Source organism: Methylophilus sp. 'Pure River', from assembly GCF_046765995.1.
In the GTDB taxonomy this organism is placed as follows: domain Bacteria; phylum Pseudomonadota; class Gammaproteobacteria; order Burkholderiales; family Methylophilaceae; genus Methylophilus.
The window spans coordinates 337,209-392,891 of the sequence record NZ_JBKOUE010000001.1; the positions used below are offsets into that span (position 1 = coordinate 337,209).

Below are 55,683 nucleotides of genomic sequence, written 5' to 3' on the forward strand. Positions count from 1 at the left end.
GCCAGCATCTGGTCTGGTGTCGGTGAGGTGAATACCTGGCCAGGACAGGCCGCATCCAGCATGCCTTTGCCTACATAGCCCGCATGTAGTGGTTCATGGCCGGAGCCACCGCCAGAAATGATAGCGACCTTCTGTTGTGATTTTTGTTTGCGGCTGACAAAGGTGGGGTCGAATTGCACTTCGACCAGGTCGCCGTGCGCCGTGGCAAAGCCAGTCAGGCTTTCAACCAGCATGTGATCAACATTGTTGACGAATTTTTTCATATCAATGCCCCTGTTCTTTTGTCAGCGTATGGCGTAATGCCCGGCTGGGAGTGGTTTGCTTGTGGCGGCCTTGTTTTATTGTTTCGATAGTACAAGGTCACAGATGGTATCTATCATCACCTGGCAGCTTTTCGCGCCAGCATCCAGGTGGCCGATGGCGCGCTCGCCCAAGCCTGAAGCACGGCCTTTGGTCGCCAGCATATTGCGGGTAGATTCCAGGCCGTCGCTGGCAATGGTTTTCAGTGCCGCAGCGATGTCTTTGCTGGATTGACCTTGCTCTGCCAGTTGCTTGAATGCCGTGGCCACCGGGATCAGCACATCTAACATGGTTTTTTCACCGGCTTGTGCCTTGCCGCGTTGCATAATCGCCTGCACGCCTGCCTCAAACGCAAGTGAGATTTGCAGTGTGGTCATGGTGTCGCTGGTTTTAAGCGTTTTACTCATGCTCATAAAGAAACTGGCAAATAAAGGTCCGGAGGCGCCGCCAATGGTGCTGAGTAACTTCATGCCGATCTTGTTCAGTGCATCGGCGCTAGATAGGGTGCTGAGTTCATCTGCCAGGCCAGTAATCGCCTCGCAGCCACGCTTCATATTGATGTAATGATCGCCATCGCCGATCTCGCGGTCCAGACATTCAATATCAGCTTCATGGGCCAGGATGGCATCGCGGATGGCGGCGGCATAGTGATTGATGGCAGAACTGTTCATGGTATGGCAGCTTAACGAGACTGAAAACCGCATGTTACTCACAAGCCTGCTGCGTCGGCAAGTCTGATTTTGTTGTTTTCAGGGTAGGCGTTTTGGTCGCTTGCGTTTAAAATAGCGCCGCGGTCCTCGTGGTGAAACAGGATATCACCAGCCCCTCCTAAGGGCTAGTTTCAGGTTCGAGTCCTGACGGGGACGCCAGCACTGCTGTGAATGCAGTTAAGTGCTTGAAAGTAATTGATTTAAGCGCTATAATTTTGGATTGACTTTCGTGTCAATTAACTTGCATGTAATCACATTGGGTGCCCTTTATGGGGTGTTTTTGATTGCATGTTAATGAATAACCCTTTGAATGGAAAGATAAAATCATGTCCGTGACTATGCGTCAAATGCTGGAGGCCGGTGTTCACTTTGGCCACCAAACTCGTTACTGGAACCCAAAAATGGCCGAGTTCATTTTTGGTGATCGTAACAAAATTCATATCGTAAACCTGGAAAAAACACTGCCGCTGTTTGAAGAAGCACAAAAATACGTGCGCACTTTGGCAGCAAACAAGGGCCGTATTCTGTTCGTGGGCACCAAGCGTCAAGCCCGTGACATCGTTAAAGAAGAAGCGCAGCGCGCTGGTTGTGCATACGTTAATCACCGCTGGTTGGGTGGTATGCTGACTAACTTCAAAACAGTGAAGCAGTCTATCAAGCGTCTGAACGACTTTGAAGCCATGATCGAAGATGGCAGCATTGACAAGTTCGGTAAAAAAGAAGCTTTGGGCATCAAGCGCGAAATCGAAAAGCTGGAGCGTTCTATCGGCGGTATCCAGGAAATGGGTGGCTTGCCAGATGCGATTTTCGTGATCGACGTTGGTCATGAAAGCGGCGCGATTACTGAAGCACGCAAACTGGGTATTCCAGTGATCGGTATCGTGGATACCAACAACTCTCCAGATGGCATCACTTATGTGATCCCTGGTAACGATGACTCCTCACGCGCAATTCGTTTGTATGCACGTGGCATGGCTGATGCGGTATTGGAAGGTCGCGCAAACGCGATTTCTGAAATCGTAAAAGCTGCTCAGGAAGAAGCTGCACCAGCTGAGGCTGTTGCCGAGTAATTACTCGTAGCTTAAAAAGGGGCGATGCGCCCCTTTTTCTATTGCATTTCATCATATGTCTGACACATGAATGGCATATGCTAAAAAGAATTTTTAAGATAAATCCGCAATGAGATAAATGCTCATGCAGGAATCCTAACAAAAGGAGCAAATAAATGGCTGAAATTACCGCAAGCATGGTGAAAGACTTACGTGAGCGCACCGATGCCCCAATGATGGACTGTAAAAAAGCGTTGACTGAAGCTGAAGGCGACATGACCCGTGCAGAAGAAATTCTGCGTGTGCGTTTTGGTAACAAAGCCAGCAAAGCTGCTGGCCGTGTAGCGGCTGAAGGTACTGTTGGCATCAGCATTTCTGCTGATGGTAAACTGGGTACATTGATTGAAGTCAACTCTGAAACTGACTTCTGTGCCAAGAACGAAGAATTCCTGAAGTTTGTAGGCGATCTGGCACAAACTGTGAACGAAAATAACCCGGCTGATATTGAGGCTGTGGGTACATTGCCACTGCGTGGCGAGACCGCTGAAGCTGTGCGCGCGCAGTTGGTTGGCAAAATCGGTGAAAACATCACGCCACGTCGTTTTGTTCGCACGCCAGCAAAAGGCCAATTGTTTAGCTATGTACACGGCAGCAAAATCGGTGTGTTGCTGGACCTGGTGGGTGGCGATGAAGCATTGGGTAAAGATATCGCTATGCACATTGCTGCAGCTAAACCAAAATCACTGGATGCTAGCGGTGTAGACGCTGCGCTGATCGACGCTGAGCGTCGTGTGGCGATCGAAAAAGCCAAAGAAGCAGGCAAGCCAGAAGCGATGCTGGAAAAAATCGCTGAAGGTACTGTGCAGAAGTTCCTGAAAGAAGTGACTTTGCTGAGCCAGGCTTTTGTGAAAGATGACAAGCTGAGCATTGAGCAATTGCTGAAATCCAAAGGTGCAAGCGTGGCTTCGTTCAGCATGTACGTGGTCGGTGAAGGCATTGAAAAAGCAGTGGTTGATTACGCTGCTGAAGTGGCTGCTGCTGCTAAAGTCTAATTGACTTTTTAAAGCGGTATCCCAAAAAGTGGAATCCCAGGATTCCACTTTTTTTATGCCCAAAACGGGCGCAAGACGCCAAAGAAAGCGCGTTTTGTGATTAAATAAGCACATTTTGAGTTTGGGAAAATAATCATGGCACAACCTGCTTTCAAGCGCATATTGCTCAAGTTGTCTGGTGAGGCGCTGATGGGCGATGATGCCTATGGCATTAACCGCGAAACAGTGACGGCCATTGTGGCGCAAGTGAAAGAAGTCGTCAGTATGGGCGTGCAAGTTGGCATCGTCATCGGTGGCGGCAATATTTTCCGTGGTGTGGCCCCAGCAGCTGAAGGTATGGATAGAGCAACCGCCGATTACATGGGCATGCTGGCCACTGTGATGAACGCCATGGCTTTGCAGGATGCGATGAAGCACGCGGGTGTGGCTGCGCGCGTACAGAGTGCGCTGAATATTGAAGCGGTGGCTGAGCCTTATATTCGCGGCAAGGCGATTCGTTACCTTGAAGAGGGAAAAGTGGTGATTTTTGGTGCCGGCACCGGTAACCCGTTTTTTACCACAGATACTGCGGCAGCTTTGCGCGGTGTAGAAATTGATGCGGAAATCGTATTGAAAGCGACCAAGGTCGACGGTATTTACACGGCGGACCCGAAAAAAGACCCGACGGCGACACGCTATGATATCGTCTCTTATGATGAGGCGATCAACAAGAACTTAAAAGTTATGGATGCCACGGCATTTACGCTGTGCCGTGACCAGAAAATGCCGATTGCGGTGTTCAGCATCTTTAAAGAAGGTGCATTGAAACGCGTGATTCTGGGCGAAAATGAAGGAACGCGTGTCATGGCTTAAGCCTGACATGAAGATTGGAGAGTAACGATGGTTGAAGAAATTAAAAAATCTGCTGAGCAGAAAATGCATAGATCGCTGGAAGCATTGAAAACCGATTTGGCGAAAATCCGTACAGGCCGTGCCCATACCGGTTTGCTGGATCACGTGATGGTGGAGTATTACGGTTCTATGGTGACTGTTAGCCAGGTGGCCAACATCAATCTGGGCGATGCGCGTACATTGAACGTGCAGCCTTACGAGAAAAACATGATTGCCAAGGTTGAGAAGGCGATCCGTGACTGTGACCTGGGTTTGAACCCAGCCACCAATGGTGATTTGATTCGTGTGCCTATGCCGATGCTGACCGAAGAGCGTCGTCGTGACCTGACCAAAATTGTGCGCTCCGAAGGTGAGGGCGCCAAGGTGGCGATCCGTAACGTGCGTCGCGATGCTAACGATGCCTTGAAAAAATTGATCAAGGATAAAGCGATTTCTGAAGATGATGAGCGCCGTGCGCAAGACGAAGTGCAGAAAATGACCGACAAGGCGGTGGCCGAAGTCGACAAAATTTTGCAGCAAAAAGAAACAGATTTGATGGCGGTTTAACCGCGATCAGGGAATCAGGTATCGATTTGGGTTTATTTTCCAGTTCTACCAAGCAAGTCCCGCCTATTCAGGAAGTGCCGCAACATGTTGCGGTGATTATGGATGGCAACGGACGTTGGGCAAAAAAGCGTTTTTTACCCCGTGTGGCTGGTCATCAGCGTGGCCTGGAATCTGTACGTGCGCTGGTGAAAGCCTGTGTCCGTCTCGATATCAAATACCTGACCCTGTTTGCTTTCAGTAGCGAAAACTGGCGTCGCCCACCGGATGAAGTGACTTTTTTAATGAGTCTGTTCCTGGAAGCATTGGACAGGGAAGTCAGAAAATTGCATGAAGCCAATGTGATTTTGAAGCTCATCGGCGATCGCAGTCCGTTTAACGATGCTTTGCAGCAAAAAATGCTGGAGGCTGAGCAGCAAACGGCGGCCAATACCGGTTTGACGCTAACCATCGCCGTTAACTATGGCGGCCGTTGGGATGTGGTGCATGCAGTGAACCAGTTGCTGGCCGACAAGGGCAACGTGACTGAAATCAACGAAGCAGACCTGGCGCCTTATCTGTCCATGCCATATGCGCCTGAGCCGGATTTGTTTATCCGCACCGGTGGCGAAACCCGCATCAGTAACTTCCTGTTATGGCAACTGGCTTATACTGAGCTTTATTTTACGCCTACCTTGTGGCCAGACTTTGACGACGCTGCTTTTGAAGCTGCCTTGGCTTCGTATCACCAACGCGAAAGACGCTTTGGTCGCACCAGTGAACAACTGACTACCGATAGCGCTCCCTCTAAGTAAACTATGTTAAAAACCAGAATCATTACTGCAATTGTATTGCTGGGCTTGTTTTTGCCAGCCCTGTTTTGGTTGTCACTGATGGGTTGGGCAGCGGTGATGCTGGTGCTGACACTGGTCTGTTTGCGTGAATGGGCTGGCTTCTTGCAACTGAGTGTGACACAAACGCGTGTTTACTTGGCTGTGTCTGCGGTCACTGGCGTGGGTTTGCTGTGTCTTTTGCAACAATTTGGGTTTCACTGGTTTTTTTATCGCGCCTTGCAAGTATTTGCCGCCGCTAGCCTGTTCTGGCTATGTGTGGTGCCTATCGCACTATTTTTTAATGACTTTTCCAAACACAAATCACTGAACCTGGTATTAGGTTGGGGTTTGATGATGTCATTATGGATGGCATTAGTCACCGCCAAGGAAGTCAATCCTTATGTGTTGCTGGTGATTATTTCCACCATCTGGCTGGCAGACAGCGCCGCTTATTTTGCCGGTAAACAGTTTGGACGTCACAAGTTGGCCCCTGCCATTAGCCCTGGCAAGACTTGGGAAGGCGTTGCGGGTGCATTGCTGGCAGTGGCTGTGTATGCTGCTGCTTTAAAGCTTAGCGGTGCAGTGGCTACCTGGTGGGTATTGCCCGGGTTGTGGGTAGTGACCATTGCCGGTATTTATGGCGACTTGTTTGAATCCTTTTTTAAGCGTCGCGCCAATCTTAAAGACAGTGGCCAATTTTTACCGGGCCATGGTGGTTTGCTGGACCGCGTTGATGGCGTGATTCCGGCGTTGCCTATTGGCATGTGCCTGCTGTTCTGGTTTCATTACTGGCAACAGACTTATTCGTTTTAAGAGGTTAATGTGCAATACGTCACCATACTCGGCAGCACCGGCACTATCGGTCAGCAGACACTGGATGTGATTTCACAACATCCTGGCCGCTATGGCGTGTTTGCGCTGACGGCGCACAGCAATGTGGAGGCCATGTTGCAGCAATGTGCGCAATATCAGCCACGTTATGCGGTGATGCAGGATGCCGCGTCTGCGCAATTGTTGCAGCAACGTGTGCAAGCTGAACAGCTCAAGATTGAGGTGTTAGCCGGTGTTGATGGGTTAACTGAAGTAGCTGCTCATGCAGAAGTCAGCATTGTGATGGCTGCCATTGTCGGTGCGGCAGGCTTGCTACCAGCGCTGGCAGCGGCAAAAGCAGGCAAAAAGATTTTACTCGCTAATAAAGAAACCCTGGTGATGGCAGGCCAATTGTTTATGGATGCCGTCAAACAAGGACAAGCTACCTTGTTGCCGATTGATAGCGAGCATAATGCCATCTTCCAGGTCATGCCAAGGCAAGCCTACAGCGATTTGCGCGATGTTGGCGTTAACCAGATTATCCTCACGGCTTCCGGTGGTCCTTTCCGCCGCTACACGCAGGCACAACTACAGGATGTCACCCCAGCCCTGGCGCTTAAACATCCGAATTGGGTGATGGGCGCGAAAATTACCATTGATTCATCCACGCTGATGAACAAAGGGCTGGAAGTGATTGAGGCGCGCTGGCTGTTTGATGCACGTCCCGAGCAAATCGAAGTCGTGGTGCATCCACAAAGCGTGATTCACTCTATGGTGTCTTATGTCGATGGCAGTATCCTGGCGCAATTGGGTAACCCTGATATGCGCACGCCGATTGCCTATGGCCTGGCCTATCCGGAGCGCATTGCTTCCGGCGTGAAACCGCTGAGTTTGATTGAGGTGGCCAAGCTGGAATTTGAAGCGCCTGATACCCAGCGTTTTCCATGCTTGAGCTTGGCTTATGACGCATTGGCCGCAGGCGGCACGGCGCCCGCTATCCTCAACGCCGCCAACGAAGTGGCGGTGGCTGCCTTCTTGCGTGAGCAGATTCAATATCTGGACATTCCACGTTTGCTGGAAATGACTTTGCAGCAATTGCCTGCTGAGCAGGTGCAATCGATTGAGCAATTGCTGGCGATTGATGCAGAAGCCAGAGCGTTTGTGACACAAGCAATTGCTAATATGACCACTGCCCCAGTGCGCAAGGCTGTCAGCGTATGACCTCTATCTGGGCGTTTATTGTTGCCATTGGTGTGCTGGTCACCATTCATGAGTTTGGCCATTATCTGGCGGCACGCAGTTGTGGTGTACGTGTGCTCAAGTTTTCTATTGGCTTTGGCAAGCCTATCTTCAAATATCAGGCACATGCGCAAGCGACCGAGTGGGTGTTGTCGTGGATTCCATTGGGTGGTTACGTCAAAATGTTGGACAGTCGCGAGACGGATGTGGCGCCTGCGCCTGGCGCTGACTGGTCGCAAGCGTTTGACAAGCAGTCTATCGCTGCGAAAATGTGGATTGTATTTGCTGGGCCTTTGGCTAACCTGTTGCTGGCATTTGTATGCTATTGGGGCTTGATTGCCCAAGGTGAAATTGGACTTAAGCCCTATATCGGGCCAGTAGAGCAGGGCTCGCTGGCGGCGGCCGCCAAATTACGCCAAGGCGACCTGATCGTATCATTGGATGCTAAACCTGTCGCCACTTGGCAAGAGGCACAATGGCAATTACTGGAAAGCTGGATGGTGCACAAGCCGGTAGCAGTCGTCACCAGAACGCCGCAAGGAGAGATGCATCAACAGGTATTGCCGCTGAACCAGTTGGCTGGTGAGCCAGATGGTGAGGTCATGCAGAAAACCGGCCTGGCTGTATTGATGCCTGTGGTTCCCGCTGTGATTGGTGACGTGATGTCGGACTCTGTTGCAGAGCAGAGTGGTTTGCAAACAGGTGACCGTATCCTTAAGGTCAACCAGAAGCCTGTTACGGATTGGCAGCAGTTTGTCAAACTGGTGCGTGCCAGTCCAGCCCAGCCGTTGAAAATTGAATATCAGCGCGGAGATCGCCTGGTGCAGGTGAAGTTGTTGCCGGAGGCCATACAGCAAGGCGGGCAAAAAATCGGTCGCTTGGGTGCCGCCGTCAATATGGATGCTGTGGATTTAACGCCATATCAGGTGGTTCGCCAGTACAGTGCATCACAAGCCGCTGTGCGGGCGCTGGATAAAATGCAGGAAACCATTGCATTTACCCTGAAAATGCTGGGCAAGATGATCACTGGCCAGGCGTCACTCAAAGCCATCAGCGGGCCGGTGAGCATCGCTGATGCCGCGGGTGAATCGGCCGGGATGGGGCTTAAGCCTTACATCGGTTTTATTGCTTTGCTGAGTATCAGTATTGCCGTCATGAATCTGCTACCGATTCCAGTATTGGATGGCGGTCATTTGTTGTATCATATGGCGGAATTGATACGAGGAGAACCATTACCTGACAAGGTGTTGGCGATTGGGCAGCGTCTGGGTTTAGGTATTTTAGGGGCATTGATGGTGATTGCATTTTTTAATGACATCAATCGTTACCTGATAGGTTGAAAGCATAGTTAATGAGAATAAAATCCAGTTCCAAATTGTGGTTGTGTTTATTGGCGGGGGTGATGCACGTCAGCGCGTATGCCGCAGAGCCTTTTGTGATTACCGATATTCGTGTCGAAGGCCTGCAGCGCACCGAACCCGGGACCGTATTTAATTACCTACCAATGCAGGTAGGCGATGTCATGAGTGACGAAAAAGCCGCGCAGGCGATTAAATCCCTGTATGCGACTGGTTTTTTTAAAGATGTGCGTATCGAAAATGAAGGTGATGTATTGGTCGTGACTGTGCAGGAGCGTCCTTCCGTCACGCAAATTGACTTTAGCGGCAATAAATCCTTCCAGACAGACAAAATCAAGGATGGCCTGAAACAAATCGGTATTGCAGAAGGTCAGATTTTCGATAAATCCCAACTTGACAGAGCCGAGCAGGAAATCAAGCGCCAATACCTATCACAAGGTAAATACAGCGCGGAAGTAAAAGCAACGGCAAGTCCGTTAGAGCGTAACCGTGTGGCGATTCGCTTTGAAATTACCGAAGGTCCGGCTGCCAAGATCCGTGACATCAATATTGTCGGTAACCATTTATTCAAGACTGAAGATCTGCGCGCCAACTTTTTGCTGACGACACCAAACTGGATGAGCTGGTGGAATAAGGATGACCAGTATTCCAAGCAAAAGCTGACTGCTGACCTCGAAGCGCTGCGTTCGTTTTATATGAACCAGGGCTATCTGGAGTTTTCGATTGACTCAACACAGGTCTCGATTTCCCCAGACAAGCGTGATGTGTATATCACCATCAACCTGACCGAAGGTGAAAAGTACAATATCAGCAAGACCAAACTGGCAGGCGACATGCTGTTGCCGGAAGAGGACTTGCGCAAGCTGATCAATATCCAGGATGGCGAAGTATTTAGCCGCCAGAAGGTGACGGATGCCAGCAAAAACATGAATGACAAGCTGGGTGAAGAGGGGTATGCGTTTGCTAACGTGAACGCGGTGCCTGAAATAAATAAGCTGGAGCATACGGTTGCCTTTACTTTCTTCGTTGACCCAGGCCGCAAAGTGTATGTCAGACGGATTAACGTACAGGGTAATACCCGTACACGAGACGCTGTGGTCAGACGTGAAATGCGTCAACTGGAGTCAGCCTGGTATGCTGGCGACAAGATCAAACGTTCCAAAGAGCGTATTCAGCGCTTGAACTTTTTCGACTCGGTAGAGTTGGAAACACCCGGGGTCCCAGGCGTCAATGATCAGGTCGATATGAACGTCACCGTGGCAGAAAAGGCTACGGGCAGCGTGCAGTTTGGTGCCGGTTTGTCCAGTAGTGATGGCGTGGTGCTTGGTTTTAACATCAACCAGCCTAACTTCCTGGGGACTGGTAATCGCGTAGCCTTGCAAGTGAATACCAGCAGCTACAACACGGTGTATTCCTTGTCTTATACTGACCCGTATTACACGCCAGATGGTATCAGTCGTGGCTTTGATATCTATCGTCGTGACGTCGATACCAGCCGCAGGAACTCCAGTACCTTAAACGTGGGTACCTATAACAGCCAGTCTTACGGTGTGGGTGTGCGCTTTGGTATGCCGATGTCCGAGATGGACTTTATCAGTGCGGGCTTAACGCTGGACTTTACCGATGTTGAGCTGTCTGCCAGCAGCCCCATTCAATACCTGAACTTCTGCGGTAATAATAATGGTTGTAGCAGTAACTCCATCGTGTTTAACGCAGGCTGGACGTATGACTCGCGTGACAATATTCTGTTCCCACGCCGTGGTGTATTACAGCGTCTGTCAGGCGATGTTTCTATTCCCGGGCTGGATTTACAGTATTATAAAGTCAGCTACCAACATAGCTGGTACAAGGACCTGGGTAAAGACTTTACCCTGATGCTGAACGGCGAAGCGGGTTATGCTGACAGTTATGGCGGCAAGAACTATCCGTTCTTCAAAAACTTCTACGCCGGTGGTGTAAACAGCGTGCGTGGTTTCCTGAACTCCTCTTTGGGCCCGCGCCAAATCAACCCAAGCACAGGTTCAGACTTTGCGGTGGGTGGTACCAAGCGCTTTGTGGGTAACGTTGAGTTGTTTATGCCGGTGCCATTTGTGTCGCAATCTAACCAGTTCAGGTTGAGTGCGTTTGTCGATGGTGGTGGTGTGTATGGTAAGGATGATTCGATCAACTCCGAATACTTGAGATTCTCCACTGGTGTGGGCGTGACGTGGGTGTCACCATTCGGCCCATTGAAGCTGGTGCTGGCCAAGCCGTTGAACGATAAGAGTGGTGATGATACGCAAATGTTGCAATTCCAGTTTGGACAGCAGTTCTAATGTGTGAGCTGTATCAGGTTGCAATAGAGCAGGTACGGAAGGGAGTCATGGCATGAGAAGTATTCTGGTAGGGTTGCTCGGCCTCTTGCTGTGTTGTGGCCAGGTGATGGCTGCTGATTTCAAGGTTGGCTATGTGCAAGTAGACAAGCTACTGCAGGAGGCCCCGCAAACGGCTGAAACAGGCAAGAAGCTGGAGAAAGAGTTTAGCCCGCGTTCACTGGAGCTGGATAAGCTGCAAAAGCAGATTCGCGACCTGGAATCACAACTGGATCATGACCGGGCCAATATTGTGGAAGCGGACCGCCGCCAAAAAGAGCGTCAGTTAAATAACCTGCGTCTTGAATTTCAAAGCAAGCAACGCGAGTTGCGTGAAGATATCAACCTGCGCAAGAACGAAGAGCTGGCTTTGCTGCAGGAGCGTATTAACAAGGCTGTGCAAACCGTTTCCGAAAGCGAGGGCTATGACCTGGTCGCCTACAGTGGCGTGGCGTATGCCAGTAAACGTATCGATATTACGGATAAAGTTCTTAAATTGCTGGGTAAGAAATAACCAGCGACCACCGTTCTCAAGTTATTCTCAAGGGTAGTACTTCATATGGCGCAACACTTCACATTACAAGAGATTGTTGCGTCTCTGGGTGGACAGCTAGACATTGGCACATATGCCGGTGCAGCAGCGCTCAAGGTGGCTCGCATGGCCTCTTTGGCGCAAGCGCAACCTGATGCCATTGCTTTTTTTAATGACACCAAATACACACAATCATTGCAGGCCACGCAGGCCGCGGCAGTGATCCTGCGGCCTGAGCACCGTCATTTGTCAGCGTTGCCCTGTATCCTGACGGATAATCCGTATGCTTATTTTGCCAAGCTGTCTGCATTGATGAATCCACCCAAGCAGTATGTGAATCACGTACATGCCAGTGCTGCAATCGGTTTTGATACACATTTGCCTGCAGAGTTGACGGTAGATGCCATGGTGAGCATCGGTGATCGCGTGAAGTTGGGCCGTGATGTACGCATTGGTGCGGGTTGCATAATTGAAGATGATGTGACGATAGGCGCACATACGGTGTTAGAGCCACGTGTTGTCGTCAAGCATGGTACTGTCATCGGTAGCCATTGCCATTTGTTTTCCGGCTGTGTGATTGGAAATGATGGTTTTGGCTATGCAGAAGAACAAGGCCAATGGGTTAAAATACCGCAAATTGGCCGCGTAGTGATTGGTGATCATGTCGATATTGGTGCTAATACGACGGTGGATCGCGGTGCACTGGATGATACCGTGATCGAAGACGGTGTGAAGTTGGACAATTTGATACAGGTCGCCCATAATGTTCGTATTGGCGCGCATACTGTGATTGCGGGCTGCGTTGGTATTGCGGGTAGTGCCGTGATCGGCGCGCACTGCAAGATTGGTGGGGCGGCCATGATACTGGGTCACTTGCACATCGTTGATGGTGTCACCATCTCACCAGGCTCCATGATTATGCGCTCCATACAGCAAGCGGGTACTTATACAGCGGTGATGCCATTTCAGAAGCACGAAGACTGGCTACGGACGGCCGCAAACATCCGTCATTTGGAACAACATAACCTCAAGCTCAAACGGCTTGAGCAAGCAATAAGCAACATACAAAAACATTCGGAAGATTGAGAGATTTTATGGCTGAAAACACAATGAATAGCATGGATATTCATGAGATTTTGGAACACTTGCCGCACCGCTATCCATTTGTGCTGGTTGACCGTGTATTGTCCATGGAGTTGGGTAAAGAGATTACTGCCGTGAAAAACGTCTCGGTCAATGAGCCTTATTTCCCTGGTCACTTCCCATACCATCCAGTGATGCCTGGCGTACTGATTGTTGAAGCCATGGCGCAAGCAGCAGCTTTGCTGTCTTTTAAAACCATGGGCACCAAGCCGACCAATGACTCGGTGTATTACTTTGCCGGCATTGATAACGTACGCTTTAAAAAGCCGGTATCACCTGGTGACCAGATTATTCTACACGTTAAGATTGACCGTATCCTCAAGGGGATCTGGAAATACATTGCCGTGGCCAAAGTGGGCGACGAAGTGGTGGCAGAAGCCAATATGATGTGTATCCTCAAAGCCATTGAAAAATAACCATAGATGCGCCTGCCTTAAAGGCTGGCTGTACAAGTAAACATGCAAAGCCTGATTCATCCTACCGCACTCATTGACCCTAAAGCTGAGCTGGATAGCTCGGTGGAAGTAGGGCCCTATACCACCATTGGTGCGGGTGTCCGCATTGATGCAGGCACCAAGATTGCCGGACATGTGGTGATTGAAGGGCCAACCACCATAGGCAAGCATAACGAAATCTTCCAGTTTTCTTCCCTGGGCGCCAAGCCGCAAGACAAGAAATTCAAAGATGAGCCAACGCTGCTGGAAATCGGTGACCACAATACCATCCGTGAGTTCTGTACCTTTAACCGGGGCACCGTGCAGGATAAAGGCACCACCAAAATCGGCAACCATAACTGGATCATGGCTTATGTGCATATCGCGCATGATTGCATCGTTGGTAACCACACCATTATGGCCAACAACTCGTCGCTGGCCGGGCATGTGACTATTTACGATCACGCGATTCTGGGCGGCTTTACGCTAATTCACCAGTTCTGCCAGATCGGCGAACATATTATTACTGCCGTGGGGTCTGTCGTATTCAAAGACATTCCGCCTTATGTCACCGCGGCTGGTTATGATGCAGCGCCGCATGGTATTAATTCAGAAGGCCTCAAACGCCGTGGGTTTAGTGCCGAGACTATCCAGCAGATCAAGCGCGCTTATAAGGTGTTGTACCGCCAGGGTTTGTCCTTGGAAGAGGCTAAAACGGCCTTGGCTGACATGGAAAAATCCTGCCCCGAAATTGGCTTGATGACCCGTTTTCTTGCGCAAACAACGCGCGGCATTGTACGTTAATTCAAAGAGACTATGGCTAAGATTGCAATGGTGGCGGGAGAGGCCTCCGGAGACTTGCTGGGCTATCATCTCATTCAGGAACTGAAATCGTTACAGCCTGAGGTCGAGATTTTCGGCATCGCGGGCCCCAAAATGATGAGTTTGGGGGCTAAGTCCTTATTCCCGATAGAACGCCTGTCTGTGCGCGGTTACCTTGAGGTACTGCGGCACTTGTGGGGTTTATTGAAACTGCGCAAGCAGCTGTATAAACATATCCTCAAAGAAAGGCCTGATGTCTTTATTGGCATTGATGCGCCTGACTTTAACTTCTGGTTGGAGCGCAAACTCAAAGCCAAAGGCATTGCGACCATCCATTACGTGAGCCCTTCAATCTGGGCCTGGCGGCAAAAGCGCATCCATAAAATCAAACGCGCGGTGTCACACATGTTGGCGCTGTTCCCGTTTGAGCCTGCGCTGTATCAGCAAGTTGGCGTGCCTGTCACTTATATCGGCCACCCTTTGGCAGATGCTTTGCCTATGGAACCGGATGTTGGTCAGGCCAGGGAAAAGCTCAAATTGAAGAAAAACCACGTGGTGATTGCCATGTTGCCAGGCAGTCGCCAGTCTGAGGTGAATTTTCATGCTGAGTTATTGCTGGAAACCGCCATTGTGTTTGATCGCTTGATGCGTGAGAACGGACAACAGGTTCAGTTTCTGGTGCCACTGGTGACGCGTGAAACACGTGACATCTTTACCAGTGCCTTGCACCAGCTATTAACGCAAAAGCCTGATACTGCCATAGATCTGCAAATCATGTTTGGCCATGCGCATGATGCGATGACCGCAGCAGATGCTGTGTTGGTGGCCTCAGGCACGGCCACGCTGGAAGCGGCTTTGCTGAAAAAGCCGATGGTGATCACCTACAAAATGTCTAATATGAGCTGGCAGTTGCTGAAACGTATGCGCTTGCAGCCTTATGTCGGCCTGCCCAATATTTTGGCTGGTGAATTTATTGTACCTGAGTTGTTGCAAAAAGAAGCGACGCCAGAAGGTGTTGCACAGACACTCTACAATTTGCTGGCAGATAAAACCGGTCTCGCCGTGTTGCAGGAAAAATACCGCCATATTCATGCGCAACTTAAACAAAACAGCGCGCAAAAAGCCGCGGCTGTCGTCAAACAGTTCTTACAGGCTTGATGTTGATGCAGCGACTATGTGGCATTGATGAAGCGGGCAGGGGACCATTGGCCGGTGCGGTGTACGCGGCGGCGGTGATTCTTAACCCGGAACGGCCAATTGCTGGCCTGGCGGACTCAAAAAAACTGTCTGAAGCCAAGCGTGATGCGTTGGCGATTGAGATTAAGGCGCAGGCACTGGCCTGGGGTATTGCCAGCGTCAGCGCGCAGGAGATCGACGAAATCAACATTCTGCAAGCCAGCCTGCTGGCCATGCAGCGCGCCTACCATGCGATGGTGGCGCAGTTTGGGGTGCATGCGACATTGATTCAGGTGGATGGCAATCGCTGTCCGAAATTTGAATTACCTTGTGAAGCGATTGTAAAAGGCGATAGTAAAGTCGCTGAAATTTCTGCCGCTTCTATCCTCGCTAAAACCGCCAGGGATGCTTCCTTGCTGGTGCTGGATGCAGAGTATCCACAATATGGTTTTGCGCAGCATAAAGGCTATCCCACAGCGCTGCATCTGGCAAGGTTGGCGCAATATGGCATCACGCCGGAACATAGGCGTAGCTACGGCCCGGTGAAAAAACTTTTAGGGTACTCTTAGGCTTCTGCTCGGGCTTTTTTGTCCGGGCTTTTGCGTCAACTGACTCATGCGCTTGTTGCGGGCGCTTCCTCGTAAAAAATCCAGTATGTAAAGCTTTTCTGACAATCACCATGCGTGTTGCTGGGTCATTCTCTGTCTATTATCAACTTAAATTGTTAATTAAAGTTAATAATATTGTGTTATTGTATTTATTGGCATTGTATTTTGATGTGGATATACGCTTTAACCTGATTGAGAGAGCCAGATGATGCACGACAATCCATTGACCCCGGCGCTATCTGATTTAATGAAAGCCTGCCAGAAATTTAAAACCACTGAATCCAAAGTGTTGGCCATCCATTTAAACAAATCACCGGCCACCGTGCGCACCGAATTTCAGCGCGCCATGGCGCTGATGAATGTTAACTCACGCTATGCTGCACTGAAAACCGCGGAAGAAAATGGATGGCTTGAGGTGGCGTCAAAACAACATTAAATGCGATAAATTGCGTTTATTTTCTTAGAAAATGTATGCAATTGCAGTATGGTGTTCTTGTGCGCGGTTGGGTAACTTGAGTGCTTAAAACGCATTCAATCACAACCTGACCGAGGATGACGCGCCATGCAAAATCAACCATTTAAACGCCAAGTCGTTTCCGCTGAACTTAGCAAATTGCGGAGCCATTTTCAAACCCTGATTGTAGGCAATGCCAATTATTTTGGGCATTTATCGGGCGCTGGCTTGCCAAAAGCGGTGCAAAAGATACAGGGCAATATCCACTATGAGAATCTGGGTTGCCTGGGTTTGCAGCCGCAATTTAATCTGCTCAAGGCAGTGGTATATATCAACCAGGATAACGGTTACTCAGGTGGCTTGTGTTCAGCGGGTTCGCAAGAGTACGTCAGGTTTTATTTATCCTTTGACGATGGGATTACTTGGGTGGATCAGGGCCTAGCCAGTTTAAATGTCCACGATGTGAAGCATGAAGGTCGCTTGGAGTATGCGGTAGAGATGCCAGTGGATATCAAGCGTTATTCATGCAAAAAAGCAAATCAACTCCTGGCGCGTGCGATCTTGTCATGGGGCGTCGCGCCGCCTGCCAATACTCCACATTACACACCAGTGTGGGGCAATGTGGTGAATGCCCATATCCTGGCCCAGCCTGCACACAGTCTGCTGCTCAAAGACTTAATTGATAGCGCAATCTTGAAAGACGTCAGTGAGTTGATCGATCTGGATCTGAAAATTCCCACCGCCGTGTTGCCTGTCAATTATGTTGCCCTGGAGCAAAGCTATCACGAGGCGCAGTTAGCCCCACATCGTTTGGCTTATCCTTTAGTACAAACATTGATGGCGCAGCCAGCCCAACTCAGTGCGTTGCAGGCGCAGGTCAAGCAATCGTTTGGACCGCTGAAGTTTGACTGGCCTAAAGTGGTAGAGAGTATTGCCAATACCGATGGCAATATCGATTTTGAAGAGCTTAATTGTATTGGCCTGCAACCCAGAGCAACGCTGGACCATTTGGTTGGTGTGTTAAAAATCAAGAAGTCACAGGGCTATTCGGGAAGCTTGTGTACCAAGGGCAGTCAGGAGTATGTACGTTTCTACCTTGATTTTGGCGCGGGCTGGCAGGACATGGGCCTCACCTCGGTGCAAGTGCATGATATCCATAGCTTGCCCAAGGACGGCTTTAATTATGCGGTGTTTTTGCCTGTCGATTTAAGTAAATATAAGAAACCCTGCAAGCAGGGGCCAGTGTACGCGAAAATGCGCGCTATCCTTTCCTGGAGTTCACCGCCACCAGCCAATACCCCGGACTATAGACCAGTGTGGGGCAATGCTGAAAACACCACGATCATGTTAACACCGGGCATGATTGATCAAAACTGGAAGCCAGCCCCGATGATTACGGCCGTTTGTGGGCAAAGTATTGCCGATATTCATCCGGCGGCGGGTACATTGACCAACGCGGCGTTTAGCGATGCCCCGTTTGGCAACAGTCTCTGGATTAGCGGCCATATTGGCAATGCGCCAGATGCCAGCAGTGGGGTAGCCAAGCTCAAGTACCGCTTGAACTACAGCACGGATGGTATTCACTTTAATCCCGTGACGAATCCGTTCAAGCTGGCGTTGGAACAACTAAGTGGCGGTACCTGGAGCTTTCCGGCACCCGTCACACAAGCGCCGCTGGCAGACGGCTATATCGAGTACCAGGAGGACTTGGTTGCGCCGCTACAAACCTTTGTAAACCTGGATATTCTAGGTGTTTTACACACGGCAGGCGATGCCAGTCCTTACCGCTGGCTGCAGATGGAAGTCGTGGATCCTTTAAATCCGGCGACCACTTATTTATCGAATACGATTAAAGTGAGGGTGGATAACACTGCTCCGACTGCCGCCATTACCATGGATCAAGGGCCTTGTTCGGATATTAAGGTCGGCGATGCCATTACCGGCAGTTATAGCGCGGCAGACGATTTTCTGGGGAGTGTCTCGATTGCGATTCTTGGTAATCCGGGGGGCGTGTTAACCAAAACACCTGCGATCATCACGGCTAGCAATGAGTCTGGCACCTGGCGCTTAGAAACCACAGGCATGACCAAGTGTGGATATGTTGTGCAATTGACTAGTTCGGATCGTGCCCTGATTGGGTATGCCAGTGGCACCGCGTATTACACAGGGGGCGGGCATCAATTTCAACCCACGGCCATTGGTTTTTGCTTAAGATAGCCTCGATGGTAAGTTAAGGTCAGGCATCAAACAAAAAGCCGCTCAATGAGCGGCTTTTACGTGTTTGGCTTGAGCGCTAACGGCTTATTCAATCAACTGTGCTGTTTTGCCTGCTTTACCATTCATGGCATCTGCATCTGGCAGCGGCTCTTTACGTGCCGTGATGGTTGGCCAAACGGTAGAGAGGCGCGCATTGAGTTCAATAAAATGCTGCTGGTCTGCAGGTACGTCATCTTCAGAGAAAATGGCTTCTGCCGGGCATTCAGCAACGCATAGCGTGCAGTCAATACACTCATCCGGGTTGATTGCCAGGAAGTTAGGGCCTTCAACAAAGCAATCTACCGGGCATACATCGACGCAGTCGGTATATTTGCACTGAATACAATTCTCGGTTACTACATAAGTCATGTTTTAAATCCTTTGCAGGCTATGTCAGCCAAAACGATATTTTATTGCAATTTAGACAAATTGACGATGCGTTGCTTTGTCTTTCGTCAGCTTCTGCTGAATTAAACAATCATGCCAGCACCAACGGTGTTGTTGCTGCTTTCGTCAATGACAATAAAGGCACCGGTGGCGCGGTTCTTGTCGTAGCTGTCGACCATCAGTGGTTGCGCCAGTTTGAAGCTAACACGCGCGATATCATTCATTTTGAGGTCGGCTGTGGCTTGTTGCTCCAGCGTATTCACATCCACCTTGTATTGAATACTGCCAATTTTGGCTTTGGATTCACGTGTGGTGTGGCGCACGATGTAAGTGCGGGCAGGGGAGAGTGGTGTCTCGGACAGCCAGCACACATGTGCCTCAATTTGTTTGACGGCTTCTGGCGCTTCACTGGTTTTGACGATCATGTCGCCACGTGAGGTGTCAATTTCATCTTCCAGCAACAGCGTAATGCTTTGTTCTGTTTGTGCTGTTTGCAGTTGATCGTTGCCCAATTGAATGGCTTTAACTTTAGACTGGTAGCCATTGGGTAAGACGGTCACCGCATCGCCGACAGCGATTGAACCAGATTCCACACGGCCCATAAAGCCACGGAAGTCGTGCAGCTCTGGGTTGGCAGAGTCGTGCGGACGGCAGACAAACTGCACCGGGAAGCGGAAAGCTTCTGCTTGTTCGCTGTGCGCTGCTGGCGCTGCTTCCAGGATATCCAGCAAGGTTTCGCCCTGGTACCAGTCCATATTGTCCAGACGGTCTACCAGCATGTCTCCATTGAGGGCTGACATTGGAATAAACTTGATGTCACGTGCCTGTGCCAGGCCAATTTCAGTCGCAAAGGCAATGTAGTCAGCTTTGATCTTTTCATAAGTGGCCTGGTCATAATTCACCAGGTCCATCTTGTTCACGGCTACCACGATATGTGGAATGCCCACCAGGTGCGCCAGGTAGCTGTGGCGGCGTGTTTGCGTCAGTACGCCCTTGCGCGCATCAATCAAAATGATCGCCAGATTCGCAGTAGAAGCCGCGGTGACCATGTTGCGTGTGTATTGCTCATGGCCAGGGGCATCAGCAATGATGTACTTACGCGTGCCAGTGCTGAAGTAGCGGTAAGCGACGTCAATGGTAATGCCTTGCTCACGCTCGGCTTGCAGGCCATCTGTCAGCAATGACAGGTCAACCGCTTCCATACCGCGTTTTTTCGAGGTGCGCTCAATGTTGTTCAGCGTATCGGCCAAAATGGTTTTGGTGTCGTACAGCAAGCGGCCAATCAGCGTGCTTTTGCCATCATCCACGCTGCCGCAGGTCATAAAACGCAGCAAGGAGTCGTTATGTTGTGTCGTCATATTAGAAATAACCTTCTTTCTTACGCTGCTCCATCGAGGCATCAGACGTTTGATCGTCCAGGCGAGTCGCGCCGCGCTCGGTAATGGTGGTGGTGGCAGTTTCTACCACGATCTTGCTCACGTCATCGGCATCGGAAATCACCGGGGCGGTGCACGTCACATCGCCCACAGTACGGAAACGTACCTGCATATTGATGACTTCTTCACCTGCTTTGGGCTGGTTAATCAGCTCGCCGGAGGCCAAAGGCACATTCACCGGGAAGATGGCACCGTGACGCATGACGATGTCACGCTGGTGGGCAAAGTAAATGCTAGGCAGTTCGAGTTTTTCGCGTTCGATATACTGCCATACGTCCATCTCGGTCCAATTGGAGATCGGGAAAGCACGAATGTTTTCGCCTTTGTGTACACGGGCGTTATACAGGTTCCAGAGTTCAGGACGCTGGTTTTTCGGGTCCCACTGGCCAAATTCATCACGGAAACTCATGATGCGCTCTTTCGCGCGGGCTTTTTCTTCGTCACGACGAGCACCGCCGATGCAGCAATCAAAGCCAAACTCTTCAATGGCTTCGAGCAAAGTCACCGACTGGTGCTTGTTGCGCGGTTCATCGGGTGTTTTCAATACCACGGTACCGCGTTTCATGGAGTCTTCAACCGAACGCACAATCAGGCGCTCGCCAAGCTCAGCCGCACGCTGGTCACGGAAGTTAATCACTTCCTGATAGTTGTGACCGGTATCGATATGCATGAGCGGGAAGGGGAAGCGGCCAGGGCGGAATGCTTTTTCTGCCAGTCGCAAAATGCACAGGGAATCTTTGCCGCCCGAAAACAGCAATACCGGGTTGGCGCATTGGCCTGCCACTTCACGCAGAATATGGATGGCTTCAGCTTCCAGCCAGTCCAAATGACTTAAAGGTTGTTTTGTAGACATGATTATTTCAATCGTTACGAATTTATTTTTTGACGTGCAAGCCGCACTCTTTGCTCTCAGGGTTTTCCCACCACCAGCGGCCCGCACGGATATCTTCACCTATGGCCACTGATCTTGTGCAAGGCGCGCAACCAATACTGGGGTAGAACTGGTCGTGCAGGGCGTTGTAAGGGACTTCAAACAGGCGGATGTAGGCCCAGACTTCTTTCTCTGTCCAGTCACTCAGCGGGTTGAATTTTTCCAGTTGGTTGCCTGCATCGTATTCGCGGGTTGGCAAATGGCTACGCGTCGCGGCTTGCTCGGCACGCATGCCCGTAATCCAGGCTTGCTTGCCAGCCAGCGCGCGCTGCAATGGCTCCACTTTACGCATATGGCAGCAGGCTTTACGCAGGTCTATGCTCTCGTAGAATGCATTGATGCCTTGTGTACGCACATAACTTTCCACTGCCTCGTGTTTAGGGAAAAACACCAGTGGTTTAATGACGTAGGTTTGCTCAACATCTGCCATCAGCGTGTAGGTTTCCGCAGGCAGGCGGCCAGTATCCAGCGAGAAAATCTCAATCGCCAGTTTTTCTTTGGCAATGAGGTCGGTCAGCACCATGTCCTCTGCGCCATAACTGTTGGCGAAGGTGATGGCTGGGAACTCAGCCGCAGCTGCTTGCAGCAATGCCAGCACTTGCGCACGTTTGGCGTGTACGCTGGCAACCAGGGCATCGGTCAGTTCTGGCCGCGTGGCCGGGTTGCTGGCCGCTGGTTTGAGCATGCTGACGCCGAAACTCATGCGCGGTTCACTCTGCGCCACACAGGCACGTCTGCAACGCCACCCTGGTAAGGTTGGCTGAAATCATTCAGGCTGGCCAGTGCGTCTTCAGCGGAGCGGTCGGCACGGATTAAAAAGCTATTGAAACCAGCACGCTTGTGGAAGAACAATTGGTCACGTAATACGTCACCAATCGCACGCAATTCGTTTTTAAAGCCGAAGCGTGTGCGCAACCAGTTGCCCAAGGTGAAGATGCGGCCATCGGCAAAACGCTCTACAAAAACGGCAATCAGCGGCAGTGTGTTGAGGTCAGTAAACTCTGCCTGCAAGGCTTCGGCCGTTTCGTTGGTCGCCAGGATGATACCCAGTTCACCAGCCGCCAGGCGTGATTGCAGCTCAGCTTTACGTGCTTGCCAGATGGTCAGTGGGACCAGAATCTTGCCTGTGGCAGGGATCTCTGTATTGGCAATTTGTTCAGCCGTATAGGTTTGTTCGCCTGTGAGTTTAAACAGGACGACTTTACCGGCTTGTTTGCGTACAGACTCTTCGCCAGCCGCTGGCGGCACGATGCGAGTCCATGTATCTGCCACAATGCTGGCTTGGCCATCGGCGGCCAATTGAATCAGTTGGCTCATTATGCAGTTTCCTTTTCAGCGTAAACGTGGGCTTTGAACGGGGCGACGCCTAAACGGCGTACGGTATCAATAAAGCGCTCATCGTCCTGGCGTTCACGCACGTAGACTTCGATCAGGCGCTGTACCACGCCCGGCATTTCTTCTGCCGAGAATGAAGGGCCAATCACAGCGCCGATACTGGCGTCATTGCCTTGTTTACCACCAACGGTGACCTGATACCATTCGGAACCATCTTTATCCACACCCAAAATGCCGATATGACCAACGTGGTGGTGGCCGCAAGCGTTCATGCAGCCGGAGATGTTGAGTTCCAGGTCGCCAATCTCATACAGGTAATCCAGGTTGTCGAACTGCATTTGAATCGCTTCGGCAATTGGGATGGACTTGGCGTTAGCCAGGCTGCAGAAGTCGCCGCCAGGGCAGCAGATAATGTCAGTCAGCAAGCCGATGTTTGGTGTTGCCAAACCAGCCTCGCGGGCTTTTTCCCACACGGCAAACAGGTCAGAAACTTGTACGTCTGCCAGAATCAGGTTTTGCTCATGTGAAGAACGCAATTCGCCAAAACTGTAAGCATCGGCCAGGTCTGCTACCACATGCATTTGCTCGCTGGTGATGTCACCAGGCGCTTTGCCGTGTGGCTTGAGTGACAGCGTCACGGCACGGTAGCCAGGCACGCGGTGCGGTTGTACGCAACGTTTGACCCAGGCGGCAAATGCCGGGTTGCTGGCCACGGCTGCGTCAAACGCGGCATCATGTGCTGGCAGCGTTTTGTAGGGCATAGGCTCAAAGTATTTAGCCACGCGATCTAGTTCATTTTGTGTGATAGTCAATGGGCCATCTTTCAAATGCGCCCATTCTTCTTCCACTTGGCGTTTGAACTCTTCAATGCCCAGGGCTTTAACCAGAATCTTGATACGCGCTTTGTAAGCGTTGTCGCGACGACCATGAATGTTATACACACGGATCACGGCTTCGCAGTAAGACAGCACATGTTGCCACTCGAGGTGTTCGCGAATCACGGTACCCAGAATAGGCGTACGGCCCAGACCACCACCGACCCAGACTTTAATCGCCATCTGGCCTTGTACGTCTTTGTAAAACTCGAGGCCGATATCGTGTGCTTGCACAATCGCACGGTCTTTTTCGGTGCCTGATACGGCGATTTTGAATTTACGTGGCAGCAGGGCGAACTCAGGGTGGAAGGTGCTCCACTGGCGCATGATTTCTGCAATCGCGCGTGGGTCTATGATTTCGTCTGGTGCAATACCGGCAAACTGGTCAGTCGTAATGTTACGAATGCAGTTGCCGGAGGTTTGAATGGCGTGCATTTCAACCGTTGCCAGTTCAGCCAGAATCTCTGGGGTGTCTTCCAGTTTGGGCCAGTTCAATTGCAGGTTCTGGCGGGTGCTGAAGTGACCGTAGCCACGGTCATATTTTTTTGCAATGTCGCCGAGTTTGCGCAATTGTTTGCTGGATATCAGGCCATAAGGCACGGCGATACGCAACATGGGCGCATGGCGTTGAATATACAGGCCGTTTTGCAAACGCAGCGGGCGGTATTCTTCATCAGTTAACTCGCCTGCGAGGTAGCGGCGGGTTTGGTCGCGGTATTGGGCGACACGTTCATTGACAATCTGTTGGTCTATAGGGTCGTATTTGTACATGCTTGAGTCACTTTGTTCGCAAAAAGCGAAGAGGCAATATTTTAATGGAAAACTAGCTTAAAGCCTACAAAAATCAATATCATAGCCAGTGCAATGCGTACCCAGTGCTCGGCCACGCGTGAACTCATGTGGCTGCCAAGATAGATGCCTGGAATGGAGCCTATCAGTAAGGTCCCCAATAATTGATAGTCTATGGTGCCCAAAGAGGCATGTCCCAAACCGGCCACCAGTGTGAGGGGTACGGCGTGAGCAATATCACTCCCGACGATGGTGGTGATTTTTTCCTTGGGGTAGAGCAGAATCAGCGCCGTCACGCCCAGGGCACCTGCACCCACTGAAGTCAGTGTGACCAGGGCACCTAGCACGATACCTAGTACCACGGTTGCGCCGGGCACATAGCGTGCTGGAATCCACTCCTCTTTTGCGACCAGAGACATCAGTTTGTTGCGCAATAGCACGGCGACGGACGTCACAATCAGCGCAATCCCTAGCCAGAATTTGATGGTAGAGACCACGTTGCTTGATTGCAGATCCATACTGTGCAGTGCCCACAGTGTGAGCATGGAGGCGGGCACACTACCTGCGGCCAGGCGCTTGACGATGGTCCAGTCAATGTTGCCCAGTTTGCCGTGTGCAAAAATGCCTACAGATTTAGTCACCGAGGCGTACAGTAAATCTGTGCCTACGGCGACTGCCGGTTTAATGTTGTAGAGTAATAAGAGGATGGGCGTCATTAAGGAGCCGCCGCCTACGCCTGTTAACCCTACCAAAAAGCCAACCACAAATCCTGCCAGTATGTATCCGAATTCCATGAGGAGTATCTTGAGAAATATAACCGCGGGATAATATCAGTCTTTTAATGATTGATTTAATAATCAATTGTTCTATGATATAGCATTTGGTTATATGGGGTTGGCAATGAAGTTTCACCAGTTACGTTATGTGCATGAGGTTGTCCGGCAACAATTAAATATCTCTGCGGCGTCTGAAGTATTGCATACATCGCAACCCGGCGTCAGCAAGCAGATCCAGTTGCTCGAAGAAGAGCTGGGGTTGCAGATTTTTCAGCGTAACGGTAAACGTTTGATAGGCGTGACTGAGCCTGGCCGCAAAATTGTCGAGCTATCAGCACGCGTCATGTTGGATATGCAAAATATCAAGCGCGTAGGTGACGAATATAGTCGTGAGGACACGGGCGAGTTGACCATTGCGACCACACATACGCAGGCGCGCTACCGCTTGCCCTCGGCGGTGAAGCAGTTTATTGCCCAATATCCCAATGTCAAACTGACTATCCATCAGGGCAATCCGGCGCAGGTGACTGAGTTAGTGGCTTCTGGTGAGGCTGATGTTGGTATTGCCACAGAAAACATCAGCCATGACGAGCGTTTGTCTTGCCTGGCCTGCTATGAGTGGAACCGTTGTCTGGTGGTGCCTCCTGAGCATGCATTGTTAAAAGCAAGCAAGCTAACCTTGAGCGATTTAGCGAGTTACCCCTTGATTACCTATGACTTCGCGTTTACCGGCGGCACCTTGGTCTCTAAGGTGTTTCACGACGCTGGCTTGCAGCCGAATGTGGTGTTTACCGCGATTGATGCCGACGTCATTAAAACCTATGTCAATTTAGGCTTGGGCATCGGCCTGATTGCGAATATGGCGTATGAGGAAACCCGAGACGCGCCGCTCAAAAGCCTGGATTGCAGCCATTTGTTCCCTAATAGCACGACTTATTTGGGGGTGCGCCGCGATGCGTTCTTGCGCGACTACATGTTGAACTTTATTACCATGCTGTCACCACAATACGATAAACGCACCGTGCAGCGTGCGTTGCACCAGGACTTGTGATGTGAGTCACACGGCAGTGATGGCTAACATGCTCTAATGCACTGGTCTGTGTAGAAGATGAAGAGGGGTGTCATGCGCTTATACCTGTTGAGAATGCTGGGTTGTCTGGGCTTGATCATGAGCATGCAGGCGTGCGCAGCCCCTGCGCATGTGCGTGTCATCGGCCATGGCATGCCGGATGTAGACCTGGATAACGCGATTTATGAGGTGCCAGTGAAGGAGGGGGTGACTTATCAGGACTTAGTTGATAGCCTGAAGTCGATCTCGGAAGGCATGAATTTCGTCAATCCGGCCAACTTCCCGATTGGAGACCATATGAAGCAACGTGGTCAGGATCCGCAAGGCGTGAAAGAAGTACGCACCTTTTGTAATTTAAGTATGGGCACCGAGATTATTCTCGATCACCCAGAGTTTCTAGTGTTTGCGCCTTGCCGCCTGGCGATTTATGAAAAGCCGGATGCCAGTGGCAAACGCCAGCTCTATCTTGGTCTGGACCGGCCTACGCATGATTTGAAAAATATCAAACACCCCACCGCCAGGGCGCAAGCCTCGGCACAGCAACTTGAAGATGCATTGATCGAGTTGATGGAAAAAGCGCGGCGCGGCGATTTTTAATATTTACAAAGACATTCTTTAAGCCACAGAGGAGATCTCTGCAACATGCGATTTCTGATGTTTTTATAGCCGTAGTACAAACCAAGGGCTTGTCTCTGTGCGCTCTGTGTCCTCTGTGGCTAAAATTTTTAAATCATTTCGCCCTTCCGGCAAAACAACAATCTTCCTCTTTTATCAGCCATCGCCTATACTCAACTTAACTTTAATTGTTTGAGTACACGCCATGGTTCAACCTATGCTTATCGCAAAAAATAATGATGTCGACAGCGTGATGCTGCCAAAAATGGCCAACCGCCATGGCCTGATTGCAGGCGCCACCGGCACGGGTAAGACCGTCACCTTGCAAAGCCTGGCTGAGCAGTTTTCACGCATAGGCGTACCGGTATTTATGGCTGACGTTAAAGGTGATTTATCCGGCATGAGCCAGGTTGGCGGCGGGAATGCCAAGGTGGATGCGCGGGTGCAGCAATTAGGGCTGACCGATTATGCCAATAAAGCTTATCCGGTGATGTTCTGGGATATGTTTGGCGAAAAAGGCCATCCGGTACGTACCACACTAAGTGAAATGGGGCCGCTATTGTTGGCGCGCATGCTGAACCTGAATGATGTGCAGGGCGGTGTATTGAATGCGATTTTCAAGATCGCCGATGACAATGGCATGCTGTTGCTCGATATGAAAGATCTGCGCGCGATGGCGCAGCATTGTGCTGAAAATTCAGCCACTTACCAAACCCAGTATGGCAATATTTCCACCGCTAGCGTCGGCGCGATTCAGCGTGCTTTGCTGCAACTGGAAACCGAAGGTGGCGATATCCTGTTTGGTGAGCCCGCGTTGAACCTGGAAGATATGATGCAAACCGATGCTAAAGGATTGGGGTTTATCAATATCCTGGCAGCGGACAAACTACTCAATTCGCCACGCGTATACGCGACCTTGTTGTTATGGATATTGTCTGAACTGTTTGAAAAGCTGCCAGAAGTCGGCGACATGGAAAAGCCCAAACTGGTGTTTTTCTTTGATGAGGCGCATTTGTTGTTTAACGATGCGCCCGCCATCCTCATGCAAAAAATCGAACAAGTGGTGCGTCTGGTGCGCTCTAAAGGCGTAGGTGTTTATTTCGTCTCACAAAACCCGCTGGATATCCCGGATGTGGTACTGGGCCAATTGGGTAACCGTGTGCAGCATGCCTTGCGTGCATTTACGCCGCGTGACCAAAAAGCGGTGCAGGTGGCGGCGCAAACCTTCCGCGCTAATCCCAAATTAAACGTGGCGACTGCGATTACCGAGTTGGGGGTGGGCGAGGCGCTGGTTTCTTTCCTTGATGAAAAAGGCGCGCCGACACCGGTTGAACGTGTGTTTGTCTGTCCACCAGAAAGCCGGGTGGGTCCGGCCACGGACGCCGAGCGCAAGCAAGTGATGGCGCAATCGCTGGTGGCTGGTGTCTATGACAAACTGGTCGACCGCGAATCGGCCTACGAAATTCTCAAACAACGTGCAGACCAGGCGGCCTCGGCCACACAGACGCAAACGCAAAAAGAGGAAGAAGGCTCAGGCTTTGATTTAGGTGGCATTCTGGGAGGCAAAACCAGCCGTTCAGATTCGGTGCTGGAGTCTGCGGCCAAATCTGCGGCGCGAGCCATTGGCTCTCAACTGGGGCGTGCCATTATCCGCGGTGTGCTGGGCTCGATTCTCGGGGGCAGCAAGACCAAGCGTTAATCTAACCTCGTCAGCCCAATCAGGACATCTGCATGTTAAGTGATATCGACATCGCCCAGGCCGCCACGCTAGAGCCCATTGTAGAGATTGCTGCCAAAGTCGGTTTGTCGTCACATGAGTTGCATGCCTATGGCCAGTATATGGCTAAATTGACGCAGGCGACTGTCAATCGGCTACATGCACAGCCTGCCAAAGCCAAGCTTATTTTGGTCACGGCAATCAATCCGACACCTGCCGGAGAAGGAAAAACCACCACCACTGTTGGTCTCACCGATGCCTTGAATCAGGCGGGCTATCATGCACTGGCTTGCTTGCGTGAACCTTCGCTGGGGCCAGTGTTTGGCATGAAGGGTGGCGCCACTGGCGGCGGCTATGCGCAAGTGGTGCCGATGGAAAATATTAACCTGCATTTTACTGGCGACTTTCACGCGATTAGTGCGGCCAATAATCTGCTCGCAGCCCTCATCGATAACCATATTTATCATGGTAATGCATTGCATTTTGATACCGTGAGTTGGCGCCGTTGCATGGATATGAACGACCGTGCCTTGCGGCGCATCACGCTGGATAATGATGTGCATACTGGCTTTGATATTACGGTGGCTAGCGAAGTGATGGCGATTTTCTGCCTGGCAACTGACCTGGCGGATTTAACACGCAGGTTGGGTCAGATTCAGGTGGGGCTAAATCAGCAAGGAACTCCCATTCTGGCCGGTGACTTACAGGCCGAGGGCGCCATGACCGCCTTATTGAAGGATGCTTTTCAGCCTAACCTGGTGCAAACGCTGGAAGGCTCGCCAGCGTTGTTGCATGGCGGCCCCTTTGCCAATATCGCGCATGGCTGTAACTCATTGGTGGCGACTAAAACGGCGTTGCGCCTGGCCGACTATGTCGTGACTGAGGCCGGGTTTGGCGCTGACCTGGGTGCTGAAAAATTTATGGATATCAAATGCCGCCAGTCAGGCTTGCGGCCAGATGTGGCGGTGATTGTGGCCACCGTGCGTGCCTTGAAATATAACGGCGGTGTTGAAGTCGCCGATTTGAATACGGAAAACCTGTCAGCATTAGCCATTGGTGTTGCCAATCTGGAAAAACATATTACAAACTTGCGCCAGCATTTTGACTTGCCGGTGGTCGTTGCGCTGAATCACTTTACTGCCGACACTGATGCTGAAGTGGCGTTGGTGCAAGTTGCCGTGGAGTCGCTGGGGGCCAGTCTGCATATGTGCAGGCACTGGGCGCAGGGCGGGGCGGGGGCGTTGAGTCTGGCGCATGCTGTGGCTGCCCAGGCGCAACAAGGGGCGGCGCCACGCTTGCTGTATGCAGATGATTTACCATTGGCAGAAAAACTGGCCACCATTGCGCAGGCCATTTATGGCGCCAGTGGTGTGACTTACAGTGCATTAGCCCAGCAGCAATTAACGCAGATGGCAGAGGCTAGCAAGGGCTTTCCAGTGTGTGTGGCCAAAACGCAGTATTCGCTCTCTTGTGATGCCAAGTTGCGCAATGTGCCAGAACATCATGTGTTGCATGTGCGTGAGTTACGCCTGTCGCGCGGTGCTGGCTTTGTGGTGGCGATTTGTGGCGACATCATGACCATGCCAGGCCTGCCTAAGCAGCCTGCCAGTGCACGCATCGGTGTCGATGCCAGTGGTAGAATAAGCGGCCTTTCCTGAAGTATGTGCCATGCTCACTTTTAGTCAACTCGGCCAGGCCGACCACACCATTAACAAATCCCGTTTTATTGCGCGCGCCATGCGTTGTGAAAATGAGCGTGAACTCGCCTTGTTTTTGCGCCAGTTTGCCAGCGAGCACCAAACAGCAGGGCATCTGGCCTATGCGTTTAGAATGAAGACGGCAGAAGGCATCGTGGCGCGATTTTCGGATGCAGGTGAGCCTGCAGGGACTGCGGGCAAGCCGATTATGCAAATGCTGGACGGGCAGAATTATGTCAATTGCTGCGTGGCCGTTGTGCGTTATTATGGTGGCATTAACTTGGGCACCGGTGGCTTGGTGCGTGCTTATGGTGGCACCGCCAAGCAGGCCATGGAGCAGGCGGGAAGCATGCCATTTGTGGAAATGGTGCAATTAAAAATATCCACCACCTATAAGCGAGTGGATGAACTCACGCGAGAAGTGCAGAAGCTGCATGGTGAAGTGCTGGACAAGCAGTTTGGCGAAAGTGTCCAGTTTCTGCTCAAGTTGCCGCTGGATGCTGCCAGGCAGTTGCAAGCCAGATTTGAGTGATAGACCCAATAATAGACCGGAGCCTGTGTGACCCAAACCCAACGATTTGAAATCGCCACCTATATTCTGATGGCAGTGTTGATGTGGCTGGTATTGCAGGTGCAATTGTTGCCTGCCTTGCTGGCTGGCTTGTTGGTGTTTGAGTTAATTCACGTCATTTCGCCGTTAATTGCGCGTAAATTGCCCGGAAAATACGCCAAGTGGCTGGCTGTGGTGCTGATTGCGACTTTGGTCATTGGTCTGCTGGTGGCGTTGGGCATGGGGATTATTACCTTGATACGCAGCGATGCCGGAGGCCTGGCCGTGTTGTTCGATCAACTGGCCAAGATTATTGAAGATTCGCGCAAGGTATTGCCGCCATGGCTGAATGAGCGCCTGCCGGATGATGCCATTACCTTGCAACAAACTGTGATTGATTGGTTGCGCGCGCATTCTGCTGACTGGCAATTGCTGGGCAAAGAAGCCGGACACCATTTAGCGCACATCCTCATCGGCATGGTGATAGGCGCGATGATTGCCTTGCATGACGTGCAAACCAAGGTCAACCACAAACCGTTTGCGCAAAGCCTGTTGCAGCGCATCACCTTGTTTGCACAAGCCTTTAAAAATATCGTGTTTGCACAGGTGAAAATTTCTGCAGTGAATGCGGCGCTCACCGGTATTTATCTAGCCGTGATTTTGCCGTTGTGTGGCGTGCATTTGCCGTTTACCAAAACCATGATTGCCATTACTTTCCTGGTTGGCTTGCTGCCGGTGATCGGTAACCTGATTTCCAATACCGTGATTGTGATTGTGAGTACCAGTCATTCATTTATGGTGGCCATGGGTTCGCTGGCGTTTTTAATCTTGATCCATAAGTTTGAATACTTCCTCAATGCGCGCATCGTCGGCGGCCAGATTCGCGCCTATGCCTGGGAGTTGCTGCTGGCGATGTTGCTGATGGAGGCCACGTTTGGCTTGCCAGGCATCGTGGCGGCACCGGTATATTATGCGTATATCAAGAGTGAGTGCCGTGAACGCGGCTGGGTATAAACGTCATGTTTAAATAAATAAGGCTCGCCACGGCGAGCCTTATTTATTTACCACAGTACTTATTTCAATTTATATAAACGGTTTTCCAGGGTTTTGCCACCACTGATCTTATCCATCTGGTCACCGCTGACCAGGCTGAGTTGCGCCAGCCTGTCGTCCGGGTGGGGGTGGGTCTGGAACAATAGGGCCACGCTGCCATCATTATTGTTAATGGTTTCCATCTCCTGAAGTACTTCTGCCAGGCCATAAGCTTCGTAACCTGCGCGGGCTGCCAGCACCGTGCCCATGCTGTCGGCTTCAAATTCGGCGCTTTTGTCCAGGTTGCGTGCACTGATTTCTGCGCCGGTAGACACCGCCCGTTGTGTCAGTTTGTTTTTGCTAATTTTTTCTTTGAGAAAAGAAGTACCTGCATCCAGCAGCGCCTGTTTTTGCATCACTTTCAGGTGGTGTTTTTGCACTACATGCGCGATTTCATGCCCCAGTACACCTGCCAGTTGTGCCTCACTGGTCAGGCGCAGGTACAGGCCTTTGGTGATCAGCACATAGCCGCCAGGGGCGGCAAAGGCATTGACATCATTGCTATCAATCACGCCAAAATGCCAGGGTAAATCGGCACGCTCGGATTGGCTGGCGACCCAGCGACCTACCTTGTTCACGTATTGCTGTAGTTGCGCGTCATTCACCAGTGGCGCAGCCCCGAGTATGGTGCCGGTGACATTGCGGCCGACTGCAATTTCGTCTTCGCGGCTAGGGTTTTTCCAGTTAATGTTGGCCAGCTTGTCTTGTGCCGAGGCGTTACTCTGCGTGTCATTATTTGCAGTGGTAGGTTCTGTTTTGCTGCCCGTGCCCAGTTGTTCGTTGACTGCATCTTTGAGCACGCCTTTGAGGTCCAGCGCAGAAGCGGTGCCCCATGCCAGGCTGCTGCACAACGCAAGCGCGATGGCCTGTTTCAAGGTCTTGTTCATTGTGCGCTCCCGGTAAAGTAAGGATAGGTGCGGTTACTGAGTCCACCGTTGCTGGCAAACTGTTTGGCATCGTCCGCGTTGACAGTGTAGCTTTCCAGTTTTTTGGTTTCTGCTTCGTTAAATTGCGCGGTTTTGAGGTCTTCTGCACTCAGGCCACGGATACCGGTCGTCGACACGACTTTGCCCGTGCCACTGCGGCCAGTGGCAACGCCCACCACGCCCGCCACATTGTTGCCGCCTGTGTTATTGCGTTTAACGGTGAGCAACCGCACCCAGCCGGTTTTACCTGCCGATTTAATCTGCAGCCAGGCACCTTTTTTATTGAGGATTTCCACGGCATCGTTTTTATTGACGCTGCCGACCACTTTGGCATCGCTAAAGGACTCTGCCCGTAGCTGGTCTGCTTTGAGGGCGACCCCGGTCTCCGCAGCGGCTGCCTGACTGCATGCAAATGCCGTCAGTAGCCACAGGATGTGTTTTTTGATCATGCTTTATGCTCCTGTTGATTGTGGTGTGCACTGGTTGTTGAATCTGCTAAAGCACTCATTTCCAGTTGTATCATGGCTTGTGCGAACAATATACGCCACTGTGCGGCCAGTTGTGACGCATGGTTGGCAATCTTGCCCTGATGTGTGCTGTAACGCACGACAGGCGCGCCAGGTAGACTCAATTGATTGAGTAATGTTTGCAGTTGAGCAGACAATTGCTGGGCGTCTTGTTGCGCCGCCTCACGGTAGGTGGTTTCAGGTGCATATTGCCAACTGACCATGACCATATCGCCAAACAAACCCCAGATACCGCTTTGGGTGCCAGTTAAAATATCAATTTGCGTCGGTGCACGGCAGGCTTGTTCGATTTCGCGACGAATGCGTTTCATGGCTGCATCGCCCAATGTTTCCGGGCTTTCAATTGCAATTGGCATCAGCAGTACCTCCAGCTCTGCGCTGTTTGAGGTGAGGCCAAACGCCAGCCAGCGTTGCAAGGCACGGTCGGTGGCCAGTGCGTAGATTTTAGCCACGCCAAAATAAGCCACCGCCCAGAAAATAGGCGCGGCCAAATCCAAATAGGTATGAAACAGGTTGATGGCCAGGTAAGACAACACCAGCAAACCAATCTGGCTGCCAGTAAACACGCCGTTAAAGCGGTCGCGATCTACTTTGAAATAAAACGCCAGCGTGGTGAGCCACACCAGTAAGAAACTCAGCAGGATATAAGGCAGTTTGCCGCGCCAGACCTTGAGGTAATCCTGATGCAGGCTGTTATCCAGCGCGGTGGCCAGAATCTCCACGCCAGGGAACTGCTTGTCCATGGCCGTCGGCTTGATGTCAAACAATGCCGGCGCGGTGGAACCGATGATGACAATTTTGCCTTTAAACTCATCTTTTACACGCGTCGGTTTGGCGCTGGTGAGGTCGCGATACACATCTCTAAAACTCACGTAGTGGTAGGTAAATGGTTTGCCACGCCAGTTGAGCAACATTTCATCCGGGGTGTTGCGGCTAATCTCTGCCTGGGCTTCGGCAACCACCAATGGTAGGGCAGGCAAAGTCCAGCCACGGTCCTGGTGGCGCATGCGATATTGGCGCACCACGCCATCGTTATCCGGGTACACATTATGTGTGCCCAGGCGGCCCGGCTTCCAGGCACCTTTGAAATAGGGTGGGATTGCGGCAAAGGTGGCTTGTTTGTCTGCATCGGCAGCCGCAACCAGCCCGGGAATTTGCGCATAGGTCAGTTGGCTTTGGCTATCCTGGCTGGTGTCCAGGCGCAGCAATGGAAAGAAGCAATGCTGGCATTCGGTGATGACATCGTTGAAATAGCTGTCGCTATCCGGGTTGTAGACGTCGGCATCCGAAAACACAATATCAAAGACGATGGCTTTAGGCTGTTGTTGCTGGATATTTTCCACCAGCTCGCCTATCACCTGGCGCGGCCACGGCCAGCGGCCATATTCCTTGGCCATGGCATCCAGACTGGCTTCATTGATATCAACAATGACGATAGATGGGTCAACTGCGGGTTTGAGAATGCGGTTCTTGACCATCAGGTCAAAGGCTTTGTCGCGCATGTTTTGCCCGACATGAAACACGGCGGCGTCGAGCAAGATTACCACGCTGAATAACAGGGCCAGATACAGGTAAAAGTTATTCTTTAGTTTTCGGGTCAGGCTGGCCAGCCAGAAGCCCAGCATCAATTTGAGTTTTAACATATCGCTCCCTTGTTATTGTTTGCCTGTTTCAGGTGATGCTTGCTCCTGGTTTCTTGCGACTAGCGCAGGATGACCCGAACGGGTCATTGTGACCACCAGGCATCGTCAGTATTCTAGCAACATCACAAGGACGCAGCGATGATCACTTGCTGAAATCTGAAAATCATATCGTTTCGATTTCTGCTTTTGCTCATTTTTGGCATCGTAGATGCCTTGGTGTGATTGTGGCGTGTTTTTCAAGTTTAAAGTCTCTTTATAGCCCCGCCAGTGCGGGGTTTTTTCTTTTTAATCCCTGCATTATTTTATTTTCTCGGCGGCGGCGTAGTCAGGCCCGTCATATAAGCTTCATGCCAGTGAAAACTTTCTGACATACAGTTTTTCAAGAATGCTCAAGGTGACACAGCGCTCACAAAGTGCTGTGGCAGACAATATTTAATTAAGCATTCAGAGAGGATGTTCAGAATGAAGCTAAAACCATGGGTGTTGGCTGGTTTGCTCGGCGCAGTGGCACTGTCTCAGGCGCAGGCAGCAGAGTTGATTCAAAACGGTGGGTTCGAGGTGCAGGGCGTAGATAGCTACGATATCTCTGGCTGGCAAGTCGGCGAGCAAGGCTTTTTAGGTGGTGTGTTGTCACAATCCGGTACGGTGTCAGAAGTGACAGGCAACACAACGGTTGGCGCTTTTCAAGGCAGCTATTATGGCTTGCTGGATAACTATGGCCTCGCGGCTAGTGTGCTGTATCAGTCATTTACAACCACGGCAGTCAGCCAGGCGACCTTGTCATTCCAGATGTTTGTGAATAACCAGAATGCGACGACCGAGATCGATGCCGCAGGCCTGGATTACAGCGTCGATGCGACTGACCATGCTAACCAGCACGTGCGTGTAGATGTGCTCAAGGCCGGTAGCGATCCATTCTCTACCAATAGCGCAGATATCCTGCAAACACTGTATGTCGGTGGCGCCAATGGCGGCCTGGCAGCGAACGATTATATCAACTACCAGTTTGACCTTTCATCCAGCCTGGCGGCCGGTGGTAGCTATGTGTTGCGTTTTGCCACGGTGGCTAACCAAAGCTCATTGCAGTTGGGCCTGGACAACGTGAGCTTGCAAACCGTGTCATCTGTGCCAGAGGCAGATACCAATGCGCTGATGCTGGCTGGCCTGGGTGTGATCGCGGCAGTGATGCGCCGTCGTTATTCATAACTTACAATATTAAAAGCTGATAAAGGAATCAACATGCAACTGTTTAACTTGAAACGCACGGCCATGGTCGCCATGCTGCTGGGCTCACAACTTCTTTCTAACGCGGCGATGGCTGAGGATGCCCAGTTCTGGCTGAACGATGGCGCTGCCAGCCTGAATGACAGCAAGAAGCTGGTACCTAATGCCAAAAAAGCCAAGAACGTCATCCTGTTTGTCGGTGATGGTATGGGTATCTCTACCGTGACTGGCGCACGTATTTTTGAAGGTCAACTGAAAGGCATTGATGGCGAACGTCATAAGCTGTCTTTTGAAGAGTTCCCATATGTTGCCTTGTCAAAAACATATTCTACCAACCAGCAAACGGCTGACTCTGCACCAACCATGACAGCCATGATTTCTGGCGTAAAAACCAACGATGGTATTTTGTCCCTGAACCAGTCTGTGGCCCGCAATGAGCCTAGCCCAGTCGTATTAAACGCTAACAAAGTGACCACTTTGCTGGAGCAGGCCGAGCAAGCCGGTAAAGCGACTGGCGTGGTTTCAACTGCACGTATCACCCATGCTACGCCAGCAGCCACTTACGCACATATCTCCAACCGTGACTGGGAAGCGAATGCAAACCTGTCCGCCGCGGCTGCCAGCAATGGTGTAAAAGATATCGCTGCACAACTGATCGACAACTTTGGCACTGGCAAAATCGGTGACGGCGTAGACGTGGTATTTGGTGGTGGCCGTAGTTATTTCTTGCCTAACAGCGTGACTGACATCGAAGGCACTAAAGGCCGCCGTACGGATGGCCGTAACCTGACACAAGAATACGTGAGCAAGTTTGGTGGCGTGTATATCGAAAACCAGACCGCATTCAATGCGCTGAACCCGGCAACAACTACCAAAGTATTGGGCCTGTTCAATCCATCCCACATGGAATACGAGCAAGACCGTCCTAACGATATCGCTGGCGAACCTTCACTGGCCGAGATGACTGGTAAGGCCGTTGATATCCTGAAGAAAAACCAGAACGGTTACTTCCTGATGGTAGAAGGCGGCCGTATCGACCACGCGTCCCACGCCGGTAACGCTTACCGTACGTTTAAAGATGCGGTGGCATTGTCTGATGCGGTACGTGAAGCGGTGTCTAAAGTGAACCTGAACGATACCCTGATCATTGTGACGGCTGACCATAGCCACACCTTGACTATTGGCGGTTACCCAAAACGTGGCAACCCGATTTTGGGCAAAGTGGTTGAACCAGGCAAAACGACGCCAACCCTGGCAGCAGATGGCAAGCCTTACACCACAGTGAGCTTCGCCAACGGCCCAGGCTACCATGTGAACTCCCCAGGCGATGCCGTGTACAACGAGTCTATCGCTGCTGGCCGTGTGGTAGATATGTCTGGTGTGGATACTGAAGATCCTGATTTCCACCAAGAAGCTTTGGTACCATTGAGCTCAGAAACCCATGCTGGTGAAGAGGTTGCGATTTACGCGATTGGCCCTAAAGCCTACCTGGTGCACGGTGTGCAAGAGCAGAGCTATATCTATCAAGTGATGAAAGATGCGTTTGGCTTCTAAATTGCAGTACGCTTGTGAGTATTGAGTATAGTGAGTAATGGCAGGGCAGCTTGAAGCTGCCCTGATCCCTTTGGTTGGAATGGAAAAACATGATATTGAAAAAATCCGCTGGATGTCTGGCACTGTTATTCATGAGTGCTGTTGCCATGGCAGATGACGTAGTGAATGCGCGTTATGAAACGGTGCAATGCGCACAACCATGCAAAGCAGAAGAGGCCAAACATGTGCAGTGGTGGCTGATGCGTGACACCAATCAGGTCGAGATACGCAATCTGTATCAAAACGGTGAGCCTGCACATCACAGCAGCCTGTGGTTGAAAAAACCAGCCGGGCAAATGAATTATGTATATTTGATGCATGACGAGCGCCGCGCCATTGATTATGCCGATGTCGATTTGAAATTGTTGTCTATCAAGACCGATGAGCAGTTCTGGCAACTGAAATCACAATTGGTGACGGATAGCGAACTGGCCAGTCTGCAAAAAGTAGACGCAGCGCCTGCGACGCAATACGGTTACCCGGTAGAAAAATATGAGGGTACTTTGGGCGATGGCATTCGCAGCGAAGTCTGGTGGATTCCGGCATTAAAATTACCTTATAAAGTGGCTTATACCTATCCGCAGCACACGGTGAATATCCAGTTGCAAGCACTGCAACCAGCCGCCAAGGCAAATCAGCCGGTAGAGATTGCGCCTGCCACTTCGCTGACGGCACTGAGCAACTACCAGCACGTGGATTATGCTGACCTCGGCGATATGGAGCACAATCCTTCTGAAATGCAATGGCTAGCCAAAGCGCACGGCGCGCCTGGTTTGCATGCGCATGAGCATTAACCTACTCGTTTAATCTCCGTTTCAAGCACGCATACATCGACGCAGCGAATTTGTGCTACGTCGATGTGGCGTACACGCTCATCGGCTATAATGCCGCCATGACGCTTCAAATTATTCAGTTACTCCTGTTGCTGTTAGTGATTGCCATGCTGGTCTGGCAGTGGCGTACGCAACAACAAGCTGCACAGCAGGCATTGTCGCAATTACTTTCCCAACAGCTTGAAGAAAAACATCGCCTGATGATGAGCGAGATGCATCAATCGCTTAATCAACTGGCTGACCGATTACAAAGCTTAAATAACGACCAGCAGGATCGCTTGCGTGCGCAGTTGTCGCAAGAACTCACCGCGACCCGCGAAGCCATGCAAGCCTTACAAGTAGCGCAGCGTGACTATTTAAGCCAAAGCAGCGAGCAACTCAGCCTGAGTTTGCGTAATGGTTTGTCCGAGCAGGGCATGTTGCAGCAAAACCTGCTCAAAACCGCCTTGCAAACCACTACGCAAAGCCTGACGCAAAGCATAGAGGCGTTAACCAAGATTGTTGACACGCGGCTGGAAGAAATGAGCGGCAAGGTGTCTATTCGCCTGGAAGAAGGCTTTAAGAAGACCAATGAGACCTTCGTTAGCGTCATGGAGCGTTTGGCCACCATTGATGAAGCACAAAAGAAAATTGATGGCCTGAGCGTGAATGTGGTGAGTTTGCAAGAGCTGCTTGGCGACAAGCGCAGCCGTGGCGCGTACGGTGAGGTGCAGTTGGAGGGTTTGGTGCGTAATGTGTTGCCCGCCAGCAGTTTTGCTATGCAGCATACGCTGAGCAATGGCGCGCGTGTGGACTGCGCCTTGTTCTTACCTGAACCGACTGGCACCGTGGCGGTAGATAGTAAGTTCCCATTGGAAAACTATCACCGCATGATTGATAGCAGCCTGGGGGAGCTGATGCAGGCGCAGGCGGCCAAATCGTTTAAAGCCGATATTAAAAAACATATCGATGACATTAGCAGTAAATATATTATTGCCAATGAGACCTCGGACGGTGCAGTGATGTTTATTCCTGCCGAAGCGGTGTTTGCCGAAATTCATGCTTACCACGGCGATGTGGTTGATTACGCCATGCAGAAACGTGTCTGGCTGGTATCGCCTACCACCTTGATGGCCGTGTTAAACACTGCGCGCGCGGTGCTCAAAGACGTTGAGATGCGCAAGCAGGTGCATATTATTAAAGATGAACTGGGCAAACTGAGTAAAGATTTTGACCGCTTTGATACCCGTATGAAAAAACTGGCCGATAATATCCGCCAGGCACATGAAAACGCACAGGACGTGCATATCAGCAGCCAGAAAATTTCCCGCCGCTTTGCCCAGATTGAAAAGGTTGAACTGGTGCAGACGACAGGCCTGGATACGCTGGAATTGCTGGATGAATTAGACGAGGCTGGAAAGAACACCCCAACATGAATATCACCATTTTATATTTCGCCCGTATCAAGGAAGTCGTCAATTATTCTTCTGAAGACGTTGAGTTGCCAGACGGCGTAGAAACCATTGTGGCGCTCAAGTCCTGGCTATCGGGCCGTGGCGACACCTGGCAAAAATTGTTTAGTGGTGGCGGAGTTGTACGTGCCGCCATCAACCATGAGCTGGTGGATGATATGGCTACGTTTGATGATGGTGATGAAGTGGCGTTTTTTCCACCGGTGACCGGGGGCTAGATTGAGCGCGCTCATTGACCTCAACGTGTCTGTGCAGGCCGACGATTTTGATGTTGGCCTGGAGTTGCAGCGGCTCAGGGCCGCGACGCCACAAGCGGGTGCACTGGTGAACTTTGTCGGGTTGGTGCGCGAGCTGTCTGCGGCTGGCCAGTTAAGCGAGATGGTCATTGAACATTATCCTGGCATGACCGAAAAAGCCTTGCAGCAGATTGCCCTGCAAGCCGCACAACGCTGGCCGTTGCTAGGGGTGCGTATTATTCATCGTGTTGGGAGATTGCCCGCGCAGGCGCAGATTGTGCTGGTGGCTGCCACCAGTTTGCACCGGCAAGCGGCGTTTGAAGCCTGTGCGTTTATGATGGATTATTTAAAAACCGAGGCGCCTTTCTGGAAAAAAGAAGTCGGTGATTTTGGCCAGCACTGGGTAGAAGCCCGTGTATCCGATGAACAAGCAAAACAACAGTGGAAACTGCCTAAATGATGCAAGTACTCAGTCCTAATGAAATGACCGTTTCCTACAAGCTGTCGCCCATGTCGTTTGAATCTACCGAAGCGTTGCTGGATGCGGCCGACTTGGGATTAACGGACTATGGCTGGAAATTACAGCCGGAAGCGCAGAAAACCCTGATGATGGGACTGTCCTTGCAGCAGGCCGGGAGCAATGTGCTGGTGCTGGGTACACCTGGCTCAGGTCGGGCGGCGTTAACCATGGCGGCCATGAAGGCCGCTGCCGTCACGGGTATTGATAGTTCGCTGACAGATCTGGTCGCCCTGTATGACTTTAGCCAGCAGGCTTGCGTCAACTACATCAAATTGCCTGCGGGCCTGGGTGCGCAATTACGCACGGTGATGGATTCATTTATCAAGGCCTTGGTCGCTGAAATGCAACAGTGGGTAGATGCCAGTGGGCAGGTGAATCTGCCACAGGCTGAAACCTGGCTGGAAGAGCGTGTGGATAGCTTGCGCTCGCAGTTAAGCAGTGCCAAGTTATCACCATTTTTTAATATCATTAAGCCGGAAGTACTGGCCTATTTGCAAGCCTGGCAGCAAGTGGGTGGCGAGGGCGAAGGCGGCTCTGACAGTATTATCAACGACAGCTTCTTGTCCCGCTTCCGCGTCAATTTACTGGTCGATCAGCGTGCCAATCTCACGGCTGGTGTGAAACAACCGGTGGTCGAAGAAAAAGACCCGGGGTTTGCGGCGTTGTTCGGCATGCTGGAAACAGCCGCTGGTGAGTCTGCGCAATGGCCGGAGTTTTTACGCCTGCGTGCTGGTAGCCTGCATCAGGCCGATGGCGGCATGTTGTTGTTGCATCTGCGTGATTTAATGCAGGACGAGGGCAATGGCAGTGCATTGCTCGAAAAACTGTATCGTTTTATGCGTAACTGCGAGGTGCAGATTGAGGATTGGGCTAACCACGCACAGCAGGGCGCAGGCGGCAACCGCCATGGCGCACTGCCGGTGCATGTGAAAATTGTCATGATTGCCAGCCGCGAAGATTATTACGATTGCCTGGAAGCGCAACCGGATTTCTTTGATTTCTTCCCGATTAAAGTCGAATTTGAAGACCGTGTGCCAGCCACGCTGGAAAACTATGCCTGGGTGTCAGGCTATATTGCCCGCAAATGTCAGCAGCAAGTGTTGCCTCATTTTAGCGGCGCAGCGGTCAATGTGATGTTGCAGTTTATGCATCGCGTCGAGGAGGATCAGGGCCGTATCAGTACGCGTTTTGCCCATCTGGACCAGTTAATGTACGAAAGTGTGGCGGTGGCAGCGGATGCGCGATTGGTGACCGATGTGCATGTGAAGCAGGCGCTCTCGGCCCGTTTGCTACGTCAGCAGTTTTTTGAAACGCAGATTCGTGACTCCATTATCGATAACGAATTGCTGATTCAAGTGCATGGCAATGTAGTGGGGCAGGTCAATGGCTTGACGCATATTGAGTTGGGGGATGCCAGTTTCGGTTCGCCCATCCGTATTACTGCGCGTTGCTATCCTGGTCGCAGTGGGGTGATCAACATTGACCGTGAAGTCAATATGAGCGGCCCTACGCACGACAAGGGGATTTATATTCTGCAAAACTGGCTCAGTGCCAGTTTTTGGGCGCTGGCGCCACTGAGCCTGAATGCCTCACTGGTATTTGAGCAGGAATATACCGGCGTTGAGGGTGACTCTGCCTCGTGCGCCGAGTTGTTCGCACTGCTTTCCGCGTTGACCGGTTTACCAATCAAGCAAGGCATGGCAGTCACCGGCGCGCTCAACCAGTTTGGCGAAGTAATGCCGATTGGAGGCATCAACGAGAAAATTGAAGGGTATTTCCGTGTCTGTGAAGCCTTGGGCTTGAATGGCGAGCAGGGCGTGATTATCCCCAAACGTAATCAGCGCCACCTGGTGCTGGATGAGAGCGTGGTGACGGCAGTGAATAATGGCATGTTCAAGATTATTGCCATCGACCACGTGCTGGAGGGGATTGCGCATTTAACGGAATGTGAGGCTGGCACGCAGGAGGCTGACGGCACGTATGCAGGCGATACGCTGATGGCGCGTGCACAAGGCGCCTTGGCCAGTTACCGGCATACCCTTGAACGTAACCAGGCGCGCATGGCTTATATCCAACAGCATCCAGATCAATTGGACCTCTAACTATGCCGCGCACGCATCATCGTAAGCAGGAGGCGCCCCCAGAAAAAGACGACGGTTGCCGCCTGGACAAATGGTTATGGGCTGCACGCTTTTTTAAAACACGCAGTTTGGCGGCAGAAGCGGTAGATGGCGGCAAAGTACGTATCGATGGTGACCGTGCTAAAAATGCACGAGAAATGAAGCCCGGCATGCGTGTCAGCATCAAAAACAAGGACATGCAGATTGAGGTCGAAGTGCTGGCGTTAAGCAACGTGCGGCGTGGTGCACCTGAGGCTGCGTTACTCTATCGCGAAACGGATGAAAGCCAGCGTCTACGCCAACAGGCACAAGAGACAGGTGCTGATCAGTATGCCGAACGTGACCGTGGCCTCGGGCGACCCACCAAGCGGCAAATGCGCGAGATTCAGCGCTTTACCGGCCGGGGCTAGTTGCTTGAATTAGCTCGGGCGGCGTACACCTACAGGCATGCCTGTTTTAGCCACGGCTTGTGCCCGGCACGACACATCCAGTTTCTGGAAAATACGTTTGAGGTGGTTTTTAACGGTATTAGCGCTGATATTCAGGATCATGCCGATTTCGAGGTTGGTCTTGCCGCTACGCACCCAGTGCAGAATCTCCTGCTCACGGTCAGACAAGCCGCCTTGCGCCATGCTATCCAGCAAGTCTTCATCTTTTACCACTGGTGTCAGGTGGCCGATACGGCGGATGGCAGCATCCAGGTGCGGCATAATCATGCCCAGCATCTGGTCTGGTACCGTAAATTCTTTGGTGCGGTCAAAAAAGACATAAATGCAGTCCGCTTTGCCACGCGTATCACGCACGCCATACACCATTAATGAATGCATTTTAATCAGTTGCTGGGTGAACGGATTGGGCGATTGTGCATGAATGCCGCTGGCATCAAAGCGGTTGATGACATACCACTTGTCGTCATTTTCTACCCAGCGCTTGTATAAGTTGCACATCAGGTAGTTCACAATGGCCGAGTCTTCAAGCAGGCGCTGTGTGGATAATTCAGGAAATGACGACGACACATCAAAATGCAGTTCACCACTGCTAAAGTCGCCCCAGGCCGCCAATAGTACATCGTGCCGCATCAGCGGATGAATGTCTTGTTTTAGCCAGTTAAAGAATTCAATATGGCGTTTAATCGCATATGAGTTCTGGATGGCCTGCAAGATGCCTTCCCAATGGGTTTGTTTTTTTTGTACCAGCATGCAGTTACCTCAAGTTATTCTACGCAGGACGGACTTAGCCCGCTGTATCTTCATGGTCTCAAGGTCTTTACGGCGCAATTCTATACTTCTTTAATGGGGATAGTCTGTGGCTCAGGCAGAAATCTCGGTTGATACAAGTCAAGGATTTCATTTTTTTGGATTTTTCATTTCAAAACAAAGGGATACTTGCGTTAAAATAAGAAGTAAAGAATCGTAATGCATCAGCAGGTATGAGTGGACAGCGATGAGTAGACTAAATAAGTTGCCGAATGGCGTGCGTTATCCCAGTCATAAAGAATGGCAGTTGCTGAAAAAACTGCCCAAATGGTGGTTGTTGGGTACGCTGGTGTTTGTGGCGCCGCTAGCGTATGCCTGGTGGCAGAACGGCGATTTGTTGACGCGTGATATCGAGCGCACGGCCATGTTCCTGGGGTTGCTGTTTACCTTCTGGTTTTTTATTGGTGCCATGATGATAGGGCTGATTGTGATCATTATCATGAAAGGACCGGGTTATGTGTCTGATCCTTATTTTCTACCCAAGGAAGACAAAAGCCTGGAGAATCCGCCAAAAAAGTAATAAGTCCTTGTTGTAGCATGAAATCCGGTTTATAATCGCGTGCTTTGCAACCTTGCCACACTTTGTTTGCAACCACTGTATGCCACATGGCATGTGCGTGATTGGTTCTGAAGGTGGCTAATAACCACAAGGAAATCTCATGCGACACTATGAAATCGTGTTTATTGTTCACCCTGACCAGAGTGAACAAGTGCCAGCAATGATCGAGCGTTACCGCGCTCAAATCACTGGCAATGGCGGCAACATTCACCGTCTGGAAGACTGGGGCCGTCGTCAACTTGCCTATCCAATTCAAAAAGTACACAAAGCACACTACGTGTTGATGAACATCGAGTGCAGCCAAGAAGTGCTGGAAGAAATGGAACACGGCTTCAAATTTAACGATGCTGTATTACGTCACCTGACAATCGCGACGAAAACAGCAGTGACAGCACCAAGCCCAATGATGAAAGAGGAAAAATCCAAAACCATCGTTGGTGACGCACCTGCTGCTACCACTGAGGCAACTGCTTAAGTCGTGTTGTGAATACGCTGGTGATTGCGGCAACGATTCACTCTGTTGAAGCGTTGCGTTACACACCGGCAGGCTTGCCCTTGTTGCGATTGCAATTGCAGCATGATTCAGAACAGCAAGAAGCTGGGATGAATCGCAAAGTGCAGTGTCAGTTACCCGCAGTGTTGATTGGTGAAAAAGCCAGTCTGCCATTGCAAAGCGGCGATCACATCAAAGTGAAGGGGTTTTTGGCGCAGCGCAGTGCAAAAAGCACACAAGTGGTACTGCATATACAAGAATTACAGCGAATACAGTATTAAAGAATTTAAGGAGTTTCAAATGGCAAGAGATATGTACAAACGTCGCCGTTACTGCCGTTTTAGCGCAGAAGGCATCAAAGAAGTTGACTACAAAGACGTAGATCTGTTGAAAGATTTCGTTTCTGAAAACTTCAAAATCATCCCAGCCCGTATGACTGGTACCAAGGCTAAATACCAACGTCAACTGACAACCGCGGTTAAACGCGCGCGTTTCCTGGCACTGATGCCTTACACAGACAAACACCCAGGTTAATTGGCGGCTTAGGAGAACAACATGCAAGTAATTTTATTGGAAAAAGTAGCAAACCTGGGCTCACTGGGCGACGTGGTTAAAGTGAAAGACGGTTACGGCCGTAACTTCCTGATTCCACAAGGTAAAGCTAAACGTGCAACAGAAGCAAACAAAGCTGTTTTTGCAGCACAGCGCGCTGAGTTGGAAAAACAACAAGCTGACTTGTTGGCCGTTGCACAAGCACGCGGCGAAAAACTGGCTGGTTTCAGCCTGACAGTGGCTCAAAAAGCAGGTGTGGATGGTCGTCTGTTCGGTTCCGTGACTAACATGGACATCGCTGAAGGCTTGCAAGCACAAGGTCACGAAGTGAAGAAAGCGGATGTGCGCCTGCCAAACGGCCCACTGAAGAACATCGGTGACTTCGCGGTGAGCGTTGCACTGCACCACGACGTGGTTGTAGACATCACTGTAACAGTGACACCAGAAGCTTAATCAAGCCTCTGTATGTAGTATAAAAAAGGCTACTTCGGTAGCCTTTTTGTTTTTCTCTGAGTCCTCCATAGCTAAAATACTTTTAATCTTTCATCCCTGCCAAAACCCCAAAATGCGTGACTGCTTTTCGGTATAATCGCCAGATGGCTGATGAACAACTCGAATTCTTAAAACTCCCTCCACATTCCATTGAAGCTGAGCAATCGGTCCTCGGTGGGCTGTTGCTCGACAACGAAGCACTGGACAAAATCGCCGATATCCTCGCGCCGCAAGATTTTTACCAGCACGACCACAAGCTGATTTATGAGCATATTGCGCGTCTGATTGAGCGCAACCAGCCTGCTGATATTGTGACAGTGGCTGAGTCGCTGGAAAACAGCAATGAGCTGACAACGGTAGGTGGCGTGGCTTATCTGGGCGCACTGGCACAGAACACACCGACGGCGGCCAATATCCGCCGCTATGCTGAGATTGTGCATGAGCGTTTTGTGATGCGCCAACTGGTCACTGTCGGCACCGATATTGCCGAAAGCGCTTACCTGCCGAACGGCCGCAATGCACAGCAATTGCTCGACGAAGCCGAAGCCAAGATTTTCCAGATTGCCGAAGGCGGTAACCGCAAGAGTCAGGGCTTTTTGGGCATGCAAGTGTTATTGCCGCAAGTGGCTGACCGCATTGACTACTTGTATTCGCGTGAAAACCATTCTGATGTGACGGGCATCCCAACCGGCTTTACCGACCTCGACTCAATGACCTCTGGTTTGCAAGGTGGCGATATGGTGATTATTGCCGGGCGTCCGTCCATGGGTAAAACGGCGTTTGCGATTAACATCGCTGAAAACGTGGCCCTGGAGACCAACAAAGCAGTGGCCATTTTCTCGATGGAGATGGGCGCGACACAGTTGACCACGCGTATGATTGGCTCGATTGGCCGCCTGGACCAGCATAAGATGCGTAACGGTAACCTCGAAGACGAGGACTGGGAAAAACTCACCACCGCGCTAGGTAAACTGAACGAAGCGCCGATTTATATTGATGAAGGCGCAGGTTTAAGTAGCTTTGACGTGCGTGCGCGTGCGCGTCGTTTGCATAGGCAGACGGGTGAGTTGGGCCTGATTGTGATCGACTATTTACAATTGATGAGTTCACCGGCCGGGCGCCAGGGTGAAAACCGGGCGACCGAGATTTCTGAAATTTCACGTTCTCTCAAAGCCTTGGCTAAAGAATTAAATGTGCCTTTGATTGCGATTTCGCAGTTAAACCGCAGTGTGGATCAGCGTCCGGACAAACGCCCGGTGATGAGTGACTTGCGCGAATCTGGCGCGATTGAGCAGGATGCTGACTTGATTATGTTCGTGTACCGTGACGAATACTACAACCCGGACAGCGCGGAAAAAGGCACTGCCGAGATCATTATTGCCAAGCAGCGTAACGGCCCGATTGGCCGCGTGCGCCTGACCTTTATGGGTGCGCATACACGCTTTATGGATTACGCCAACGCCGCGTATATGCCTGACGAGTATTAATCTGGCTGGCATTACATATGCGTCCTATTGTTGCCCATATTTCAGAAGCTGCGCTAGCGCATAACCTCGCGCAAGTCAGGCGCTATGCGCCGCAATCCAAAGTGATTTCCGTCGTCAAAGCCAATGCCTATGGCCACGGCCTGCTCAATGCTGCGCGCGGATTAAAAGAAACTGATGCTTTTGCCGTACTCAATATCAGTGAGGCGATTACGTTGCGCGACGCCGGTTACCAGCACCCGATTCTGTTGCTGGAAGGAGTGTTTTCGGCGGAAGAGATGACACTGGTGGATCGCTATCAGTTGGATACGGTGGTCTCTCATCACGCCCAGTTGGCGTGGGTGCTGGAAAGTGCGCCTAATATTCCGCTGCGAATTTACCTCAAGCTGGATAGCGGTATGCATCGGCTGGGTTTTCAGCCGCAGGCATATGCGCATGCCTTGCAGCAATTGGCCAGTTCAGCGAATGTGCGTGAACTGATATTGATGACCCATTTCGCCAACGCAGATGTGGCTGATGGTACCGATGCTGCCATGCAAGTCGTGGCGCAGGTGATGCCAGCCTCCTATGCACGCTCGCTGGCCAATTCTGCTGCTATTGTGCAGCAGTCACACACACATGCAGACTGGGTACGCCCGGGCATTATGCTGTATGGCGCCACGCCAGTGGCTGAAAAATCTGCCAGCAGTTTGGGGCTAAAACCGGTGATGACCTTGCAGTCTGGCTTGATTGCGGTGCAGGAAATTGCCGCCGGTGAGAGCGTAGGTTATGGCAGCCTGTTTGCCGCAGACAAACCCACACGCGTAGGGATCGTAGCTTGCGGCTATGCGGATGGTTATCCACGGCATGCGCCTACGGGCACGCCCATTGCCGTCGCTGGCCATTTAACCCGCACATTAGGGCGGGTCTCCATGGATATGCTGGCAGCCGATATTACCGATATTCCACAAGCTGCTATTGGCAGTACAGTGGAGCTGTGGGGTGAACAGGTGCCGGTGGACGCGGTGGCGCTGGCTGCCGGTACCATAGGCTACGAATTGTTATGTGCAGTCACGGCCAGGGTGCCTTTTAAAATTCATGGCTAAAGCAAAAACACAATATACCTGCACTGAATGCGGTGCGTCTGAGCCTAAATGGCAAGGGCAGTGCCCGAGCTGCAATGCCTGGAATACACTGCTAGAAACAGTGCCCGAAACGGCGACGCAAAGCCGTTTTGCCAGTCTGGCGCCGACAGCGCAACTGCAAAAACTGGCCGATGTCGAGGCGCAGGATGTGTCGCGGCAGGCAACCGGTATTGCCGAATTTGACCGCGTATTGGGCGGCGGCTTGGTCGCAGGTGGCGTGGTACTGATTGGTGGTGACCCTGGAATCGGTAAATCTACGCTCTTACTGCAAACCGTGTGCAAGGTCTCGCAGAGCCTGAAATCTTTTTATATCAGTGGTGAAGAGTCTGCGCAGCAGATTGCCATGCGTGCACAACGCCTGGGGCTGGATGCCAGCCAGGTAGATGTGCTGGCCGAGATCAACCTGGAAAAAATCAGCCAGGTGCTGCAACAGCATAAACCAGATGTGGTGGTGATCGATTCGATTCAAACCGTGTATTCAGAGGCGTTGCAATCGGCGCCTGGTTCGGTGGCGCAGGTACGTGAATGCAGTGCGCAACTGACGCGCATTGCCAAGCAATTGGGCATCAGCATGATATTGGTCGGGCATGTGACCAAAGAGGGTTCTCTAGCTGGGCCGCGCGTGCTGGAACATATTGTCGATAGCGTGCTCTATTTCGAAGGTGACCAGAATTCGAGTTTCCGCTTGATCCGAGCCTTTAAAAACCGTTTCGGTGCGGTCAATGAGTTGGGCGTGTTTGCCATGACTGAAAAAGGCTTGCGTGAAGTCAGCAACCCTTCGGCCTTGTTTTTATCGCATCACGAGTCGCCGGTGCCTGGTTCCTGCATCACTGTCACCCAGGAGGGCACGCGGCCTTTGCTGGTTGAAATTCAGGCGCTGGTGGATACCGCACATGCCCCTAATCCCAAGCGCTTGTGTGTTGGTCTGGAGCAAAACCGGCTGGCCATGTTGCTGGCAGTGTTGCACCGCCATGCAGGCGTGGCCTGCTTTGATCAGGATGTGTTTATCAACGCTGTCGGCGGCGTCAAAATCAGTGAGCCTGCGGTTGATTTGGCCGTGTTGCTGGCTATTGTGTCGTCATTGAAAAACAAACCACTAGCCAATAAGCTGATTGTATTTGGTGAGGTTGGTTTGGCTGGAGAAGTGCGGCCAGTACAGCGCGGTCAGGAGCGCTTGAAAGAAGCGGCCAAACTGGGCTTCACACATGCGATTATCCCCAAAGCCAATGCGCCTAAGGGCGGTGTTGCCGGGTTGCACATTGATGCCGTGGATCGGTTGGAACAAGCCATAGACGTGCTGCGCGCATAAAAAAATGGCAACGACTGCCGGGAATGCAATCGTTGCCAGAGAGTGAGGCTGCCCAGAAGAGGGAGGACAGCCACAGGGAAGCGGTTGTGCGCCTGTATTTAGGCAGCGTATTAAAAAAACTCGGTTTGTTTCGGATTGTCAGTCTTCAGTTTCTGATCATTTCTGGCCGTTTTTTCCTGGTTAATCTTATTGATCTCCATGTGTGTCAGCGGGTCTTGGCAAGCTTTCAGTTGCTGTTCGTCGTTGGCGAGTCTCACGCATTCTGCTTGCTTGCTCAGTTTTTTAATGATGCGTTGTTTATTTTGCATCAGGTTGGCATAGGGTTCCGTGGACGACATGTCTGATGCAAAGATAGAGATGTTCACCAACAGTCCCGTGGTCATCACAGTTGCGTATTTCATGGGCTTGCCTTTCTGCGATTGACGATGGATGCAGTATAAAAAACCGCTGCGGCATTGTCAGTTACAAACCGGTTGGCTTTTGTAGCAATTTGTAGCGACTTCGATACAGAAGGGGCGGCGTCGGCCACGACGATGGCATTTAGTCACAAAAACTTCATGCAACTATTCGCAACAAGCACTTGCCCCAAATGGGTGTTACTTATCACATGGGTGTGACAATAAGATGACATTCAATAAAAAATACATCAGGAGCAACAATAATGAAAAAAATCATTTTTCTTTTACCGCTGATGATGTCGGCTTGTGCCAGCGTGACGCCGCATCAATATACGACGCAACAAGGCAAGATGGGCTATACATTGACGTGCAGCGAGTTTAATACAACATGGGAGCAGTGCCAGTCCAAAGCTGGTGAACTGTGTTCGCAAGGATATGAAGTAGACAAGCAGTTGTCTTTTAAAGAGACTTTCCCTGATAGCGGCGATGGTATTTACCGGCCAGCCAACAATCACCTGGCGGTTGTGTGTAAAGACTCAGCGGGTTAAGTCTGCGCTGTCTATGATGGCCTGCGCCGCGGCAAAGCCGCTGCTGACCGCACCCTCAATGGTCGCGGGGTAGGGCCCGGCGACATAGTCTCCCGCCAGGAAAATATGCGGGTCGGCGGTGTGCGTGGCAGGTCGTTGAAGCGATGGTGTGCAACTGAAGGTGGCGCGCTTTTCGGTGATGATTTGCGACCACAGTGGTTGTGCTGGCAGCGAGCAATGGTAGGTGGATAAAGCCAGATTGATTTCGGCGATACATTGCGCCACCAGGGCGGTTTTATCAGCGATCAGCGGCGGATGCGCGCTGATGACCACGGCAAGTAGGCCAGCCTGGTCGCAACATTGTCCGCGGTCAAATACCCATTGTGCCAGGCCGTGACATAAGCCCATGATGGAGTGTGGTAAGCGCGTCTCCGTACTGTATTGCAGGTAAACCGTGGTGATTGGTTGATAGTCGAATGCCGGGATGGCCACACCGGTCATGGTTTTAAGTTGATGCGGGCCTGCGGCAATAATGACATCGTCAAATATGGCTACATCTGTCGTGGTAGATATTTCACAACCGGCATCTGTGGCTTTGATCGCTGTCACCGGGCAGCGCAACCTGACCTCACCCCCAGATTCTTGAATACGCTGTAATAACGGCTGTATCAAGGCACTGGATAAGTCTGTTTTCACCACCAGAAAATCACTGTCCTGGCGGCGGTGTTGAAAGCTATCGCGTAGCACATTCAGAAAGATTTGTGCGCTGGCAAAGATGATTGGTGTATTGAGCGCCGCCAGGCACAGCGGCTCCCACAATGTGCGAATGGCGAATGGCGTTTGCTGACCTTGTCTGAGTAATTCAGCAACAGGGATGTCTTGCGCCAGTGTAAATGCCTGTTGTTTAAGCTGCTGCATCCAGCAGATCGCGCGCCATTTACTATGCCAATCCAACCCTTGTGCAGTGAGTAAGCCCCATAATAAATGCAGCGGCGCAGGCAGCCAGGCGGGCGTGACCAATGACATACGCTGTGTACCATGATGCATATGCAAGGTCAGTGGCAGGCGCATAAACACTTGCCCTGACTCTAGCTGCGCTTCTTGTAACAATGTGAGCGTGGCACGATAGGCACCTATACACAGGTGTTGCCCATTATCTAATAGGGTTGTGTGATGTGGGACGCCGCGCGCACGGCCACCTGCTTGCGGAGCAGCTTCAAACAGGCACACCTGGTGACCATGTTGCAGTAGCCTGAGTGCGGCAGATACGCCCGCCAGTCCGGCACCGATGACTGCTACTTTCTTACCTACAGACGCAGTTGCGTTCATGACTGGTGATATTTAAACCAGGCGCCCAGCGCCAGTTTGAGCTTTCTGAAAGGGGGTAATGCAATTTTATGTGTCAGCACCAGGTTAGGCTCGGGTTTGATTTCTTGCAGCAGTGCGCGATAGATGGCCGCCATCATTAAGCCTGGCAATTGTGGTTTGGTATCTGCCTTGGGGAGCTGGCTCAGCGCTTTGTCATAAAACATTTCAGCACGTTCGATTTGCTTCAGCAACAAGGCTTGTGTCTGCGGCGAAGCTTGGCTGTGCAGTAACTGTTCCTCAGTCACCCCGGCACGCTCCAGCTCATCGAGCGGAATATAAATGCGGCCGCGGCGTGCGTCTTCGCCAACATCGCGAATGATATTGGTGAGCTGAAATGCCATGCCCAGGTCATGTGCATATTCCAGCGTTGCCTGGTCTTTGTAACCAAAAATCTGTGCCGACAGCAGTCCCACCACGCTGGCAACGCGGTAACAATACAAAGCCAGTTGCTCAAAGTCGGCATAGCGGTTGTATTGTGTGTCCATTTGCATGCCGTCGATGATTTCAACGAAATGCGCTTCTTGCAAGCCAAAGGTCTTGACCACCGGGTGCAAGGCCTGTGTCACAGGGTGTTGCGGAGTTTCATGAAATAATCTGTGAATTTCCTGCTTCCACCAGGCCAGCTTGGTCTGGGCGATCTGGTAGTCCGTGCACTCGTCCACCACATCATCCACTTCGCGGCAAAACGCATACAGCGCGGTCATGGCATCGCGTTTATCTTTAGGCAAAAACATAAAACTCAGCGTGAAGCTGGAGCCACTTTCACGGGTTTTTTGTTGGCAATATTGTTGCGGTGTCATTGTTTAAACAGGGCTTTCAGCAAAATCAGCAGCCAGTCATAGGCTTTCAAGGTCGGTCGATGGTGGTAAATATCGCCACGGCAGGATTTTAATTTATGTAGGATACGTTCGCCACCTGCAATCATCATGCGCAATTCAAAACCGATACGGCCAGGCAGGGCACGACCCAGTGGTTTCCCGGCCAGTAGCAAGTCTTCTGCACGCATCACGTTGTGTAAAAAGAATACTTCCCAGGTGGCATCCAGGCGTTGTTGACGCAAATCCTGCTCACTGATGCCCGCAGCTTGCATTTCGTCCTGGCACAGATAAACCCGTCCGGTTTGACCGTGCTTTTGCAGATCTATGGCAATGTCCTGGTAAAAATTAATCAGTTGCAAGGCACTGCATATCTGGTCGGACCACAAACGGTGTTGCGGCGTGTCGCTACCATAGAGTTGTAGCATGAGGCGGCCGACCGGGTTGGCCGAGCGGCGGCAGTAGTCCAGCACCTCGTCAATATTGGCATAGCGGGTTTTAACCACGTCCTGTTTAAAGGCATCAATCAGGTCCAATAATAGCTGCACATCCAGTTTGTGTGCCCTGACCACTTGCTGCAAGGCCATAAACAATGGCAGCGATGGCTGGATATAGGCCTGGATCAGCTGTAACTCGTCTTCATAGACTTGCAATGCCTGCAAGCGCTCGGCCTCGCTGGCGTGACCTTCGTCGGCAATATCGTCTGCCTCGCGTGCAAACTGGTAAATGACGGTGACGGCATGGCGTAAATGCGCGGGTAACAGCAGAGAGGCAACCGGGAAGTTTTCGTAATGGGTCTGTGCCAGCGACAAACTGGGTTGTGCCCCGGATGGCGGCTGGACTGGCTTGGAAAAGGCTTGCATGGCTTAAGTATGCCATAAATCCGTGATACGCTTATGCCTTGCATATTAACGAGTCATAAAGAGAACTTATGTTAGGAATTATTGGCGGCACCGGACTCACTGAGCTGGCGAATTTGAATATTTCTAAACGCCTGATTGTGCGTACGCCGTACGGGGAGCCTTCCCAGCCATTGGTATTTGGTGAGATTAATGGCAAAGAAGTAGTGTTTTTGGCACGTCATGGCGGCGGCCATACGATTCCTCCGCATGCCGTGAATTACCGAGCGAATATCTGGGCGCTGCATTCTGTCGGGGTCTGTGATTTGCTGGCCGTGGCTACCGTCGGTGGGATCGGTGATCACTTGATTCCCGGCGATATTGTGCTGCCCAACCAGATTCTGGATTACACCTATGGCCGCAGCAATACCTACCATGATGGCATTGAGCTTCCGGTGCGCCATATCGACTTTACCTTGCCGTATTCACAGGCCATGCGTGATCGTTGCATTAAGGCCGCCAGTGATGTGGGCTACCGCCTGGTTGATGGCGGAGTCTACGCTTGTGTGCAGGGCCCTCGGCTGGAAACTGCAGCAGAAATCGACCGTTATGAGCGCGATGGGGCAACAGTGGTTGGTATGACGGGGATGCCGGAGGCGGCATTGGCCCGTGAACTAGGCGTGGCTTATGCAGCCATCTGCCCGGTGGCCAATTTTGCGGCTGGGCGTGGCGATAGCCGTCAATCTATCCAGTTTGAGCAAGTCATGCCTTTGTTGCAGCAAACCATGGATAAAGTGCGCACCGTGATTGCACAATATTTGTCCGATAACGATTGTTCGGTGGCCTAAGTCCACCCAGGCATCCCGGAGGAGTAACGCCAATGGCGGTAAAACCTGTACTTAGAATGGGCGAGCCACTGCTGAATCGCGTGGCAGATAAAGTGACTGCATTTGATACGCCGGCCTTGCATACGCTGATCCAGGATATGCACGACACCATGACGCATATGAATGGTGCAGGCATTGCGGCGCCGCAAATTGGCGTCAGTTTGCAGGTGGTGATGTTTGGTGTGGGTGCCAATCCGCGTTACCCCGATGCTGAAGAAGTGCCATTTACGATTTTAATTAACCCTGAATTAACCCCGGTTGACCAGGCCGAAGAGGATGGCTGGGAAGGCTGCTTGTCTGTGCCCGGCATGCGCGGTCTGGTCCCACGCTACCAGCAACTGCATTACCGTGGGTTTGATCCGCAAGGGCAGGTCATTGATCGCACCGTGAGCGGCTTTCACGCGCGCGTGGTTCAGCATGAATGCGACCACTTATTTGGCATACTTTACCCCATGCGCATCCGTGATCTGACAAAATTTGGCTTTAATGATGTACTTTTTCCTGGAATAACACTTCCAGATGACTGATTGTTTGTTATAATGCCGTCTTTCCGGAAGAGTGGCAGAGCGGTTTAATGCTACAGTCTTGAAAACTGTCGAGGGTTCACGCCCTCCGTGAGTTCGAATCTCACCTCTTCCGCCAAACACGTCATGCCGCAGTTTTTGCGGCATTTCTATTTGCAGGTTTTAATTACACAA

At 51.3% G+C, this 55,683-nt stretch carries 59 protein-coding genes and 2 tRNA genes (1 of these 61 cut by a window edge); 44 read left to right on the forward strand and 17 right to left on the reverse strand.

What is annotated here, in order from left to right:
• Window positions 1-263 carry the beginning of a dihydroxyacetone kinase subunit DhaK gene (gene dhaK, locus ACIDE9_RS01770; RefSeq protein ID WP_411992238.1) on the reverse strand. Its footprint begins 736 nt before the window's first position, so 263 of the gene's 999 nt are visible here — the first part of the coding sequence; its start codon is at window positions 261-263; the stop codon falls past the left edge of the window.
• Window positions 264-338: 75 nt separating this feature from the next.
• Window positions 339-971 (reverse strand): dihydroxyacetone kinase subunit DhaL, encoded by a 633-nt coding sequence (gene dhaL, locus ACIDE9_RS01775; RefSeq protein ID WP_411992240.1) that lies wholly within the window; start codon window positions 969-971, stop codon window positions 339-341.
• A gap of 122 nt (window positions 972-1,093) precedes the next feature.
• Here dhaL and ACIDE9_RS01780 point away from each other — a divergent pair.
• From ACIDE9_RS01780 to ACIDE9_RS01865, 18 genes are all read left to right on the forward strand, one after another.
• Window positions 1,094-1,169 (forward strand) — tRNA-Arg (locus ACIDE9_RS01780).
• A 167-nt stretch (window positions 1,170-1,336) separates the two neighbouring features.
• Window positions 1,337-2,080: a 30S ribosomal protein S2 gene (gene rpsB, locus ACIDE9_RS01785; protein ID WP_194740891.1), complete on the forward strand. Its 744-nt coding sequence runs from the start codon at window positions 1,337-1,339 to the stop codon at window positions 2,078-2,080.
• Between the two features lie 155 nt (window positions 2,081-2,235).
• Complete coding sequence (gene tsf / locus ACIDE9_RS01790) at window positions 2,236-3,111, forward strand: translation elongation factor Ts (protein ID WP_194753221.1); 876 nt, start codon at window positions 2,236-2,238, stop codon at window positions 3,109-3,111.
• Window positions 3,112-3,246: 135 nt separating this feature from the next.
• On the forward strand, window positions 3,247-3,963 hold the full coding sequence (gene pyrH, locus ACIDE9_RS01795; RefSeq protein ID WP_019881871.1) for a UMP kinase: 717 nt from the start codon (window positions 3,247-3,249) through the stop codon (window positions 3,961-3,963).
• Between the two features lie 27 nt (window positions 3,964-3,990).
• Complete coding sequence (frr, locus tag ACIDE9_RS01800; RefSeq protein WP_019881872.1) at window positions 3,991-4,548, forward strand: ribosome recycling factor; 558 nt, start codon at window positions 3,991-3,993, stop codon at window positions 4,546-4,548.
• A 26-nt stretch (window positions 4,549-4,574) separates the two neighbouring features.
• Window positions 4,575-5,339 carry an isoprenyl transferase gene (locus ACIDE9_RS01805; RefSeq protein WP_411992243.1) on the forward strand — a complete coding sequence of 255 codons (765 nt, stop codon included), beginning with the start codon at window positions 4,575-4,577 and terminating at the stop codon, window positions 5,337-5,339.
• 3 nt (window positions 5,340-5,342) lie between these two features.
• Window positions 5,343-6,170, forward strand: a complete 828-nt coding sequence (locus ACIDE9_RS01810; RefSeq protein WP_411992245.1) for a phosphatidate cytidylyltransferase — start codon at window positions 5,343-5,345, stop codon at window positions 6,168-6,170.
• Window positions 6,171-6,179: 9 nt separating this feature from the next.
• Window positions 6,180-7,388 carry a 1-deoxy-D-xylulose-5-phosphate reductoisomerase gene (gene ispC, locus ACIDE9_RS01815; protein ID WP_411992247.1) on the forward strand — a complete coding sequence of 403 codons (1,209 nt, stop codon included), beginning with the start codon at window positions 6,180-6,182 and terminating at the stop codon, window positions 7,386-7,388.
• On the forward strand, window positions 7,385-8,746 hold the full coding sequence (rseP, locus tag ACIDE9_RS01820) for an RIP metalloprotease RseP (protein ID WP_411992249.1): 1,362 nt from the start codon (window positions 7,385-7,387) through the stop codon (window positions 8,744-8,746). The genes ispC and rseP overlap by 4 nt, the downstream gene beginning before the upstream one ends.
• A 62-nt stretch (window positions 8,747-8,808) precedes the next feature.
• Window positions 8,809-11,079 carry an outer membrane protein assembly factor BamA gene (gene bamA / locus ACIDE9_RS01825; RefSeq protein WP_411992251.1) on the forward strand — a complete coding sequence of 757 codons (2,271 nt, stop codon included), beginning with the start codon at window positions 8,809-8,811 and terminating at the stop codon, window positions 11,077-11,079.
• A 52-nt stretch (window positions 11,080-11,131) separates the two neighbouring features.
• On the forward strand, window positions 11,132-11,629 hold the full coding sequence (locus ACIDE9_RS01830; RefSeq protein WP_194753228.1) for an OmpH family outer membrane protein: 498 nt from the start codon (window positions 11,132-11,134) through the stop codon (window positions 11,627-11,629).
• 45 nt (window positions 11,630-11,674) lie between these two features.
• Window positions 11,675-12,733, forward strand: a complete 1,059-nt coding sequence (gene lpxD / locus ACIDE9_RS01835) for a UDP-3-O-(3-hydroxymyristoyl)glucosamine N-acyltransferase (RefSeq protein ID WP_411992254.1) — start codon at window positions 11,675-11,677, stop codon at window positions 12,731-12,733.
• Window positions 12,734-12,741: 8 nt separating this feature from the next.
• On the forward strand, window positions 12,742-13,206 hold the full coding sequence (fabZ, locus tag ACIDE9_RS01840; protein ID WP_194740902.1) for a 3-hydroxyacyl-ACP dehydratase FabZ: 465 nt from the start codon (window positions 12,742-12,744) through the stop codon (window positions 13,204-13,206).
• Window positions 13,207-13,248: 42 nt separating this feature from the next.
• Window positions 13,249-14,028 carry an acyl-ACP--UDP-N-acetylglucosamine O-acyltransferase gene (lpxA, locus tag ACIDE9_RS01845; protein ID WP_194740903.1) on the forward strand — a complete coding sequence of 260 codons (780 nt, stop codon included), beginning with the start codon at window positions 13,249-13,251 and terminating at the stop codon, window positions 14,026-14,028.
• A 12-nt stretch (window positions 14,029-14,040) separates the two neighbouring features.
• Complete coding sequence (gene lpxB / locus ACIDE9_RS01850; protein WP_411992256.1) at window positions 14,041-15,204, forward strand: lipid-A-disaccharide synthase; 1,164 nt, start codon at window positions 14,041-14,043, stop codon at window positions 15,202-15,204.
• A complete protein-coding gene (gene rnhB, locus ACIDE9_RS01855) occupies window positions 15,204-15,791 on the forward strand; it encodes a ribonuclease HII (RefSeq protein ID WP_411992258.1) in 588 nt (195 codons plus the stop codon). Before lpxB ends, rnhB begins: the two co-directional genes overlap by 1 nt.
• Window positions 15,792-16,035: 244 nt before the next feature.
• Window positions 16,036-16,266: a DNA-binding response regulator gene (locus ACIDE9_RS01860; RefSeq protein WP_411992260.1), complete on the forward strand. Its 231-nt coding sequence runs from the start codon at window positions 16,036-16,038 to the stop codon at window positions 16,264-16,266.
• A gap of 126 nt (window positions 16,267-16,392) precedes the next feature.
• Entirely contained in the window at window positions 16,393-18,501 is a 2,109-nt protein-coding gene (locus ACIDE9_RS01865) for a hypothetical protein (protein ID WP_411992262.1), read from the forward strand.
• Window positions 18,502-18,585: 84 nt separating this feature from the next.
• Here the strand turns inward: ACIDE9_RS01865 and fdxA are convergent, their stop codons facing one another.
• The 7 genes from fdxA to ACIDE9_RS01900 all read right to left on the reverse strand — a co-directional run bounded on the left by fdxA (window position 18,586) and on the right by ACIDE9_RS01900 (window position 25,087).
• Window positions 18,586-18,909, reverse strand: a complete 324-nt coding sequence (fdxA, locus tag ACIDE9_RS01870; RefSeq protein WP_019881888.1) for a ferredoxin FdxA — start codon at window positions 18,907-18,909, stop codon at window positions 18,586-18,588.
• A 101-nt stretch (window positions 18,910-19,010) separates the two neighbouring features.
• The gene (cysN, locus tag ACIDE9_RS01875) at window positions 19,011-20,285 is read right to left on the reverse strand and encodes a sulfate adenylyltransferase subunit CysN (RefSeq protein WP_411992264.1); all 1,275 of its coding nucleotides are present in this window, start codon (window positions 20,283-20,285) and stop codon (window positions 19,011-19,013) included.
• 1 nt (window position 20,286) lies between these two features.
• Window positions 20,287-21,216, reverse strand: coding sequence for a sulfate adenylyltransferase subunit CysD (gene cysD / locus ACIDE9_RS01880; RefSeq protein ID WP_194753234.1), 930 nt, complete (start codon window positions 21,214-21,216; stop codon window positions 20,287-20,289).
• Between the two features lie 22 nt (window positions 21,217-21,238).
• Window positions 21,239-21,997, reverse strand: a complete 759-nt coding sequence (locus ACIDE9_RS01885; protein WP_411992266.1) for a phosphoadenylyl-sulfate reductase — start codon at window positions 21,995-21,997, stop codon at window positions 21,239-21,241.
• The gene (locus ACIDE9_RS01890) at window positions 21,994-22,611 is read right to left on the reverse strand and encodes a DUF934 domain-containing protein (protein ID WP_194753236.1); all 618 of its coding nucleotides are present in this window, start codon (window positions 22,609-22,611) and stop codon (window positions 21,994-21,996) included. Before ACIDE9_RS01890 ends, ACIDE9_RS01885 begins: the two co-directional genes overlap by 4 nt.
• Window positions 22,611-24,275 carry a nitrite/sulfite reductase gene (locus tag ACIDE9_RS01895; RefSeq protein ID WP_194753237.1) on the reverse strand — a complete coding sequence of 555 codons (1,665 nt, stop codon included), beginning with the start codon at window positions 24,273-24,275 and terminating at the stop codon, window positions 22,611-22,613. The genes ACIDE9_RS01890 and ACIDE9_RS01895 overlap by 1 nt, the downstream gene beginning before the upstream one ends.
• Window positions 24,276-24,316: 41 nt before the next feature.
• On the reverse strand, window positions 24,317-25,087 hold the full coding sequence (locus ACIDE9_RS01900) for a sulfite exporter TauE/SafE family protein (protein WP_194753238.1): 771 nt from the start codon (window positions 25,085-25,087) through the stop codon (window positions 24,317-24,319).
• A gap of 106 nt (window positions 25,088-25,193) precedes the next feature.
• Between ACIDE9_RS01900 and ACIDE9_RS01905 the strand changes: the two genes are divergently transcribed.
• The 6 genes from ACIDE9_RS01905 (at window position 25,194) to ACIDE9_RS01930 (ending at window position 31,731) form a co-directional block, all read left to right on the forward strand.
• Window positions 25,194-26,120: a CysB family HTH-type transcriptional regulator gene (locus tag ACIDE9_RS01905; protein WP_194753239.1), complete on the forward strand. Its 927-nt coding sequence runs from the start codon at window positions 25,194-25,196 to the stop codon at window positions 26,118-26,120.
• Between the two features lie 117 nt (window positions 26,121-26,237).
• Window positions 26,238-26,735: a DUF302 domain-containing protein gene (locus ACIDE9_RS01910; RefSeq protein WP_411992403.1), complete on the forward strand. Its 498-nt coding sequence runs from the start codon at window positions 26,238-26,240 to the stop codon at window positions 26,733-26,735.
• Window positions 26,736-26,958: 223 nt separating this feature from the next.
• Window positions 26,959-28,452, forward strand: a complete 1,494-nt coding sequence (locus ACIDE9_RS01915; RefSeq protein ID WP_411992270.1) for a helicase HerA-like C-terminal domain-containing protein — start codon at window positions 26,959-26,961, stop codon at window positions 28,450-28,452.
• Window positions 28,453-28,484: 32 nt separating this feature from the next.
• Window positions 28,485-30,128 carry a formate--tetrahydrofolate ligase gene (locus ACIDE9_RS01920; protein ID WP_411992271.1) on the forward strand — a complete coding sequence of 548 codons (1,644 nt, stop codon included), beginning with the start codon at window positions 28,485-28,487 and terminating at the stop codon, window positions 30,126-30,128.
• 10 nt (window positions 30,129-30,138) lie between these two features.
• Window positions 30,139-30,699, forward strand: coding sequence for an IMPACT family protein (locus ACIDE9_RS01925; RefSeq protein WP_194740918.1), 561 nt, complete (start codon window positions 30,139-30,141; stop codon window positions 30,697-30,699).
• Window positions 30,700-30,726: 27 nt separating this feature from the next.
• Window positions 30,727-31,731 carry an AI-2E family transporter gene (locus ACIDE9_RS01930; RefSeq protein WP_370583231.1) on the forward strand — a complete coding sequence of 335 codons (1,005 nt, stop codon included), beginning with the start codon at window positions 30,727-30,729 and terminating at the stop codon, window positions 31,729-31,731.
• Between the two features lie 59 nt (window positions 31,732-31,790).
• On the opposite strand, the gene ACIDE9_RS01935 is transcribed toward ACIDE9_RS01930, so the two are convergent.
• From ACIDE9_RS01935 to ACIDE9_RS01945, 3 genes are read right to left on the reverse strand one after another with little or no spacing between them, the layout of a single operon-like run.
• Window positions 31,791-32,696, reverse strand: a complete 906-nt coding sequence (locus ACIDE9_RS01935; protein ID WP_411992274.1) for a M48 family metalloprotease — start codon at window positions 32,694-32,696, stop codon at window positions 31,791-31,793.
• Window positions 32,693-33,184 (reverse strand): SH3 domain-containing protein, encoded by a 492-nt coding sequence (locus ACIDE9_RS01940; protein ID WP_194753244.1) that lies wholly within the window; start codon window positions 33,182-33,184, stop codon window positions 32,693-32,695. The genes ACIDE9_RS01935 and ACIDE9_RS01940 overlap by 4 nt, the downstream gene beginning before the upstream one ends.
• Window positions 33,181-34,905, reverse strand: coding sequence for a CHASE2 domain-containing protein (locus ACIDE9_RS01945; RefSeq protein WP_411992277.1), 1,725 nt, complete (start codon window positions 34,903-34,905; stop codon window positions 33,181-33,183). Before ACIDE9_RS01945 ends, ACIDE9_RS01940 begins: the two co-directional genes overlap by 4 nt.
• 462 nt (window positions 34,906-35,367) lie before the next feature.
• Here ACIDE9_RS01945 and ACIDE9_RS01950 point away from each other — a divergent pair, with 462 nt between their 5' ends.
• The 8 genes from ACIDE9_RS01950 (at window position 35,368) to ACIDE9_RS01985 (ending at window position 43,292) form a co-directional block, all read left to right on the forward strand.
• The gene (locus tag ACIDE9_RS01950; protein WP_411992279.1) at window positions 35,368-36,111 is read left to right on the forward strand and encodes a hypothetical protein; all 744 of its coding nucleotides are present in this window, start codon (window positions 35,368-35,370) and stop codon (window positions 36,109-36,111) included.
• A gap of 33 nt (window positions 36,112-36,144) precedes the next feature.
• Window positions 36,145-37,683, forward strand: a complete 1,539-nt coding sequence (locus ACIDE9_RS01955; RefSeq protein WP_411992281.1) for an alkaline phosphatase — start codon at window positions 36,145-36,147, stop codon at window positions 37,681-37,683.
• An 89-nt stretch (window positions 37,684-37,772) separates the two neighbouring features.
• A complete protein-coding gene (locus tag ACIDE9_RS01960; protein ID WP_411992283.1) occupies window positions 37,773-38,516 on the forward strand; it encodes a hypothetical protein in 744 nt (247 codons plus the stop codon).
• A 98-nt stretch (window positions 38,517-38,614) separates the two neighbouring features.
• On the forward strand, window positions 38,615-39,970 hold the full coding sequence (locus ACIDE9_RS01965; protein ID WP_411992285.1) for a DNA recombination protein RmuC: 1,356 nt from the start codon (window positions 38,615-38,617) through the stop codon (window positions 39,968-39,970).
• Window positions 39,967-40,224: a molybdopterin converting factor subunit 1 gene (gene moaD / locus ACIDE9_RS01970; RefSeq protein WP_411992287.1), complete on the forward strand. Its 258-nt coding sequence runs from the start codon at window positions 39,967-39,969 to the stop codon at window positions 40,222-40,224. The genes ACIDE9_RS01965 and moaD overlap by 4 nt, the downstream gene beginning before the upstream one ends.
• A 13-nt stretch (window positions 40,225-40,237) precedes the next feature.
• Complete coding sequence (locus ACIDE9_RS01975) at window positions 40,238-40,702, forward strand: molybdenum cofactor biosynthesis protein MoaE (protein ID WP_411992405.1); 465 nt, start codon at window positions 40,238-40,240, stop codon at window positions 40,700-40,702.
• Entirely contained in the window at window positions 40,699-42,864 is a 2,166-nt protein-coding gene (locus ACIDE9_RS01980; RefSeq protein ID WP_411992289.1) for a Lon protease family protein, read from the forward strand. Before ACIDE9_RS01975 ends, ACIDE9_RS01980 begins: the two co-directional genes overlap by 4 nt.
• 2 nt (window positions 42,865-42,866) lie before the next feature.
• Window positions 42,867-43,292, forward strand: coding sequence for an RNA-binding S4 domain-containing protein (locus tag ACIDE9_RS01985; RefSeq protein ID WP_194740926.1), 426 nt, complete (start codon window positions 42,867-42,869; stop codon window positions 43,290-43,292).
• A gap of 9 nt (window positions 43,293-43,301) precedes the next feature.
• Here the strand turns inward: ACIDE9_RS01985 and epsA are convergent, their stop codons facing one another.
• Complete coding sequence (gene epsA, locus ACIDE9_RS01990; RefSeq protein WP_411992290.1) at window positions 43,302-44,081, reverse strand: XrtB/PEP-CTERM-associated transcriptional regulator EpsA; 780 nt, start codon at window positions 44,079-44,081, stop codon at window positions 43,302-43,304.
• A 244-nt stretch (window positions 44,082-44,325) separates the two neighbouring features.
• Between epsA and ACIDE9_RS01995 the strand changes: the two genes are divergently transcribed.
• The 8 genes from ACIDE9_RS01995 to radA all read left to right on the forward strand — a co-directional run bounded on the left by ACIDE9_RS01995 (window position 44,326) and on the right by radA (window position 50,151).
• Window positions 44,326-44,658, forward strand: coding sequence for a hypothetical protein (locus tag ACIDE9_RS01995; protein ID WP_194753252.1), 333 nt, complete (start codon window positions 44,326-44,328; stop codon window positions 44,656-44,658).
• Window positions 44,659-44,797: 139 nt separating this feature from the next.
• Window positions 44,798-45,172, forward strand: coding sequence for a 30S ribosomal protein S6 (rpsF, locus tag ACIDE9_RS02000; protein WP_194753253.1), 375 nt, complete (start codon window positions 44,798-44,800; stop codon window positions 45,170-45,172).
• A gap of 8 nt (window positions 45,173-45,180) precedes the next feature.
• Window positions 45,181-45,471 (forward strand): primosomal replication protein N, encoded by a 291-nt coding sequence (gene priB / locus ACIDE9_RS02005; protein WP_411992293.1) that lies wholly within the window; start codon window positions 45,181-45,183, stop codon window positions 45,469-45,471.
• 19 nt (window positions 45,472-45,490) lie between these two features.
• On the forward strand, window positions 45,491-45,724 hold the full coding sequence (rpsR, locus tag ACIDE9_RS02010) for a 30S ribosomal protein S18 (RefSeq protein WP_024929836.1): 234 nt from the start codon (window positions 45,491-45,493) through the stop codon (window positions 45,722-45,724).
• Between the two features lie 21 nt (window positions 45,725-45,745).
• Window positions 45,746-46,195 (forward strand): 50S ribosomal protein L9, encoded by a 450-nt coding sequence (gene rplI / locus ACIDE9_RS02015; protein WP_194753255.1) that lies wholly within the window; start codon window positions 45,746-45,748, stop codon window positions 46,193-46,195.
• Between the two features lie 143 nt (window positions 46,196-46,338).
• The gene (dnaB, locus tag ACIDE9_RS02020) at window positions 46,339-47,721 is read left to right on the forward strand and encodes a replicative DNA helicase (protein WP_194753256.1); all 1,383 of its coding nucleotides are present in this window, start codon (window positions 46,339-46,341) and stop codon (window positions 47,719-47,721) included.
• 17 nt (window positions 47,722-47,738) lie between these two features.
• Complete coding sequence (gene alr, locus ACIDE9_RS02025; RefSeq protein ID WP_411992295.1) at window positions 47,739-48,803, forward strand: alanine racemase; 1,065 nt, start codon at window positions 47,739-47,741, stop codon at window positions 48,801-48,803.
• Window positions 48,796-50,151: a DNA repair protein RadA gene (radA, locus tag ACIDE9_RS02030; RefSeq protein ID WP_411992297.1), complete on the forward strand. Its 1,356-nt coding sequence runs from the start codon at window positions 48,796-48,798 to the stop codon at window positions 50,149-50,151. Before alr ends, radA begins: the two co-directional genes overlap by 8 nt.
• Window positions 50,152-50,261: 110 nt before the next feature.
• Here radA and ACIDE9_RS02035 read toward each other — a convergent pair whose 3' ends face one another.
• The gene (locus tag ACIDE9_RS02035) at window positions 50,262-50,552 is read right to left on the reverse strand and encodes a hypothetical protein (protein WP_411992299.1); all 291 of its coding nucleotides are present in this window, start codon (window positions 50,550-50,552) and stop codon (window positions 50,262-50,264) included.
• Between the two features lie 260 nt (window positions 50,553-50,812).
• Here ACIDE9_RS02035 and ACIDE9_RS02040 point away from each other — a divergent pair, with 260 nt between their 5' ends.
• On the forward strand, window positions 50,813-51,097 hold the full coding sequence (locus ACIDE9_RS02040) for a hypothetical protein (protein WP_194753260.1): 285 nt from the start codon (window positions 50,813-50,815) through the stop codon (window positions 51,095-51,097).
• Here the strand turns inward: ACIDE9_RS02040 and hpnE are convergent.
• From hpnE to hpnC, 3 genes are read right to left on the reverse strand one after another with little or no spacing between them, the layout of a single operon-like run.
• Window positions 51,086-52,405 (reverse strand): hydroxysqualene dehydroxylase HpnE, encoded by a 1,320-nt coding sequence (gene hpnE, locus ACIDE9_RS02045; protein ID WP_411992301.1) that lies wholly within the window; start codon window positions 52,403-52,405, stop codon window positions 51,086-51,088. The two genes, ACIDE9_RS02040 and hpnE, sit on opposite strands and share 12 nt — an antisense overlap.
• Entirely contained in the window at window positions 52,402-53,244 is an 843-nt protein-coding gene (gene hpnD / locus ACIDE9_RS02050) for a presqualene diphosphate synthase HpnD (RefSeq protein ID WP_411992303.1), read from the reverse strand. Before hpnD ends, hpnE begins: the two co-directional genes overlap by 4 nt.
• Window positions 53,241-54,122: a squalene synthase HpnC gene (gene hpnC / locus ACIDE9_RS02055; RefSeq protein WP_411992305.1), complete on the reverse strand. Its 882-nt coding sequence runs from the start codon at window positions 54,120-54,122 to the stop codon at window positions 53,241-53,243. Before hpnC ends, hpnD begins: the two co-directional genes overlap by 4 nt.
• Window positions 54,123-54,190: 68 nt before the next feature.
• On the opposite strand from hpnC, the gene ACIDE9_RS02060 reads away from it, so the two are divergent.
• From ACIDE9_RS02060 to ACIDE9_RS02070, 3 genes are all read left to right on the forward strand, one after another.
• Complete coding sequence (locus tag ACIDE9_RS02060; protein WP_194740940.1) at window positions 54,191-54,946, forward strand: S-methyl-5'-thioinosine phosphorylase; 756 nt, start codon at window positions 54,191-54,193, stop codon at window positions 54,944-54,946.
• Window positions 54,947-54,978: 32 nt separating this feature from the next.
• Window positions 54,979-55,512, forward strand: a complete 534-nt coding sequence (gene def / locus ACIDE9_RS02065) for a peptide deformylase (RefSeq protein ID WP_411992307.1) — start codon at window positions 54,979-54,981, stop codon at window positions 55,510-55,512.
• A 25-nt stretch (window positions 55,513-55,537) separates the two neighbouring features.
• Window positions 55,538-55,627: transfer RNA gene (locus ACIDE9_RS02070), tRNA-Ser, on the forward strand.
• The last annotated feature ends 56 nt before the right edge of the window (window positions 55,628-55,683 follow it).

Bases quoted from the DNA above. Each gene is read 5' to 3' on its own strand.
- cysD (WP_194753234.1), bottom strand. From the start codon at position 21,216: ATGTCTACAAAACAACCTTTAAGTCATTTGGACTGGCTGGAAGCTGAA.
- moaD (WP_411992287.1), top strand. From the start codon at position 39,967: ATGAATATCACCATTTTATATTTCGCCCGTATCAAGGAAGTCGTCAAT.
- ACIDE9_RS01810 (WP_411992245.1), top strand. From the start codon at position 5,343: ATGTTAAAAACCAGAATCATTACTGCAATTGTATTGCTGGGCTTGTTT.
- rplI (WP_194753255.1), top strand. From the start codon at position 45,746: ATGCAAGTAATTTTATTGGAAAAAGTAGCAAACCTGGGCTCACTGGGC.
- radA (WP_411992297.1), top strand. From the start codon at position 48,796: ATGGCTAAAGCAAAAACACAATATACCTGCACTGAATGCGGTGCGTCT.
- ACIDE9_RS01900 (WP_194753238.1), bottom strand. From the start codon at position 25,087: ATGGAATTCGGATACATACTGGCAGGATTTGTGGTTGGCTTTTTGGTA.
- epsA (WP_411992290.1), bottom strand. From the start codon at position 44,081: ATGCTGGTACAAAAAAAACAAACCCATTGGGAAGGCATCTTGCAGGCC.
- ACIDE9_RS01890 (WP_194753236.1), bottom strand. From the start codon at position 22,611: ATGAGCCAACTGATTCAATTGGCCGCCGATGGCCAAGCCAGCATTGTG.
- fdxA (WP_019881888.1), bottom strand. From the start codon at position 18,909: ATGACTTATGTAGTAACCGAGAATTGTATTCAGTGCAAATATACCGAC.
- cysN (WP_411992264.1), bottom strand. From the start codon at position 20,285: ATGACGACACAACATAACGACTCCTTGCTGCGTTTTATGACCTGCGGC.
- ACIDE9_RS01945 (WP_411992277.1), bottom strand. From the start codon at position 34,905: ATGTTAAAACTCAAATTGATGCTGGGCTTCTGGCTGGCCAGCCTGACC.
- hpnC (WP_411992305.1), bottom strand. From the start codon at position 54,122: ATGCAAGCCTTTTCCAAGCCAGTCCAGCCGCCATCCGGGGCACAACCC.
- ACIDE9_RS01830 (WP_194753228.1), top strand. From the start codon at position 11,132: ATGAGAAGTATTCTGGTAGGGTTGCTCGGCCTCTTGCTGTGTTGTGGC.
- ACIDE9_RS01980 (WP_411992289.1), top strand. From the start codon at position 40,699: ATGATGCAAGTACTCAGTCCTAATGAAATGACCGTTTCCTACAAGCTG.
- ACIDE9_RS01925 (WP_194740918.1), top strand. From the start codon at position 30,139: ATGCTCACTTTTAGTCAACTCGGCCAGGCCGACCACACCATTAACAAA.
- ACIDE9_RS01960 (WP_411992283.1), top strand. From the start codon at position 37,773: ATGATATTGAAAAAATCCGCTGGATGTCTGGCACTGTTATTCATGAGT.
- tsf (WP_194753221.1), top strand. From the start codon at position 2,236: ATGGCTGAAATTACCGCAAGCATGGTGAAAGACTTACGTGAGCGCACC.
- lpxB (WP_411992256.1), top strand. From the start codon at position 14,041: ATGGCTAAGATTGCAATGGTGGCGGGAGAGGCCTCCGGAGACTTGCTG.
- ACIDE9_RS01860 (WP_411992260.1), top strand. From the start codon at position 16,036: ATGATGCACGACAATCCATTGACCCCGGCGCTATCTGATTTAATGAAA.
- ACIDE9_RS02035 (WP_411992299.1), bottom strand. From the start codon at position 50,552: ATGAAATACGCAACTGTGATGACCACGGGACTGTTGGTGAACATCTCT.
- def (WP_411992307.1), top strand. From the start codon at position 54,979: ATGGCGGTAAAACCTGTACTTAGAATGGGCGAGCCACTGCTGAATCGC.
- ACIDE9_RS01885 (WP_411992266.1), bottom strand. From the start codon at position 21,997: ATGAGTTTCGGCGTCAGCATGCTCAAACCAGCGGCCAGCAACCCGGCC.
- rseP (WP_411992249.1), top strand. From the start codon at position 7,385: ATGACCTCTATCTGGGCGTTTATTGTTGCCATTGGTGTGCTGGTCACC.
- ACIDE9_RS01865 (WP_411992262.1), top strand. From the start codon at position 16,393: ATGCAAAATCAACCATTTAAACGCCAAGTCGTTTCCGCTGAACTTAGC.
- fabZ (WP_194740902.1), top strand. From the start codon at position 12,742: ATGGCTGAAAACACAATGAATAGCATGGATATTCATGAGATTTTGGAA.
- rnhB (WP_411992258.1), top strand. From the start codon at position 15,204: ATGTTGATGCAGCGACTATGTGGCATTGATGAAGCGGGCAGGGGACCA.
- ACIDE9_RS01935 (WP_411992274.1), bottom strand. From the start codon at position 32,696: ATGAACAAGACCTTGAAACAGGCCATCGCGCTTGCGTTGTGCAGCAGC.
- ACIDE9_RS01905 (WP_194753239.1), top strand. From the start codon at position 25,194: ATGAAGTTTCACCAGTTACGTTATGTGCATGAGGTTGTCCGGCAACAA.
- ACIDE9_RS01940 (WP_194753244.1), bottom strand. From the start codon at position 33,184: ATGATCAAAAAACACATCCTGTGGCTACTGACGGCATTTGCATGCAGT.
- rpsR (WP_024929836.1), top strand. From the start codon at position 45,491: ATGGCAAGAGATATGTACAAACGTCGCCGTTACTGCCGTTTTAGCGCA.
- ACIDE9_RS01920 (WP_411992271.1), top strand. From the start codon at position 28,485: ATGTTAAGTGATATCGACATCGCCCAGGCCGCCACGCTAGAGCCCATT.
- ACIDE9_RS01995 (WP_194753252.1), top strand. From the start codon at position 44,326: ATGAGTAGACTAAATAAGTTGCCGAATGGCGTGCGTTATCCCAGTCAT.
- lpxA (WP_194740903.1), top strand. From the start codon at position 13,249: ATGCAAAGCCTGATTCATCCTACCGCACTCATTGACCCTAAAGCTGAG.
- frr (WP_019881872.1), top strand. From the start codon at position 3,991: ATGGTTGAAGAAATTAAAAAATCTGCTGAGCAGAAAATGCATAGATCG.
- ACIDE9_RS01955 (WP_411992281.1), top strand. From the start codon at position 36,145: ATGCAACTGTTTAACTTGAAACGCACGGCCATGGTCGCCATGCTGCTG.
- lpxD (WP_411992254.1), top strand. From the start codon at position 11,675: ATGGCGCAACACTTCACATTACAAGAGATTGTTGCGTCTCTGGGTGGA.
- bamA (WP_411992251.1), top strand. From the start codon at position 8,809: ATGCACGTCAGCGCGTATGCCGCAGAGCCTTTTGTGATTACCGATATT.
- ACIDE9_RS01985 (WP_194740926.1), top strand. From the start codon at position 42,867: ATGCCGCGCACGCATCATCGTAAGCAGGAGGCGCCCCCAGAAAAAGAC.
- alr (WP_411992295.1), top strand. From the start codon at position 47,739: ATGCGTCCTATTGTTGCCCATATTTCAGAAGCTGCGCTAGCGCATAAC.
- dhaL (WP_411992240.1), bottom strand. From the start codon at position 971: ATGAACAGTTCTGCCATCAATCACTATGCCGCCGCCATCCGCGATGCC.
- rpsB (WP_194740891.1), top strand. From the start codon at position 1,337: ATGTCCGTGACTATGCGTCAAATGCTGGAGGCCGGTGTTCACTTTGGC.
- hpnE (WP_411992301.1), bottom strand. From the start codon at position 52,405: ATGAACGCAACTGCGTCTGTAGGTAAGAAAGTAGCAGTCATCGGTGCC.
- rpsF (WP_194753253.1), top strand. From the start codon at position 44,798: ATGCGACACTATGAAATCGTGTTTATTGTTCACCCTGACCAGAGTGAA.
- ACIDE9_RS01910 (WP_411992403.1), top strand. From the start codon at position 26,238: ATGAGCATGCAGGCGTGCGCAGCCCCTGCGCATGTGCGTGTCATCGGC.
- ACIDE9_RS01895 (WP_194753237.1), bottom strand. From the start codon at position 24,275: ATGTACAAATACGACCCTATAGACCAACAGATTGTCAATGAACGTGTC.
- ACIDE9_RS01915 (WP_411992270.1), top strand. From the start codon at position 26,959: ATGGTTCAACCTATGCTTATCGCAAAAAATAATGATGTCGACAGCGTG.
- ACIDE9_RS01950 (WP_411992279.1), top strand. From the start codon at position 35,368: ATGAAGCTAAAACCATGGGTGTTGGCTGGTTTGCTCGGCGCAGTGGCA.
- pyrH (WP_019881871.1), top strand. From the start codon at position 3,247: ATGGCACAACCTGCTTTCAAGCGCATATTGCTCAAGTTGTCTGGTGAG.
- ACIDE9_RS02040 (WP_194753260.1), top strand. From the start codon at position 50,813: ATGAAAAAAATCATTTTTCTTTTACCGCTGATGATGTCGGCTTGTGCC.
- ACIDE9_RS02060 (WP_194740940.1), top strand. From the start codon at position 54,191: ATGTTAGGAATTATTGGCGGCACCGGACTCACTGAGCTGGCGAATTTG.
- ACIDE9_RS01965 (WP_411992285.1), top strand. From the start codon at position 38,615: ATGACGCTTCAAATTATTCAGTTACTCCTGTTGCTGTTAGTGATTGCC.
- hpnD (WP_411992303.1), bottom strand. From the start codon at position 53,244: ATGACACCGCAACAATATTGCCAACAAAAAACCCGTGAAAGTGGCTCC.
- dnaB (WP_194753256.1), top strand. From the start codon at position 46,339: ATGGCTGATGAACAACTCGAATTCTTAAAACTCCCTCCACATTCCATT.